Origin of the sequence: Paraburkholderia sp. SIMBA_027, from assembly GCF_046535315.1 — a bacterium.
Taxonomy (GTDB): Bacteria; Pseudomonadota; Gammaproteobacteria; order Burkholderiales; family Burkholderiaceae; genus Paraburkholderia; species Paraburkholderia tropica.
Window position 1 is genome coordinate 57,416 of the sequence record NZ_JAWRWY010000021.1, and the last position, 56,724, is coordinate 114,139.

Here is a 56,724-nt window from a genome sequence, read left to right on the forward strand (position 1 = left end):
AAGGCGTGCGCGAAGCAGGGCAAGCCGGTGCAGCTCGAAGTGGCGGGCTATTCGGATAACGTCGGCGTGGCGGCGACCAACCTCGCGCTCTCGAAGCAGCGCGCGCAAGCCGTGCGCACCTTCCTGGTCGCGCAGGGCGTGGCGGGCAGCACGCTCAAGGCCGAAGGTTACGGCGACGCCAATCCGGTCGCCGCGAACGACACCGAAAGCGGCCGCTTCCGTAATCGCCGTATCGAGTTCGTGGCGAAGTAAGCCGCGACGCGTCGGTCAGCGTCATCGGCAACAGCGCAAAAAGCCGTCCGGCGTGAGCCGGGCGGCTTTTTTCATGCTTCGTCCGTTGCGTCTCACCCTTGAGCGGCCGGTTGCTCCAGGCCGGGCGGGCCGACGAAATCGTCGAGGAAATTAGACGGCTTGCCGTACTCCTCGCGCGCCACCGCGAGCCACGCGCGTGCCGCGTGCGAGAGATAGCCGTTGCGCTTCCAGCCGATCGCCATGTCCCAGGTGATGGTCGGCTCGGTCACCGGCAGGCAGGTGAAGCGCGCGGCGTCGAGCCGCCGCACATAAGGCGCGGGCAGCAGCGCGATGCCCACGCCCGCGAGCACGAGCGCCGCCATCAGATCCCAGTGGCCGCTGCGGCCGACGATCTGCGGCGCGAAACCGGCCGTGCGGCAGGCGCTCAACACGACGTCGTTGAGCGCGAGACTCTCGCCGTAGAACACGAACGGCTCGTTGGCGAGTTCGCCAAGCGGCACGCTGAGCTTGTTGTCCCAGCGCGAGCCGCGCTGCGCGACCAGCCACAGCACCTCGTGCGAGATCGGCAGGAGATCGATCTGCTCGGGATCGACGGGCAGCAGCACGCCGCCCAGTTCGAGTTCGCCCGAAATCAGCGCCGCCTCGATCGCGCGCGAACCCTGCTCGAACAGCTTCAGTTCGATCTTCGGATAGCGTTGACGGAACGCCGCGATCGCGGGCGTGAACAGCGACCCGCCCATCGGCGGAATGCCGATGGTGAGTTCGCCGCGCCCGAGCGTGCCGAGATCGGCGAGTTCGGCCTGCAACTGCGCGTGCGCCGCGAGCACGTCCTGGCCGCGCTGATAGACGATGCGACCGGCGTCGGTGAGCACCATCTGGCGCGCGTCGCGCAGCAGCAGCTGGGTGCCGGTTTCGTCTTCGAGCGCTTTCACCATCTTGCTGATGGTCGGCTGCGTGACGTGCATCTGCTCGGCGGCGGCGGTGAAGCTCTGCTGCCGCACCACTTCGATGAAATACCGCAGGGCGCGCAATTCCACGGTTCTGCCTCCTTATACGCTGCAAGTGCGCCGCATGTGCGCACACATCCGGTGCATTCCAAATTCGAATGCAGCGGATAATCGTAAGTCATTATATTTATGCTGCGCTGCACCCTATACTGACTTCCGTTCCGATGTCACTTAGGGTTTGCCATGACTGCCTCGACCACTTCCGCACGCGCCCCGCAATCCGGCGGTTTCGCCCGCGTTGGCCGGATCGCGGCGCAGTCCTCGCTGCTCGCCGGCGTCTGGTTTATTGCCGATCAACTCGCGCGCGCCGTGCACCTGCCGGTGCCGGGCGGCGTGGTCGGCCTCGTGCTGCTGCTGGTGCTGCTGTTCTGCGGCGGCGTGGCGCCGCGCTGGGTCAAGGCAGGCGCCGACTGGCTGCTCTCCGACATGCTGCTGTTCTTCATCCCGGCCGCCGTGGCGGCCGTGCAGTACGGCGGACTGTTCCGCGCCGACGGCTGGCGCCTCGCGCTGGTCGTGGTCGGCGGCACGCTGATGGTGATGGTGGCCGTGGCGTTCGCCGTCGAACAGGCCGCGCGCCTCGAACGCCGTCTCGCGCTGCGCCGCGTGCGTCACGTGCGCGATGCGCGTCATCTGGCGCGTGCCTGAGCGCCGCCCGCCATTCCGTTTTCGCTGATTCCGCCCGTCTCGCAAGGATGATTCCGTCATGAACACGTTCTACGCTTCGCTGTTCGCCGACGACGCCTCCCGGCTGATCGCCGCGGGCTGTTTCATCCTCACCGTCGCGCTTTATTTCGCCTCGAAGGCGCTCTACGCACGCGTGCGCTCGCCATGGCTCACGCCGCTGCTGGCGGTGCCGGTCGTGCTGGGCGCGATCGTGCTGCTGCTGCATATTCCGTATCCGGTCTACTTTCAGGACACGCGCTGGCTGATGTGGCTGCTCGGCCCCGCCACGGTGGCGTTCGCGGTGCCGATCTACGAATACCGCGCACTGCTCAAGCGCCACTGGATCTCGCTCGCGGTGGGCGTGACGGTCGGCATCATGGTGGCGGTGGGCGGCTCGCTCGCGCTTGCGAAGCTGCTGCATCTGTCGCCCGAACTGCAACGCAGCCTGATGACGCGCTCGGTCTCCACGCCGTTCGCGCTCGCGGTCTCCGACAAGATTCACGCGCCGCGCGACCTCACCGCGCTGTTCGTGATCGCCACCGGCCTCTGCGGCATGCTGTTCGGCGAGCTGGTGCTCGGGCTCGTGCCGCTGCGCACGCGTCTCGCGCGCGGCGCGCTGTTCGGCGCGGCGGCGCATGGCGTGGGCACCGCGAAGGCGCGCGAACTGGGCAGCGAAGAAGGCGTGGTCGCGAGCCTGACGATGATGATCGCGGGCGTGGTGATGGTGCTGCTCGCACCCGCGCTGGGCTTTCTGCCGATCTGAGATCCGGAGCGACGGCGTCGCGCGACACCGCCTTTTCGACCGGCATTTGATCTGCGACGATCCGCACCGCCGCGACCCAAGCGCGCGGCGATCCGCGATTCTGAGACGGGGCTACCATCGCACGATTCCCCGCGTTTTCCGCGGCCAGTACGCGCTGCGTTCCATGTCTGAAATCTCCGTCATCATTCCCTGTTTCAACGGCGCCGCCACGCTGGCGCGCGCGCTCGACAGTTGCCTCGCGCAGCCTGAAGCCACCCGGATTCTCGTCGTCGACGATGCGTCCACCGACGCCTCAGCGGCCATCGTGCGCGTCTACGCGCTGCGCGACGCGCGCGTGCGGCTGCTGCAGATGCCCGGCAACGCCGGTCCGGCCCGCGCGCGCAACTGGGCGGCGCTGAACACCGTCGCGCCGCTGCTCGCCTTTCTCGACGCCGACGACGAATACCTGCCCGGCGCGCTCGCCGCCGCGCGCGCGCATCTCGACGCGCATCCGCACGAAGCGGTGATCCGGCTCGACGTCGATTACGCAGGCTTTCCCGCGCGCCTCACGCGGCATCCCCAATTCGCAGAATTTGCGGCCGTGCTCAGCAACACGGTGCCGAGCAGCCTCGTGATCCGCCGCAACGTGCTGCTCGCGCTCGGCGGTTTTCCCACCGACGAACTGTTCCGACGCTACGGCGGCGAGGACGGCGCGCTGTCGTGGGCGCTGCGCGAGATCTTCGGCCAGCGCCGCCTGATCGACGCCAAACGCGTGCGCATGCACTGGCACACGGGCATCCACGCCGAGCGCTTTCTGAACATCCAGCTCGGTTACACCGAAGCCGATCCGGTCGCCAACGACGCCACGTTGCGCGCCTCGCGCGCCTGGCTCGACAACGCGCGCGCCAGCGTGCAGCAGTTGCGCGCGTTGCAGATCGCGCCGGATGCGTTGAATACGCCCACGCGCTGAGCCGGTCGGATGCGTCCCTGTCTTTCCGACGCGCCGCAGTCATCTCGATTTGCTACAATCACGCCTCGTCTTCGAGGAGCGTTGCGACGGATGTCACCCATCCGCCAGGCTCGAAGGCGCTCAATACGGCCAGTTCGCGGTTTTCATGCCACGAACGCACCGCACTGAAAAACGGCGCTCACGTCTTTAATTTCTAGTCACTTTTAGAAAGGAGGGCGTGATGAACGCCGCAATTCCGCAAGATCAAGCCAAGGATTTCCTCGTTGCCGACATGTCGCTTGCCGCCTGGGGCCGCAAGGAACTCGACATCGCCGAAACCGAAATGCCCGGCCTCGTGCAAACGCGCGAAGAGTACAAGGCGCAGCAGCCGCTGAAGGGCGCGCGCATCGCCGGTTCGCTGCACATGACGATCCAGACGGGCGTGCTGATCGAAACGCTGACGGCACTCGGCGCCGACGTGCGCTGGGCCTCGTGCAACATCTTCTCGACGCAGGACCACGCCGCCGCCGCGATCGCCGCGGGCGGCACGCCGGTGTTCGCATTCAAGGGCGAATCGCTCGACGAATACTGGGAGTTCTCGCACCGCATCTTCGAATGGCCGAACGGCGAATTCGCCAACATGATCCTCGACGACGGCGGCGACGCCACGTTGCTGCTGATCCTCGGCTCGAAGGCTGAAAAGGACCGCTCGGTCATCGCCAAGCCGACGAACGAAGAAGAAGTCGCGCTGTACAAGTCGATCGAAAAGCACCTCGCGATCGATCCGGCGTGGTACTCGACGCGCCTCGCGCACATCAAGGGCGTGACGGAAGAAACCACCACGGGCGTGCACCGTCTGTACCAGATGGAAAAGGAAGGCCGTCTGCCGTTCCCGGCCATCAACGTCAACGACTCGGTCACGAAGTCGAAGTTCGACAACCTGTACGGCTGCCGCGAGTCGCTCGTCGACGGCATCAAGCGCGCGACCGACGTGATGATCGCGGGCAAGATCGCGGTCGTGGCCGGTTACGGCGACGTGGGCAAGGGCTGCGCGCAATCGCTGCGCGGTCTGGGCGCCACGGTGTGGGTCACGGAAATCGATCCGATCTGCGCGCTGCAAGCCGCGATGGAAGGCTACCGCGTCGTGACGATGGAATACGCCGCCGACAAGGCCGACATCTTCGTGACGGCCACCGGCAACTTCCACGTGATCGGCCATGACCACATGAAGGCGATGCGCCACAACGCGATCGTCTGCAACATCGGTCACTTCGACTCGGAAATCGACGTTGCCTCGACGCGCCAGTACACGTGGGAAAACATCAAGCCGCAAGTCGACCACATCATCTTCCCGGACGGCAAGCGCGTGATCCTGCTGGCCGAAGGCCGCCTCGTGAACCTCGGCTGCGCCACGGGCCACCCGTCGTTCGTGATGTCGAACTCGTTCACGAACCAGACGCTCGCGCAGATCGAACTGTTCTGCGAAGGCCAGAAGTACGAGAACAAGGTCTACGTGCTGCCGAAGCATCTCGACGAAAAGGTCGCGCGTCTGCACCTTGCGCGCATCGGCGCGAACCTGTCGGTGCTGTCGGACGACCAGGCTTCGTACATCGGCGTCGACAAGAACGGTCCGTTCAAGCCGAACCACTATCGCTATTAAGTCGATTCGCGTCGACTCGACGTTGTCTGCTTTGACTGTTACGGGTCGATACAAAACCGCAGCGAGACGGCCCTTATTTTTAAGACGTCTTTAAGCGACCAGCCCGATGCTGTGACTACGCCCGCGCGCGCTCATCGATGCGCGCGGGCGCACCACATAACCACGACGCAAGAGGACTCACCATGACCGTGTTGCTGACCTGGCTGATCAACGCGCTCGCGCTGTTGATCATCACCTGGCTGGTTCCGTCGATCCACGTGCGCAGCTTCGGCACCGCGCTCATCGTGGCGCTGGTGCTCGGCCTGATCAACGCCGTGCTGCGCCCGCTGCTCATCGTCCTCACGCTGCCCGTGACGATCCTCACGCTCGGCCTGTTCATCCTCGTGGTGAACGCGCTGTGCTTCTGGCTCGCCGCGTCGCTGCTCAAGGGCTTCGAGGTGTCGGGCTTCTGGTCGGCGTTCTTCGGCTCGATCCTGTACAGCATCGTGTCGTGGCTGCTGTCGGCGCTGATTTTCGGCAACCGCAGCCTCGGCTGATCGACGCGCAGTTGGCGCGTAGTTGGCGCCCAGTTGACGACGAGTTGACATGTAGTTGACGACCAGGCCGGGGCTCGCCGCCTCGGCCCACTCATCATGAAACCGATCGAACTCTCATTCGAATTCTTCCCGCCGAAGACCCCGGACGGCGTCGAGAAGCTGCGCGCCACGCGCGAACAGCTGCTCGCGTTCAAGCCGCGGTTCGTTTCGGTGACCTTCGGCGCGGGCGGCTCGACGCAACAGGGCACGCTCGACACCGTCGCGGACATCGCCAAACAAGGCGTGGACGCGGCGCCGCACCTCTCGTGCATCGGCGCGACGCGCGACAGCCTGCGCGACATCCTCGCGCAGTACCGCTCGCACGGCATCCGTCACATCGTGGCGCTGCGCGGCGATCTGCCTTCGGGCATGGGCGAGATGGGCGAGCTGCGCTATGCGTCGGATCTCGTCGCGTTCATCCGCGCCGAAACCGGCGACGCGTTCCACATCGAAGTGGCCGCGTATCCCGAATATCACCCGCAGGCGCGCTCGCCGCGTCACGACCTCGAAGCGTTCGCGCAAAAGGTGAAAGCGGGCGCCGATTCGGCGATCACGCAGTACTTCTTCAACGCCGACGCGTATTTCCGCTTCGTCGACGACGCGCGCAAGCTGGGCGTGGACGTGCCGATCGTGCCCGGCATCATGCCGATCACGAACTACTCGCAGCTCATGCGCTTCTCGGAAATGTGCGGCGCGGAAGTGCCGCGCTGGGTCGCGAAGCGTCTGGAAAGCTTCGGCGACGACCGCGAAGCGATCCGCGCTTTCGGCCTCGACGTGGTGACGGACCTGTGCCGCCGCCTCGTCGACGGCGGTGCGCCGGGCCTGCACTTCTACACGCTCAACGCGGCCAACGCGAGCAAGGCGATCTGCGAACGTCTGGGCGTCTGAGCGTCCGAACCGCGCGCCCGGGCGGCGCACAGGCGGTGATTCAAGCTGTATCCGCGAACCGCGCGGCGTTCTTTTCGAAGGCGCCGCGCGGTTTTTTCATGGGCGCGCAATCCGGGATGCTGATGTGGGTCAAGTGGTCTGAATCGAGACGGTGCCGATAATTGCCGATTCGCTTTTTCACGCGCCTTCTTCACCTTCTGCCTATCCGTCAGATCGCGCGCCCCGGCTGATGCCGGCGGCGGCAGCCCGTCCATCATGAACCCCGTCGATCTCACCGATCCCGCTTCCGCCGCCGGCACCTTCGCCGACGCCGTCGCGGCCTGGCGCGCAGGCGCGCTCGACGACGCCCACGCGCGCTGCAAGCGCCTGATCGCGGCCAACGCGCAGGACGCCGACGCGCTGCATCTGGCGGGCATCGTCGCAACGCCGCGCGACCGGCTGGCCGCGCGCGCGCTGATCGAGCGCGCGCTCGCCGTGCGTATCGATCCCAATTTTCTCGTGAGCCTCGCGCTCACCTGCGATCCGGCGACGCAGACGGCCGATGCCATCGCCACGCTCGAACGCGCGCTCGCGCTCCAGCCCGACCTCGCGATCGCGCTGAACAATCTCGCCAATCTGTGCGCCCAGCAGGGCGACACGGCGCGCGCGCTGGCCCTGTTCGAACGCGTGCTGACGCTCGCTCCAGATTACGCGGCCGCGCACTACAACTACGGCAGCCTGCTGCTGGGGAGCGGCGAGGCCGCGCGTGCGGAGGCGCCGCTGCGCCGCGCGGTGGCCATCGATCCGGGCAGCGTGAACGCGTGGAACAACCTCGCCAATGTGCTGATCGCGTTGCGTCGCACGGGCGACGCGCTGACTCTGCTGGAGCACGCGCGCACGCTCGCGCCCGATTCGCCCGACGTGCTCACAAATCTCGGCTGCCAGCTGCGCACGATCGGCCGCTACGGCGAGGCGCGCAACGCACTCGCGCGTGCGCTCGAACTTGATCCCGGCAATGCGGCCGCCTGGAACAATCTCGGCAATGTGCACGTCGATCTCGCGCATCTCGACGACGCGCTCGCGCACTTCCTGCGCGCCATCGACATCGACACGCGCTTCGCGAATGCGCACAGCAATCTCGGCAACGTGTTCAAGAGCATGGGCCGCATCGAGGACGCCATCGCCGCCTACCGCCACGCGCTCCGCTGCGAACCGGGCAGTCTGGGCGCGCACAGCAATCTGGTCTACGCGCTGACCTTCGCGAGCGACGACGGTCCTGCGATCCGCGCGGAAACCGAGCGCTTTGCCGCCGCGCACGAGCGCGCGTGGCAGCCTGCGCCGCTGAAGCAACTCAAGCCGCACACGTATGCCAACACGCCGGAGCCGGCGCGGCGGCTGCGTATCGGCTATGTTTCGCCCGATTTCCGCAACCATTGCCAGGCGCTGTTCATGCAGCCGCTGCTCGCGCATCACGACCACGCGGCGTTCGAGATCGTCTGCTATTCGCTCGTTCCGCAGGCCGACGAGGTCACCGCGCGCCTCGCCCGTTACGCCGATCACTGGCGCGACGTCAGCCAGCTCGACGACGACGGCCTCGCGCAGCAGATTCGTGCCGACCACATCGACATCCTCGTCGACCTGACGATGCACATGGACGGCGCGCGCCGCCTCGTGTTCGCGCGGCGGCCCGCGCCGGTGCAGGTGGCGTGGCTCGCGTATCCGGGCACGACCGGCAGTCCGGCGATGGACTGGCGGTTCAGCGATCCGTGGCTCGATCCGCGCGACGTACCGAATCTCGACGCGCAGTACACGGAACGCACGCTGCGTCTGCCCGACACGTTCTGGTGCTACGACGCGCAGGCGCCCGGCATCGCGGTGAGCGCGCTGCCAGCACTCTCGGCGTCGCTCATCACGTTTGGCTGTCTCAACAATCCGTGCAAGCTCACCGACGCCACCTTCGCGCTCTGGTCGGGCGTGTTCGCCGCGCTGCGCGAGGCGGGGCAACGCACGCGTCTCGTGCTGATGGCGCCGCCGGGCAGCGCGCGCGAACGCCTGAACGCGCGCCTCGCGGCGCACGGCATCGATCCGGCGCAGGTGAACTACGTGGGCTTCCAGTCGCGCGACGACTATCTGCGCACGTGGTCGCAGATCGATATCGCGCTCGACACCTTTCCGTACAACGGCCACACCACGAGCCTCGACGCATTCTGGATGGGCGTGCCCGTGCCCACGCGCGTGGGCCGCACGGCGCATGCGCGCGCGGGGTTGTCGCTGCTGAGCAATCTGGGCCTGCCGGAACTGGCCGCGCAGAGCAACGCGGAATATGCGGAGATCGTCGTGTCGCTGGCGCGCGATCTACCGCGCCTCGCCGCGTTGCGCGCCGGTCTGCGCGCGCGCATGGAGGCGTCGCCGCTGATGGACGGCGCACGATTCGCGCGCGGTATGGAAGCGGCGTTCCACGAAATCTGGCGCGACTGGTGCGAGCGCGCGCTGCGCCTCGAAATCGACGCCGCGCCCGGCGACGCCGTCGCGCACGGCAACCTCGGCGCGCTGCTGGCGGCGGCGGGCCGCTTCGACGAAGCGCAGGCGGCGTTCGAGACGGCGCTCGCGCTCGATCCGGCGTTCGCGGGCGCGTGGCGCAATCTCGGCAATCTGATGCTGCAAACCCGGCGCGGCGACGAGGCGCTCGACGCGTTCGACCGCGCGGTGGCGCTCGCGCCGCCCGACGCGCCCGCGGTCGCCGACATGCACGCGCTGCATGCAGGCGCGCTGTTGCAGGCGGGTGAAACCGCCGCGGCGCTGGCCGCGTTCGAGCGCGCCGTGACGGCCTGTCCGGACGATCTCGGCACGCACAGCGATTACGTCTATGCGCAGCTTTTTTGCCGCGACGATCCGCAGGTCATCCGCACGCAGACGGAGGCGTTCGGCGCGCGTCACGAAGCGCAATATCTGGCGGCATCGGCGGTGGCATCGGTGCCGTTCGCGAACGCGCGCGACGCGACGCGGCGCTTGCGCATCGGCTTCCTCTCGCCGGATTTTCGCGATCATTGCCAGTCGCTGTTCACGCTGCCGTTGTTCGAGCATCTGAATCGCGCCGAAGTCGAAACCTTCTGCTACGCCGATGTGCGCGAGCCCGACGCCGTCACGCAGCGCATCGCCGCGCTCGCCGACCATTGGCGCGACGTGCGCGCGCTCGGCGACGCGCAACTTGCGCAAGCCATCCGCGACGACGGCGTCGATATCCTCGTCGATCTGACGATGCACATGGCGCACGCGCGGCGTCTTGTGTTCGCGCGGCGGCCCGCGCCGGTGCAGGCGGCGTGGCTCGCCTATCCGGGCACGACGGGCAGCGCGGCGATGGACTGGCGGCTCAGCGATCCGTGGCTCGATCCGCGCGACGTGCCGCAAATCGACGCGCATATCGACGCCCGCTACACCGAACGCACGCTGCGTCTGCCCGACACCTTCTGGTGCTACGCGCCGCTCGACGCCGCCGCGCGCGAACTCGCCTGCGGGCCGTTGCCCGCGCTCGCCGGCGGAGCGCTCACGTTCGGCTGCCTCAACAATCCGTGCAAGCTCACCGACGCCACGCTCGCGCTCTGGGGCCGCGTGTTCGCGGCGCTGCGCGAGGCGGGCGAGACGCCGCCGCGCCTCGTGCTGCTGGCGGGCGAAGGCTCGTTGCTGCGGCGTCTCGCGGCGCGGCTGGCGGCGGCGGGCATCGATCCGGCGTGCGTGCGCTTTGTCGGCTATCAAGCGCGGATCGACTATCTGCGCACGTGGTCGCAGATCGACATCGCGCTCGACACCTTCCCGTACAACGGCCACACGACGAGCCTCGATGCGTTCTGGATGGGCGTGCCCGTGCCCACGCGCGTCGGTCGCACGGCGCATGCGCGCGCCGGGTTATCGCTGCTGAGCAATCTGGGGCTGCCCGAACTGGCCGCGCACAGCGACGCGGAATATGCAGAGATCGTCGTGTCGCTGGCGCGCGATCTGCCGCGCCTTTCCGCGCTGCGCGCCGGTCTGCGTGCGCGCATGCAGGCCTCGCCGCTGATGGACGGCGCGCGATTTGCTCGCGGCATGGAAGCCGCGTGGCGCGAGATGTGGCGAGACTGGTGCGCGAGCGACGCCGTCCCGGCGGCGATTCCGTCAGCGGATGCGTCCACATCACCGTGATCGCGGTCGCGCAACGCGTCTTTCGCTCACGTTGAGTCTGCATTAAGTCGCGGCGTGAAATGCGCAAAACAACTAAAAAAGCCCCACGAATGATGATAAAACGACCAAAAGCGTGCAAGAAATCGCCCGGAATGCTTGAGCCGTCGCCACCCCGAGGCTAAGCGACGCGCTTCGGCGCGCGCCTGTCAAGCGAGCGTTTTCCACGAGCCGTGGGACTTTTTGGCTCGCTTGTGACGGCGTAGAAAGGGCAGGTAAGATCGCGCTACGCTGGCCCCGGCCGGCATTGAACTGGAGGAAACATGAAAGAAAACAAACTGTTGCGTGCTGCACGATTGACGTCTCTCGTCGCGCTCGCAGCGGCATCGATTGCAGGCGCCCCGTTCGCGCACGCCGCGGGCAGCATCCCGAACAAGACGCTCGTCTACTGCTCGGAAGGCAGCCCCGCCGGTTTCGACCCGGCGCAGTACACGACCGGCGTCGACTTCACCGCGAACACGTTCACCGTCTACAACCGTCTCGTCGAATTCGAACGCGGCGGCACCAAGGTCGAACCGGGCCTCGCGCAATCGTGGGATGTTTCCCCTGACGGCAAGACCTACACGTTCCATCTGCGCCATGGCGTGAAATTCCAGACCACGTCGTTCTTCAAGCCCACGCGCGAGTTCAACGCCGACGACGTCGTGTTCACGTTCCAGCGCATGCTCGACCCGAACCAGCCGTTCCGCAAGGCGTACCCGGTGTCGTTCCCGTATTTCACCGACATGGGCCTTGACAAGCTGATCGCCAAGGTCGAAAAGGTCGACCCGTACACCGTGAAGTTCACGCTGAACGAGCCGAACGCGCCGTTCATCCAGAACATGGCGATGGAATTCGCGTCGATTCTCTCGGCCGAATACGCCGATCAGTTGCTCAAGGCCGGCAAGGCCGCCGACATGAACCAGTTCCCGGTCGGCACGGGCCCGTTCATCTTCAAGAGCTACACAAAGGACGCGACGATCCGCTTCGACGGCAATCCGGATTACTGGAAGCCGGGCGCGGTGAAGATCTCGAAGCTGATCTTCTCGATCACGCCGGACGCGAGCGTGCGCGTGCAGAAGCTCAAGCGCGACGAATGTCAGGTGATGAGCTATCCGCGTCCCGCCGACATCGCGCCGCTGAAGGCCGAGCCGAACATCGCCATGCCGTCGCAGCCGGGCTTCAACCTCGGCTACCTGTCGTACACCGTGACGCGCAAGCCGATGGACAAGCTCGAAGTGCGTCAGGCGCTCGACATGGCGATCAACAAGAAGGCGATCATCGAGTCGGTGTATCAGGGCGCGGGCCAGGCGGCGACCAATCCGATGCCGCCGACGCAATGGTCCTACGACAAGTCGCTCAAGGCGCAGCCGTACGATCCGGCGAAGGCCAAGGCGCTGCTCGCGAAGGCCGGTTTTCCGAACGGTTTCGAAATGACGCTGTGGGCGATGCCGGTGCAGCGCCCGTATAACCCGAACGCGCGTCTGATGGCCGAAATGATCCAGGCCGACTGGGCGAAGATCGGCGTGAAGGCGAAGATCGTCACGTACGAGTGGGGCGAGTACATCAAGCGCGCGCACGCGGGCGAGGACGATTCGATGCTGATCGGCTGGACCGGCGACAATGGCGATCCGGACAACTGGCTCGGCACGCTGCTCGGCTGCGAAGCCGTGAACGGCAACAACTTCGGCAAGTGGTGCTACAAGCCGTTCGACGACCTGGTCCAGAAGGGCCGCCAGACGTCGGATCAGGCCGAGCGCGCGAAGATCTACACGCAGGCGCAGCAGATCTTCGCGCAGCAACTGCCGTTCTCGCCGATCGCCCACTCGACCGTCTATCAGCCGGTCAGCAAGAAGGTGATCGACATGCGCATCGAGCCGCTCGGCTACGCGCGCTTCGACGGCGTGGGCATGCAGTAAAGATCATCGGGTAAGACTTTCCGTTTCCTCGTTTCGCCCGCACACCGGGAAAACAGGCGGAAAATGGTCCGGCGACCGGGGTCACGAGCCCCTGTCGCCGGTTGCGTTTCAATTCAGGCTCATTGAAGTTTTAGGGGGGAACACCACATGTTCCGCTTCGTACTGCGCCGCATCGGCATGGTGATTCCGACCTTCATCGGCATCACGATTCTGGCGTTCGCGCTCATTCACCTGATTCCGGGCGACCCCATCGAAGTGATGATGGGCGAGCGCGGCGTCGATCCTCAAATGCACGCCGACGCGATGCACCGCCTCGGGCTCGACGAGCCTCTGCCGATGCAGTATCTGCACTACGTCGGCCACGCGCTGCAAGGCAATCTCGGCACCTCGATCATCACCAACACGAGCGTGATGGGCGAGTTTCTGGCGCGCTTTCCGGCCACCGTCGAACTGTCGATCTGCGCGCTGATCTTCGCGCTCGTGATCGGGCTGCCGGCGGGCGTGTTCGCGGCGCTCAAGCGCGGCACCGTGGTCGATCACGGCGTGATGGGCACGGCGCTCACCGGCTACTCCATGCCGATCTTCTGGTGGGGCCTCATCCTCATCATGGTGTTCTCGTCGAAGCTCGGCTGGACGCCGGTTTCCGGGCGCATCGCGGTGGAATTCGACATTCCGCACGTGACCGGCTTCATGCTGATCGACTCGCTTTTGCCGGGCACCGACGAAGGCTCGTTCAAGTCCGCGCTCTCGCATCTGATCCTGCCCGCGATCGTGCTCGGCACGATTCCGCTCGCGGTGGTCGCGCGCATGACGCGTTCGTCGATGCTCGAAGTGCTGCGCGAGGACTACATCCGCACCGCGCGCGCCAAGGGGCTGTCGCCCATGCGCGTGATCGTTGTGCACGCGCTGCGCAACGCGCTGATTCCCGTCGTGACCGTGATCGGCCTGCAGGTCGGCACGCTGCTCGCGGGCGCGGTGCTCACCGAAACGCTGTTCTCCTGGCCCGGCATCGGCAAATGGCTGATCGACGCGATCAGCCGCCGCGATTATCCGGTGGTGCAGGGCGGCATTCTCATGATCGCGACGCTCGTGATCCTCGTGAATCTGGTCGTCGATCTGCTGTACGGCGTGCTGAATCCGCGCATTCGCCATACGAGGTAAGCCGCACATGAACAAGACCACCCCACAACACAATCGAAACGAGGAGGCGTGATGGCTGACATTCAGAACACCGCGCCGCGCGCGGTCACGCCGCCTTCGGGACGCGCGCTCGTGCTGCGCGAATTCTGGGCGAACTTCTCGCGCAACAAGGGCGCCGTCGGCGCGGGCGTGATCGTCCTGCTGCTGGTTTTCGTGGCGATCTTCGCGCCGCTGATCGCGCCGCACAGCCCGATCGAGCAATACCGCGACTACGTGAAGATTCCGCCCGCCTGGCTCGACGGCGGCAACTGGAAGTTCATTCTCGGCACCGACGAAGCGGGCCGCGACATTCTCTCGCGCCTGATGTTCGGCGCGCGGCTGTCGCTGTGGATCGGCTGCGTGTCGGTCGTGCTCGCGCTGATTCCGGGCATCGTGCTCGGGCTCGTCGCCGCGTTCTTCGAGAAATGGGCCGACACGCCGATCATGCGCCTCATGGACGTGCTGCTCGCGCTGCCTTCGCTGCTGCTCGCGGTGGCCGTGGTGGCGATCATCGGTCCGGGCCTCACCAACACCATGCTCGCGATCGCGATCGTGGCGCTGCCCGGCTACGTGCGTCTCACGCGCGGCTCGGCGCTCGGCGAACTGCACAAGGAATACGTAACCGCCTCGCGCGTGGCGGGGGCGGGCACGCTGCGGCTGATGTTCTCGCAGGTGCTGCCCAACTGCACCGCGCCGCTGATCGTGCAGGCCACGCTCGGTTTCAGCTCGGCGATTCTCGACGCGGCCGCGCTCGGCTTTCTCGGCCTCGGCGTGCAGCCGCCCGCCGCGGAGTGGGGCGCGATGCTCGCCTCGGCGCGCGACTACATCGACAGCGCATGGTGGATCGTCACGATGCCCGGCCTCTCGATTCTGATCTCGGTGCTCGCGATCAACCTGCTCGGCGACGGGCTGCGCGACGCACTCGATCCCAAGCTGAAGCGGATGGCCTGATCATGAAAACGACCCCCACACTCCCTTCGGTCGTTGCCCCCCGAGGGGGCGTCAGTCCTCTTGGGGCGGCCCGGCGAGGCCTGACATGACCCAAGAACTTCTTACCATCCGCAATCTGGCCGTGAATTTCAACGGCCTGCCCGCCGTCGACCGCGTGAATCTGTCCGTGGCGCCGGGCGAAGTGCTCGGCATCGTCGGCGAATCGGGTTCGGGCAAAAGCGTGACGATGATGGCGCTGATGGGCCTGATCGACGCGCCCGGCAAGGTCACGGCCGACTCGATCACCTTCGACGGCCGCGATCTGCTCAACGCGACCGGCAAGGAGCGCCGCCGCATCGTCGGCAAGGACATCGCGATGGTGTTCCAGGATGCGCTCACGAGCCTGAATCCGAGCTACACGGTCGGCTATCAGATCAAGGAAGTGCTCAAGCTGCACGAAGGTCTGCGCGGCTCGGCGCTGCATGCGCGTGCGCTCGAACTGCTCGACCAGGTGGGCATTCCCGACGCGAAGAACCGCATCGACAACTTCCCGCACCAGATGTCGGGCGGCATGAACCAGCGCGTGATGATCGCGATGGCGGTGGCCTGCAATCCGAAGCTGCTGATCGCCGACGAACCCACCACGGCGCTGGACGTGACGATTCAGGCGCAGATCATGGAACTGCTCGTGCGTCTGCAGAAAGAGCGGGGCATGGCGCTCGTGCTGATCTCGCACGATCTGGCCGTGGTCTCCGAAGTCGCGCAGCGCGTGGCCGTGATGTATGCGGGCGAGATCATCGAAACGAACCGCGTGCCGGATATCTTCGCGCGTGCGCATCATCCGTACACGGAGGCGTTGCTCGCCGCGATTCCCGAGCACAACCAGGGCGCGGCGCGTCTGGCCGCGCTGCCGGGCATGGTGCCGGGCCGCGACGACCGCCCGAGCGGGTGCCTGTTCGCGCCGCGCTGCAAGTACGTGATCGACGACTGCAACAAGGCGCGCCCCGCGCTCGCCGAGGTCGCCGATCAAAGCGGCTGCGCGCGCGTGCGCTGCATCAAGCCGCTGAACGTGCAGGGCGTGACGGCCGCTCAGGCGATGAACCACACGAACGGAGGCGCGCGATGAACGCAGTCCAGAAACCCGCGCCCGACGACAAGGTGCTCGTCGCCGAGGATCTCAAGAAGCATTACAGCGTGAAGCGCGGCATGTTCGGCACGGGCACCGTGAAGGCGCTCAACGGCGTGTCGTTCTCGCTCTCGCGCGGGCGCACGCTCGCGGTGGTGGGCGAGTCGGGCTGCGGCAAGTCCACGCTCGCGCGCCAGCTCACGATGATCGAGCCGCCCACCTCGGGCAAGCTCACGATCGACGGCGAGGACGTGGCCAGTGCGAACAGCGAGAAGATCGCCGCGCTGCGCCGCCGCGTGCAGATGGTGTTCCAGAACCCGTTCGCCTCGCTCAATCCGCGCAAGACCGTCGAGCAGACGCTCGGCGAGCCGCTCGCGATCAACACGAAACTCACCGCCAGCGAGCGCGCGGACCGCATCGCGCACATGATGCGCATCGTCGGCTTGCGGCCCGAGCACGCCAAGCGTTATCCGCATATGTTTTCGGGCGGGCAGCGCCAGCGTGTCGCGATCGCGCGCGCGATGATTCTCGATCCGCAGATCGTGGTCGCCGACGAGCCGGTGTCGGCGCTCGACGTGTCGATCCAGGCGCAGATTCTCAATCTGTTCATGGATTTGCAGGAGCAGTTCCGCACCAGCTACGTGTTCATCTCGCACAATCTGGCGGTGGTCGAGCATATCGCCGACGACGTGATGGTGATGTACCTCGGCGGCGTGGCGGAACTCGGCGACAAGGCCACGGTGATCGGCCGGCCGCGCCATCCGTACACGCGCTCGCTGCTCTCGGCGACGCCCGCGATCTTCGAGGCGGACCGCCGCGTGAAGATCAAGCTGGAGGGCGAACTGCCTTCGCCGCTCAATCCGCCGTCGGGCTGCACGTTCCATCAGCGCTGCCCTTACGCGATCGAGCGGTGCCGTCAGGAAGTGCCGCAACTTCGCGAAGTTGATGGGCGTCAGGTATCCTGCCATCGTGCGGAAGAGGTGGGGGAAATGGATGGGAGCAGCAGTTCGGCCTGATACAGCGGTGGCGCGCCGTCGGGCGCGCGCGCTTTCAGGCGGCTGCTCCGCCATGTCGATGACGACGCGCGCGCGCCGGCAAGCGCGCGCGCAGTGGCTGGCGAGGAGGGCTCGCGCGGGTTTGCGGATGGTTTTTCGCTCGGTGTGGGGATGTGCGGGTCCGATGGACGGGCGGCGCGCATCGTGGCGGGGTCTCGCGCGTGCGGCAATGGGCGCGGCGCTGGCGCTGGCGGTCGTGCTCGGCTCGTATGCGGGCGATGCGCTCGCGGCGGGCGCCGCCGCCAATACTGCCGGCGCGCCCAACGTGCGTCCGCCCATTTCCGGCTCCCGCCTGCCGTCGGGCGGCGGCCTGCCCGGCTTCCATTCGCCGCCCGCCGTGCCGAGCTACGCATCGGGCACGACCGCCGGCGGCCCGGTGCGCACGCGGCCCGCGCGCATGCCGTTCTATGTCGCCACGCGCGGCAGCACCACCATCTATCTGCTCGGCACGCTCCATGTGGGCGATCCGGTCGACTATCCGCCCGGCCAGCCGTTTCGCGCGCCGATTCTCGCGGCGCTCAACGCTTCGCCCACGCTCGCGCTGGAACTCTCCCCCGACGATCTGCTCGTCTCGCAGGACGACGTCTCGAAGTACGGCGTCTGCCGCAAGCCCTGTCTCGAACAGTTGCTGCCCGACCCGCTGTGGCTGAAACTCGCGGCGCGCATGCGCGGCAATCCCGAGGCGCTGGCGGAAATCCGCAAGATGAAACCGTGGCTCGCCTCGCTGCTGGTCGAAACCTACGATTCGCTGAGCGCCGGGCTGCAAACCGAATACGGCACCGAGGCGCAATTGCAGAACGTGTTTCTGCGTCTGAAGGGGCGGCGCATCGTCGGGCTGGAGACGCTGTCGGAGCAGATGCGCGCGTTCACGAACCTGAACCTCGCGCAGCAGCGCGAGATGCTGGCGCAGGATCTCGCGCAGACGCCCGCGCAGAACGTCGCCGACGTGCAGACGCTGCTGCGCCTCTGGCGCGTGGGCGACGCCGACGCCATCGCCGCGTGGGATGCGGCGCGCACCGAAAAGCTGTCGCGCGACTGGCGCGTGGCGGCTTCGGTGGACAACCGCATCGTCTACGAGCGCAACCGGCGCTTCGTCTCGCGGATGCAGCAGTACGCCGCGCCGAACAAGCCGCTGTTCGTGGCGATCGGCGCGCTGCATCTGGGCGGGCGCAAGGGCGTGTTGCAGTTGCTGCGTCAGCGCGGGTTTACGGTGGATCCGGGGTGAGCGTGGGCGGTACGGCGGGGTTGTCCATCTGATCGACGAGATCGCCGCTTGCGGTGTTGGCGGTGCTTTCACCGGCGACGGCGCGGACGCGCGCCGGCTTTCGTGCCGGCTTGTGTCCCGGCTTGCGCTCTGCCTGCGGCTGCGGCGTGACGGCGCTTTCCTTCTCCGCTGTCTCCAGCTTCCGCGCGACCGGCCGCGACTTCGCGCGTACCCGCGTCGGCGCGGCGGCGAGCGCTTCGCGGACCTCGTCGATGGCCTCGCGCCAGTCGCCCACCTCGCGCTGACGGAACAGACGCGCCGTCGGATACCACGGCGAATCGGCGCGATGCTCCAGCCAGCGCCACTCGCCGTTCGCGGGCACCAGCACCCAGACCGGCTTGCCGAGCGCGCCCGCCAGATGCGCGACCGACGTATCCACGGCGATCACGAGATCGAGATTCATGATGAGCGCGGCGGTATCGGCGAAATCGTGCAGATCGTCGCTGAAATCGTGGATCACGGTGTTCGAGGCGGAATCGGCGGCATTGGCGGGATCGGCGAGCGCGCTCAACTGGGCGCGCGCCGCCTCGCCCTTTTGCAGCGAGAACCAGCTGACGTGCGCGAGCGCGAACCAGTCGCGCAGCGCCGCGAGCGGCAGCGAGCGGTTGCGGTCGTTGTAGAAGCCCGGATTGCCCGCCCACACGAGTCCGACGCAGCGATGCCCGGCGGGTTTGCGCGCTGTCGCCGCCTGCCCGGCCTTAGCCGTGGACAAGCTCTTGCCCGCGCGCCGCGCAAGATCGGCCTGCATGGCCGTCTGCACACGCGCACGCCACGCCGCGACTTCCGTCTTGCGCGCGAACAGATACGGCACCGTGGCCGGAATCGTGTCGAGCGTCGTGCCGACCACGGGCGGCACGCTCATCATGTAGATCCAGTAGTCGTAGCCGCCCGACGGCGTGCCGCTCCACGCGCGATGCACGCCCGGCGCCGATTGCGCGAGCCACAGCAGCGCGCGCGGCACGCAGACGTCCACGCTCGCGCCGCGCGCGGCGATCTCGGCGGCGTAGCGCACGAACTGGATCTGGTCGCCGAAACCCTGTTCGTGCACCAGCAGCACGCGCTTGCCCGCCAAGGGTTCGCCGCGCCATTCGGGCATGCCGTCGACGTCGAAGGGCGCGTAGTCGGCGGCGCGCCAGCGTCGCGCATAGGCCGCCCAGCCTTCGCGATACTGGCCGCGCTTGAGCTTGAGCCAGACGAGGTTCTGTTGCGCGTTGGCATGCTCGGGATCGAGCGCCAGCGCGCGCAGATAGTACGGCTCCTCTTCGTCGTTGCGGCCCTGCGCGCCCAGCGCGGCGCCGAGGCAGACGAGATTGGCCGGATTCGGCTCCAGCGCCACCGCATGGCGGTAACACTTTTCGGCGCTGCGGTAGTCGCCCGTGCCGCCGAGCAGCGTGCCGAGGTTCACCCACGCCGCCGCGTAAGCCGGATGCAGTTCGAGCGCGCGCAGATAGCCGGCGATGGCGGCGGGCTCGTCGCCCAGCGCATTCAGCGCGTTGGCCAGATTGAAGTGGATGCCCGCGTCGCCTGGCGTGAGCGCGAGCGCCGCGCGATAGCTCGCGACGGCCTCGCCGTGACGGCCGAGCGCGGCGAGCGCGCTGCCGAGATTCACGTGCGCGTCGACATAATCCGGCGCGAGCGCCAGCGCCGCGCGTCCGTGCTCGACGGCGGCCGCGAGATCCTGCTGATCGCCCCGATCGCGCAGGACGAGCGCGAGATGGCTGTGCGCTTCGGCGAGCGACGGATCGAGCCGCAGCGCCTCGCGCAGGCTGCGCAGCGCCTCGGCGCTGTCGCCCAGCGCGTGCGCCGCGAGCGCGCGGTTGCTCCAGCAGATCGCGTCGCCGCCGGCGTGGGCGAGCGCGCGGTCCATCAGCAGCAGCGCGCCGCGATGGTCGCCGAGCTGATGGCGCGCGACGCCCCAGTAATGCAGCGCCGCCGCATGCGTGGCGTCTGCGGCGACGAGCGCCATGTAGCGCGACTGTGCGGCGTCCAGATGGCCGGCGCGGTGGGCGTCGAGTGCGGCGGTGAAGCTGGCGGCGGGATCGGTTATCTGCGTCGGCGAAGCATCGGGGACGTTGGCGGGCTGCCGGGCGTCGGGATCGGGCGGGGGCGTCGGGGACATGGAAGGGGGCGGGGGCGGGGCCGCGGCGCGAATCCGTGAACCCACCGTGATCGTGAAGGGAGGAACCGTGAAAGTTAGCGGCCCGTGCCCTGCGCGACGATCAGAAAACTCCCAAAGCAGCGCGGCGAATCGTCAAGAAGCGTGACGGGTCACGGTTCGTTTTCTCCTGCCCGGACGATGGCCGCGCCACGCAGCGCCACGCCCGCGCCGCCATCCGCGCTTTGTCGTCGCGCTTCGTCGTAGGGCTTCGTCGTAGCGCCTCAGGCCTGTGCACCCGCCGCGCGCACGCCGATGCCCGCTTCGTCGAGCGCTGCGCGGATGCGCCGCGCGAATTCGAGCGCGTGCGGCCCGTCGCCGTGCAGGCAGATGGTCTGGGCGTTGAGCGGCACCCACGCGCCGTCGACGGCCTGCACGCGCTGCTCACGGATCATCGCGAGCGTGCGGGCGAGCACGGTGCTTTCGTCGTCGAGCAGCGCGCCCGGCTCGCTGCGCGGCACGAGCGAGCCGTCGGCGCGATAGCCGCGGTCCGCGAACACTTCCTCCACGGCCACGAGGCCCGCTTCGCGCGCGGCCGCCACGAGCCCGCTGCCCGCGAGCGCGAATACCGTCACCGAGGGATCGAAGTCGTGCACGGCGGACACGATCGCGTCGGCGATCTTCGCGTCGCGCGCGGCCTGGTTGTAGAGCGCGCCGTGCGGCTTGACGTGCGCGATGCGTCCGCCTTCGGCCTGCGCGATCGCCGACAGCGCGCCCAGCTGATACAGCACGCCCGCGTAGATGTCCCCGGCGGGCAGATCCATTTCCTTGCGGCCGAAGTTCTCGGGATCGTTGAAACTCGGGTGCGCGCCGATCGACACGCCTTTCTCCACGGCCCAGCGCACGCATTCGCGCATGGCGTTGGCGCCGCCCGCGTGCCAGCCGCACGCGATGTTGGCCGAGCTCACGAGGTCGAGCAGCGCCTCGTCGGAACCGCAGCCTTCGCCGAGATCGGCGTTCAGATCGATGGTCGTCATGGTGATTCTCTCCGTGTTGCCTCACGTCCGCGTCGCGCGCGGGCGTGTCGTTGCCTGGTGCGGGGTGCTGCTTTGCCTTGCCTGTCGATGCGTGTCGATGTGTGTTGTCGCGTGTCGCTGTCCGCTGCGTCGTGGCGCGCGTGCTTCCTCAAGCTGCGGCGTTGCGCTTGCGGCTCGCGTAGCGTTCCTCCTGCATGCCGATGGCGGCGTCGATCTGGCGCAGATACGCGCGCTCCTCTTCGAGCGCGTGGCGCGCCACGGCGGGCGTCGCCTCGACGAAGCGCACGCCGGCCGTAAGCCGCACCTGCGCGAGCTTCCACAAATCGGCGCGGATCACGACGCCGATCTTCGGATAGCCGCCGGTGGTCTGCGCATCGCTCATCAGCACGATGGGCTGGCCGTTCGGCGGCACCTGAATCGTGCCGGGCAGCACGGCGTGCGAGAGCAGCGCGCCGCCCGTCTCCTGCGCGACACGCGCGAGCGGCGTGCCGTCGAGCCGGTAGCCCATGCGGTTGCTGTTGGGCGTCACCTGCCATTCGTCGGACCAGAACGCGCGCTGCGCCTCGGGCGTGAAGCGCTCGTATTCCGGTCCGCGCAGCACGCGCACGGGCAGCGCCCAGAGCATGCCGTCGGGATGCCGCCCGCGCCGGTGATACGGCTCGTCGACGTGGACGAAGTTGCACAGCGTCGGCGCCTTCACGCCGAACGGCGGCGCCTCGGGACCGAGCGAGGCGCGTTCGCCGCCCGGCGCGAACGACGCGCCCGTGGCGAGCCGGTCGCCGTCCTTGAGCGCGCGGCCCGCGAGCCCGCCGAAACCGGCGGCGAGGTCGGTGCTGCGCGAGCCGAGCATCGGCAGCACGTCGATACCGCCCGCGACGCACACGTACGCGCGCATGCCGCGCTTCGCGCCGTTCAGCACGAGCGTCTCACCGGCCGCGACCGGCAGGCTCCACCACGACCACACGGGCTGGTCGCCGAGTGTCGCGCCGAAGTCGGTGCCGGTGATGGCCACGCGCGTCGCGCGCGCGAAACGCAGCGCGACCGGGCCGAAGGTGATTTCGAGCCCCGCGGCGTCGGGGCGGTTGCCGACCAGCCGGTTGCCCACTTCGAGCGCGAGCGTGTCGAGCGCGCCGCCCGTCGCGACGCCCAGATGCCGATAGCCGGGGCGGCCCAGATCCTGGACCGTGGTGAGGAGGCCCGCGCGCAGGACTTCGATCATGCGTGGATCTCCGCAATGGTGAAACGCACGCGGTCGCCCGGCAGCAGCAGCGTGGGCGGCTGGCGCGCGGGATCGAACAGCGCGAGCGCGGTGCGGCCGATCAGTTGCCAGCCGCCGGGCGAGGCGGCCGGATAGATGCCCGTCTGCTCGCCGCCGATGCCGACCGAACCGGCGGGCACGGCCAGACGCGGCTCGGCGCGGCGCGGCGTGTGCAGCGACGCGTCGAGGCCGCCGAGATACGCGAAGCCGGGCTGGAAGCCGAGGAAGAACACCGTGTAGACGCCCGCCGCGTGACGCCGTACCACGTCCTCGGGCGCGAGGCCCGTATGGCGCGCGACGTCGGCGAGATCCGGGCCCGCCGCGCCGCCGTAGCTCACCGGAATCTCGATGTCGCGGCCTTCGGGCGGAACGTGGCTTTCGTCGTTGCTTGCGTCGTTGCTTTCACCGGCGTGCCACGCGGCTTCGAGCGCGGCGGCCAGCGCGGCGGCATCGGCGTCGAGCGCATCGAAGGCAATCGTCAGATTGTTCATGCCGGGCACGACCTCGCGCACGGCGGCCCAACCGCGCGCCTGCGCGGCCACGGCCCAGATGCGGCGCTGGACTTCCAGCGTGGCGGGCGGCGGCGCTTCGCAGACGAGCGCCTCGTCGCCGAGAAAGTAGATGCGTGGAACGGGTATGCGCATGGTGTCCGGAAATGGAGGGAAAACGGGCCGCGAACAGGCCGCGAACAGGTCGCAAGCGGATTGCAGGCGGGTTGCAGGCAAGCCCGTTTCTGTCAGCGTACATTCTCGACAAATTATCGACAAATTCTCAACAAGCGTTTGTGCCAGGCGCGCCGCAAGCAGGCCGCCTCTACACTGGCGCCACCACTGTCACGCCGGGACTTTCGTCATGCCGCGCCAGCCGACCAGGATCGTATCGTCCGAACATCTCGTCTCCGAGACGAGCGCCGAACTCTCCGAACTCGAGTACGCGCTCATCATGGCCAGCAATGCGTTCGATCGCTGGATGGTGCGCTGCATGTCGGCGGCCGGGGCCAAGGACATGACGCCGATCGAGGTATCGCTGCTGCATCACGTCGGTCATCGCGACCGGCGCAAGAAGCTCGCCGATATCTGTTTCGTGCTCAATATCGAGGATACGCACGTCGCCACCTACGCGCTGAAGAAGCTTGTCGCGCGCGGCTATGTGACGAGCGAGAAGCACGGCAAGGAGGCGTTTTTCGCGGTGACGCCCGCGGGGCGCGAGTTGTGTCTGCGATATCGCGACGTGCGCGAAAGCTGCCTGATCGCCACGCTCAAGGAGAGCGGCTTGTCCAACGCGCAGATCGGCGATGCCGCGCAACTGATGCGCAACGCGTCCGGACTGTATGACACGGCGGCGCGCGCGGCGGCTTCGTTGTGAAGTGATCGAAAAACGGCGGCGACGCGGGACGCGCGGTTGCGAATTCCTTACGCGCCGCGATGCGCGAGATGCGCTCCCGTCTCGGTGACGATCGCGTCGAGCGGCAGATCGTGCGCTTCCGGTTCGAGCACGCCGTCGTCGATACGACACGTTTCGTAAGCGATGCCCACGGTGTACGGCGGCTGCGCGCCGGACCACGCGGCGAGCGTGCGGTCGTAATAGCCGCCGCCGTAGCCGAGCCGGTATCCCGCGCGGTCGAAGCCCACGCACGGCACGAGCAGCAGATCGGGCACCACGGCGAGCGGCTGCGCCGGTTCGAGGATGCCGTGATGGCCTTCGCGCATCGGCGCATCCGGTGTCCACGCGTAGAAATGCAGCGGAGTATGACGCTCGGGAATCGCGGGCAGCGCGGCGCGGCGCGAGGGGGCGGCGGCGAGCCACGCAGCGATCCACGCGCGCGCGTCGAACTCGCCAGGCAGCGGCCAATAAAAGCCGATTGAAAGCGGAGCGAGTCGCGCGATCAGCGCATCGAGATGAACCGTCAGAGCGGCGCTTACAGCAGCGTCCGAAGACGCCGCCAGGCGTGCCTCGCGCAGCTTGATACGCCAGTCCTTTTTGGATTCCGCAAGGGGGTTGCGTGCTATGCTTGGGTTCACCTCGCGCTCCAGAAATAACGATGTCCAAACGCCTTGTTCGAGTATATCGCGTGGTCGGTCTCGCACTGACCGCCGCTGCACTCGTCGCGTGCAGCACGGCCGACGCCGTGCGGCCCGTCGCCCTGCCCGTGGGGGCGACCCTCACGCCCGACGACCAGACTTTCATCCAGCTTCGCGAAGCCGCGCGCAACAACGACCCGGCGCGCGCCGCGCAACTCGCGGCGATGATTCCCGACTATCCGGCGCCGTCGTATCTCGAATACTTCCAGCTCAAGCCGCAGTTGTTCGACTCGCAGGGCCACGCACGCGTGGATGCGCCCGACGCGCCCGTGCTGTCGTTCCTGCAGCGCCACGACGGCGAGGCGATCGGCGACCGCATGCGCAACGACTATCTGCTCGTGCTGGGCGCGCGTCACGACTGGGCGAATTTCGACAAGCAGTATCCGCGCTTCGTGCTCAACGACGACACGCAGGTGAAGTGCTACGCGCTGGAGTCGCGCGCGGCACGCGGCGATAACGTCGCCGACGACGCACGCGCGCTGCTCACCGAACCGCGTTATTACGGCGACGGTTGCGTCGACCTCATTACGGCGCTCGCCATCAAAGGCCAGTTCTCGAGCGACGACGTCTGGCAGCAGATCCGTCTCGCTTACGAACAGAACCAGACCACCACCGGCTCGAAGCTGCTCGACGCGCTCGCACAGCGTCCCGACCCCACGGCGTTCAGCCAGGCCGTCAGCACGCCGCCGCTCATGCTCGCGCGCGGCGCCGGCGCCGACCCGCAATCGCATCAGCTCGCGCTGCTCGCGGTCACGGTGATGGCACGCAACGATCCGGCCATGACCGCGGCCACCTATGCGGCCGTCGCGCCCTCGCTCACCTCGCCCGAGCGGGCGATCGGCTGGGGCACGATCGGCTATCAGGCGGCGCTCAAGCGCATGCCGGGCGCGCTCGACTGGTATCGCCTTTCGGCCAACGCGCCGCTGTCGAGCCCGGCTTACGAATGGCGCACGCGCGCCGCGCTGCTCGGCGGCGACTGGACCATGGTGCGCTGGTCGATCGAGCAGATGCCGGCCGCGCTGCGCGCGCAGCCGTCGTGGGTCTACTGGCACGCACGCGCGCTCAAGCAGGCGGGCGACACCGGCCAGGCGAGCCAGGAATTCGCCTCGATCTCGCAGGGCTATAACTTCTACGGCCAGCTCGCCACCGAAGAACTCGGCCAGAAGATCACGATTCCGCCCAAGACCACGGTCAGCGACGCCGAAGTCACGCAAGCCGGTCAAACGCCGGGCTTTGCGCTCGCGCAGCGTTTCTACGCGCTGAACCTGCGTCTCGAAGGCAATCGCGAATGGAACTGGCCGTTGCGCGGCATGAGCGACCGTCAACTGCTCGCCGCGGCCGAATACGCGAAGCGCATTCAATTGCTCGACCGCACGGTGAACACGGCCGACCGCACGCAAAGCGAACACGACTTCTCGCTGCGCTATCTCGCGCCGTTCCGCGACGTGGTGGAGCGCGACGCGCAGACCAACGGGCTCGACGTCGAATGGGCCTACGGCTTGATCCGTCAGGAATCGCGCTTCATTCTCAACGCGAAGTCGGGCGTGGGCGCGAGCGGTCTGATGCAGATCATGCCGGCCACGGCGCAAATGGTCGCGAAGAAGATCGGCCTCGGCCCGCTGTCGCGCGATCAGCTCAACGACCTCGACACCAATATCCTGCTCGGAACGAACTATTTGTCGATGATTTACAATCAGTTCGACGGTTCCGCCGTGCTCGCCACCGCGGGCTACAACGCGGGACCGGGGCGCCCGCGTCAGTGGCGTTCCACCTTGCAGGGCGGCGTCGAAGGCGCCATCTTCGCGGAATCCATTCCGTTTCAGGAAACCCGCGATTACGTGAAAAACGTGTTGTCCAACACCGTCTACTACGCGGCGCTGTTCGAGGGCCGTCCGCAATCGCTGAAGGCGCGTCTCGGCTACATTTCGCCGTAAGCGCCGCGCGGCGCGTTCCGCTCCCACGCGGGCCGCGCCGCCTCGCCAGCCGTCATCTGCGGACCTCTCCACGCCTCGCCGCCGTGGGCACGAGGAGGTCGAAGATGAGACATCAAGCCATCGCGGTCATCGGCGGTTCGGGATTCATCGGAAGCCACCTCGTCAATGCGCTCGTCGAGGCCGGCAAGACCGTGCGTGTGGCGGCCCGCCGCCGCGCGAACGCCCGCCATCTCACCCTGCTGCCCATCGACGTCTTCGAAACCGACGTGACCGATCCCGTCGCGCTCGCGAGCTTTCTCGAAGGCGCGGACGCCGTCATCAATCTCGTCGGCACGCTCAACGGCGGCCACGGCACGCCCTACGGCCCGGGCTTCACGAAGCTCCATGTCGATCTGCCGACCAAAATCGTTGCGGCCTGCGAAGGCAAGGGCGTGCACCGGCTCATCCACCTGAGCGCGCTGGGCGCCGACTCGCGCGGCCCGAGCATGTATCTGCGCTCGAAGGGCGACGGCGAGAAGGCCGTGCACGCATCCACGTCGCTGGCCACCACGATCTTCCGTCCGTCGGTCGTGTTCGGTCCCGAAGACAACTTTCTCAACCGTTTCGCGGTGCTGCAGAAACTCTTTCCGGTGATCCCGCTGGGCATGCCGGATGCGAAATTTCAACCGGTCTATGTGGGCGACGTGTCGAAGGCGATCGTGAATGTGCTCGATCTCGACGCCGCGAGCGGGCACACTTACGAACTCGGCGGCCCGACCGTCTACACGCTCGAGCAGCTCGTGAAGTATTGCGGCGAGGCGATCGGCCGGCACGCGCGCATCGTGCGGCTGCCCGACGCATTCGCGCGGCTGCAGGCGTTCTCGTTCGAACTGGCGCCGGGAGAACCCGTGCTCACGCGCGACAATCTCGATTCGATGAAAGTCGACAGCGTGCTGAGCGGCCCGCTCGCGCCCGAGCTGGGCGTGGAGCCCGCGAGCATCGAAACGATCGCGCCGCTTTATCTCGCCGACGCCTCGCTGCGCTCGCGCCTGAACATCTTCCGCGCCAGCGCGGGACGATAGACCGGCGCGCCGGACGCGGCGCAGGGCCGCCGGGCAACAAGCAGGCAGGCTGGCCGGCGCGGCGTCCCCTTACATTTTTGCGATAGTCATCATGAAGCTCGTTATCGGAGACAAAAACTACTCGTCGTGGTCGATGCGCCCCTGGGTGCTGATGACGCATTTCGGCCTGCCGTTCGAAGAGGTGCTGATCGAACTCGATCAGCCGGGCACGAAGGACGCGATTCTCGCGTTCTCGTCGTCGGGCAAGGTGCCGTGCCTCGTGACCGACGAAGCCGTGGCGGTGTGGGATTCGCTCGCGATTGCCGAAACGCTCGCCGAGCGTTTTCCGCAACACGCGATGTGGCCGCGCGACGCCAACGTGCGCGCGCAGGCGCGCAGCGTGAGCGCCGAAATGCATTCGGGCTTCGGCGAACTGCGCACGCACATGCCGATGGCGATCCGCACGATCAAGCCGGGCGCGGGCGCGACGCCCGGTGCGCTCGCCGACGTCGCGCGCATCGACGCGCTCTGGTGCGCCTGTCTCGACGCGAGCGGCGGCCCGTTCCTGTTCGGCGAATTCAGCATCGCCGACGCGATGTTCGCGCCCGTGGTGATGCGCTTCAACAGCTATCAGCCGCCGCTGTCCGCGCAGGCCGCCGCTTACGCGCAACGCGTCACGGCGCTGCCCGCCGTGGCCGCGTGGATCGACGCCGCGCGCCGCGAGACGCATCGCATCGGCCACGACGAACTCGACGATTCCGCAGCATGAAGATTTATGTCGTAGGCGGCGCGATCCGCGACGAGATGCTCGGCCTGCCGGTGCGCGACCGCGATTACGTCGTGGTCGGCGCGACGCCGGAGCAGATGGCCGCGCAGGGTTATCGTCCGGTCGGCAAGGACTTTCCGGTGTTTCTGCATCCGCAGACCCAGGAGGAGTACGCGCTCGCGCGCACCGAGCGCAAGACGGCGGCGGGCTATCACGGCTTCCAGTTCTTCTACGCGCCCGACGTCACGCTCGAAGAGGATCTCGCGCGGCGCGACCTCACCATCAACGCGATGGCGCGCGAGGTGCAGCCGGGCGGCGTGCTGACCGGTCCGATCGTCGATCCGTACGGCGGCGCGAACGATTTGCGCGCGCGCGTGTTCCGTCATGTCAGCGATGCGTTCCTCGAAGATCCCGTGCGCATCCTGCGCGTGGCGCGCTTCGCGGCGCGTTTCGCCGATTTCACCGTCGCGCCCGAAACCCTGGCGCTGATGCGCGCGATGGTGAGTTCGGGCGAGGCCGACGCGCTCGTGCCCGAACGCGTCTGGCAGGAAGTCTCGCGCGGACTGATGGAAGCGAAGCCGTCGCGCATGTTCGAGGTGCTGCGCGAATGCGGCGCGCTCGCCCGCGTGCTGCCGGAAGTGGATGCGCTCTGGGGCGTGCCGCAGCGCGCCGACTATCACCCCGAAGTCGACACCGGCGTGCACGTGATGATGGTGATCGACCACGCGGCTGCGCAGGGCTATGCGCTGCCGGTGCGTTTCGCGGCGCTCACGCACGATCTCGGCAAGGCGACCACGCCCGAGGACGTGCTGCCGCGTCACATCGGCCATGAAGGACGCAGCGTCGATCTGCTCAAGCCGCTGTGCGAGCGTCTGCGCGTGCCCAACGATTGCCGCGATCTCGCGGTGCTGGTCGCGCGCGAACATGGCAACGTGCATCGCGTGATGGATATGGGCGCGGCGGCGCTCGTGCGGCTGTTCGAGCGCAGCGACGCGTTGCGCAAGCCCGCGCGTTTCGCCGAGGCGTTGCAGGCCTGCGAGTCCGATCTGCGCGGACGGCTGAACTGGGAGAATGCGCCGTATCCGCAGGCCGAGCGCCTGCGCGTGGCGCTGGTGGCGGCGCGCGGCGTGGATGCGGGCAAGATCGCCGGCGAAGTGACGGCGGCGGGTCAGGCGAACGGCAAGAGCGGCACGTCGGTGGCGGAGAAAATCAAGGACGCGGTGCATCGCGCGCGCGTCGATGCGGTCGAGGGCGCGCTCGCGGCGGCTTGAGACCTGATCGATGTTCGTGGGAGCGGAAAACGGCGCACGTGTGCGCCGTTTTTTATTTCATCGACTCAAAGCGCGCGCACGAGAAACGACAAGGCCATCGACAGCACCAGCGTCGACATGAACGGCAGCGGATACTCGCGGCCGAACAGGCGCAGCGTGACGTCGCCGGGCAGACGGCCGATGCCGAGCTTGCGCAACCAGGGCTGCGCGCCCGACAGAATCGCGACGGCGATGAAGGTGGTCAGAAACCAGCGGATCATGTCGGGGCCGTGAGAGAGGGGGAAGTGAGCGTGATCAGAGCGTGTGGCTGCGGTCGCCGCGCGCGAACGCGGCGAGGGTCGAGTCGATGCCGCGCGAGAACGCGATCACCTTGAACAGCTCGCCCATCTCCGCTTCGGAGACGAGCTTTTGCACCGCGTTCGCCGCGGGCATGAAACGCACGACGTCGCCCGGATCGATTTCGCCGAGCACCTCGGTGATGCCCGCGTTCATCAGGAAGCGCGCCTGCGAGGTGTAGCCGAGCAGATCGGCGCCGGTTTCCACGCCCGCCTGCGCGATGCCGCTGAATTCGACGTGCGCCGTGATGTCCTGCAAGCCGGGGTAGAGGAACGGATCGCCGTGCGCACGGTGCCGATAGTGGCACATCAGCGTGCCTTGCACGCGCTGCGGGTGGTAGTACTCGCCGGCCGGAAAGCCATAATCGATGAAGAACGCCGCGCCGCGCGTGAGCATGGTGCAGACCGTGCGCGTGAAAGCGAGCGCCGCTTCGTGCGTTTCCGCGACGTAATCCTCGCTGCCCTCGATCTGCGCGAGTACGTTGCCCGGCTCGCTCTGCGCCCAGTTCGCTTCGCCGCTGTGCGCGGGGCGGTCGGAAAACACGAAGGCGCCCGCATCGTTCACGGCCACGCCGCGCTCGTGCCACACGGCGTCCTTGCGGGCGAAGAGGCGCACCGGCATGGCATCGAGCACTTCGTTGCCGATCACCACGCCTTCGAACGTTTCGGGCAGCGCGTCGAGCCAGCGCACGCGCTCGGCCAGATGCGGCGCGAGCTTCGCGATGGTCTCGCGCTGACGCTCGCGCAGCTCGCCCGACAGATCGACGATATCCCAGGAATCGAAGCTCACGTTCAGCGCCTCGAGCGCGAGCATCACGCCCGCCGCGAGCCGGCCCGTGCCCGCGCCGAACTCCATCAGCTTGCGCGTGCCGCTTTTTTCCAGCGCTTCGGCGACGGCGCGCGCGAGCGTGGTCGAGAACAGCGGCGACATCTCGGGCGCGGTTACGAAGTCGCTGCCGTCGTCGGCGAACAGGCCGAATTTGCGCGCGCCGCCGCTGTAATAGCCGAGGCCCGGCGCGTAGAGCGCGCGCTCCATGTAGCGGTCGAACGGCAGCCAGCCGCCCGCCGCGGCGAGTTCGGCGCGCAAGGTCGCGGCGAGCGCCTCGGACTGCGCGAGCGCGATCGGCTCGGGAACAGGTAAACTAGCGGGTTCGTGAGCTTTCGGATTCATCCCGGCATTGTAAATGAGCGCAACTTCCGGCATCGGCGCGCCTGAACGCGACGCAGCGCAGGCGGATCATTTTGCATCCGACCCCGTCAGACCCGCTGCGTCCGCGCGCGTGGTGCTGGTGACGGGCGGCGCGCGGCGCATCGGCCGGGCGTTCTCGCTGGGCTTCGCGGCGCACGGCTGGGACGTGGCGGTGCATTACGGCGACTCGCGCGAGGAAGCCGACGAAGTCGTCGCGGAAATCCGCGCGCTGGGCCGTCGCGCGATCGCGCTGCATGCCGATCTGGCGAGCGAGGCGCAGGTGGCGCAACTCGTGCCCGATTGCACGGCGGCGCTCGGCAGGCCGTCCTGCGTGCTGAACAACGCGTCGCGTTTCAGCGAGGACACGGCGCGCGACGTCGGCTACGAGAAGTTGCTGCAGCTCATGGCGATCAACGTGGGCGCGCCGCTCGTGCTGGCGCGCACGCTCTGGGAGGCCACGCCCGACGCGGCGATCGACGACGAAGCGCTGCGCGCGTGCGTCATCAACGTGCTCGACCAGAAGCTGTACAACATGAATCCGGACTATCTGTCGTATACGCTGACGAAGGCGGCGCTCGCGAACGCCACCGTCGCGCTGGCCCAGGCGCTCGCGCCGAAGGTGCGCGTGGCGGGTCTCGCGCCCGGCCTCACGCTGCAATCCGGCGATCAGTCGCCAGAAGGCTTCGAGGCCGCGCACAAGGTGACGCCGCTGGGCCGGGCGTCGCGGCCCGAAGATCTGATCGACGCCGCGCTGTATCTCGCGCAGGCGCGCGGCGTGACCGGCACGACGCTCGTCGTCGACGGCGGCCAGCATCTCGTGCCGCTGCCGCGCGACGTGATGTTTTTGACGGGCGCTTGAGCGGCCAGAGAAGTCTGAGGCTCCGCGCGCCCGCCGGCGTTCGCGAAAAACCGGTCGCGGGCGCAGCATGACTGCCCGGCATTGAATTGCAACTAACTGCAAGACAATTCCGCGCGCCCGAAACGTTTTATCGCGGTCCTTCCCACCTCGTCGCGCCGCTCGCCCAAGCGCCCCGGCAGTCTGGCAGAACGACCGCGCGACCCTGAATGACCCGCATGGCGCAGCGCGCCTGCGCAGGTGCCTGAACCGCACGCTTTTATCGACTGGAACGAACATGTCCGCCGTACTCCTGCATCCCCGGCTCGCCGACTGCCGCCGGCTTTTTCTGCGCAACTACGAAGTCAACATCAACATCGGCGTGCACGACTTCGAAAAACGCGGCGAACAGCGCGTCGTGATCAACGTCGATCTGTACGTGCCGCTCGCGTCGACCACGCCGCGCGAAGACAAGCTGCGCGAAGTCGTCGATTACGACTACATGCGCGCGACGGTCGCGGCCCGCATCGGCCAGGGGCATATCCATCTGCAGGAAACGCTCGTCGACGACCTCGCCGCCGCGCTGCTCGCGCACGAGCAGGTGCGTGCCGTGCGCGTCTCGACCGAAAAGCCCGACGTCTATCCGGACTGCGACGCGGTGGGCGTCGAAGTCTTTCGCATCAAAGAGGACTGATTCATGAACGCCCCCGATACGCTGGCCACGGCCGAGGCCGCCGAAGCCACGCTCGCCGCCGAGCACATCGCAAGCCCGGAACAAGCCGATAACGCCGACGGTGCCGATGGTGCCGACAACGGCGAGGAAGGCGGCCGCCGCGCGCTCACGCGCCGCGAGCAGAAAGAAGCCTACGAGAACAACAAGCTCTACAAGCGCATCGTGCGACAGGTCGGCCAGGCGATCGGCGACTACAACATGATCGAGCAGGGCGACAAGGTGATGGTCTGCCTGTCCGGCGGCAAGGACAGCTACGCCATGCTCGACGTGCTGATGCGCCTGCGCGAGCGCGCGCCGATCGACTTCGAGATCGTCGCGGTCAATCTCGACCAGAAGCAGCCGGGCTTTCCGGAGCACATCCTGCCCGCGTATCTCGACAAGATCGGCGTGCCGTATCACATCGAGAACCAGGATACGTACAGCATCGTCAAGCGCCTCGTGCCCGAGGGCAAGACCACGTGTTCGCTGTGCTCGCGTCTGCGCCGCGGCATTCTGTACCGCGTGGCGGGCGAGCTGGGCGCGACCAAGATCGCGCTCGGCCACCATCGCGACGACATCCTGCAAACGCTGCTGCTGAACATGTTCTACGGCGGCAAGCTCAAGGGCATGCCGCCCAAGCTGCAGTCGGACGACGGCAAGAACATCGTGATCCGCCCGCTCGCCTACGTGAAGGAAGTCGATCTGGAAAAGTACGCGGAACTGCGCGAATTTCCGATCATTCCGTGCAATCTGTGCGGCAGCCAGCCGAACCTCAAGCGCGCGGAAATGAAGGCGCTGATCCGCGACTGGGACAAGCGTTTCCCGGGCCGCATCGAGAACATGTTCAACGCGCTCGGCAACGTCGTGCCCTCGCATCTGATGGACGCCTCGCTGTTCGGCTTCAAGGATCTGCGCGCGACGGGCGTCGAAGACCCGAACGGCGACATCGCCTTCGACGAGGAACCGTGCTCGACCGACACGCCCGCGTCGACCGACGGCGCGACGCTCAAGTTCACGCCGTTCGACGATCTCTGATCGAAGCGCGGCGCAAAGCGACACAACGCGGCACCTGCGCCTCGCGCAATCCGCTTCCGACCCCGAACGGCCCGGCGTGCTCTCACGCGGGCCGTTTTTTCATGCGATGCGGCCTGCGCGCAACACGCTTGTAAAAGTGTGTGCGAAACACGGTGAATCGGCGGCAAAGGCTTGCCCGCAAGGCGTCTTGGGGATACCCCCCATGCTAGAATCGATCGCTTCTTTCCCTCTCAAGTCACCGATGCAATGAACATCGTGATCCTCGCGGCAGGCATGGGCAAACGCATGCACTCCGCGCTGCCCAAAGTGCTGCATCCGCTGGCTGGCAAGCCGCTTCTCTCGCACGTCATCGATACCGCCCGCACGCTGTCGCCCACGCGCCTCGTCGTGGTGATCGGCCATGGCGGCGACGCCGTGCGTGCCGCGGTCGGCGCCCCCGACGTGCAGTTCGCGCTACAGGAACAGCAGCTCGGCACCGGCCACGCGCTCGCGCAGGCACTGCCGCTGCTCGATCCGTCCGTGCCGACGCTCGTGCTCTACGGCGACGTGCCGCTCACGCGCGCGTCCACGCTCAGGCGCCTGACCGGCGCCGCGGGCGAAAACGCTTACGGCATTCTCACCGTCACGCTCGACGACCCGACCGGCTATGGCCGCATCGTGCGCGGCGCGACCGGCGAGGTCGTGCGCATCGTCGAGCAGAAAGATGCCGACGACGACGAACGCCTGATCGACGAGATCAACACGGGCATCGTCGTCACGCCCACGGCGCCGCTCGCGGGCTGGCTCGACGCGCTCAAGAACGACAACGCCCAGGGCGAGTATTACCTGACCGACGTGGTGGAATCCGCGATCGCCGCGGGTCACGCGGTCGTGACCGCGCAGCCCGACGCCGAATGGGAAACGCTCGGCGTGAACAGCAAGCAGCAACTGGCCGTGCTCGAACGCGTCTATCAGCGCAATGCCGCCGACACGCTGCTCGCGGGCGGCGTCACGCTCGCCGATCCGGCGCGCTTCGACCTGCGCGGCTCGATCTCGTGCGGCCGCGACGTGTTCATCGACGTGAACTGCGTGTTCGAAGGCACGGTCACCATCGGCGACAACGTGCACATCGGTCCGAACTGCGTGATCCGCGACGCCGAAATCGGCGCGGGCACGCGCGTGGACGCCTACACGCACATCGAAAGCGCCAGCGTGGGCGCGAAGGCCGTGCTCGGTCCTTACGCGCGTCTGCGTCCGGGCGCGAAGCTCGCCGACGAAGTGCACGTGGGCAACTTCGTCGAAGTGAAGAACGCGAACATCGGGCTCGGCTCGAAGGCGAATCACCTGAGCTACGTGGGCGACGCCGACGTGGGCGCGGGCGTGAACATCGGCGCGGGCACCATCACCTGCAACTACGACGGCGCGAACAAGCATCGCACCGTCATCGAAGATCACGTCTTCGTGGGCTCGGATACGCAGCTCGTCGCGCCCGTGCGCGTGGGCCGCGGCGTGACCATCGCGGCGGGCACCACGGTCTGGAAGGACGTGCCGGCGGACACGCTGGCGCTCAACGAGAAAACCCAGATCGCGAAAACCGGCTACGTTCGTCCGGTGAAGAAAAAAAGCTGAACGGCAGGACACTTCGGGCGCCGCGCCGCGAACGCGCGCGCAGCGCCCCGCCTCTCATTGCAAAGGATCGAATTCCATGTGCGGCATCGTCGGCGCAGTAGCGCAACGTAACATCGTCCCCGTTCTCATCGAAGGACTGCGGCGGCTCGAATATCGCGGCTACGACTCGTGCGGCGTCGCCATCGTGACGGCCGAAGGCCCGCAGCGCGTGCGCAGCGTCGCGCGCGTGGCCGAGCTCGACGAACAGGTGCGCGAGGCGCACTTCGAAGGCGTCACCGGCATCGCGCACACGCGCTGGGCCACGCACGGCGCGCCGACCGTCAACAACGCGCATCCGATCTTCTCGCGCAACGCGCTGGCGATCGTGCACAACGGCATCATCGAAAACTACGAAGCGCTGCGCGAGATGCTCAAGGCCAAGGGCTACGAGTTCGTCTCGCAGACCGATACCGAAGTCATCGCGCACCTGATTCACAGCCTCTATCAAGGCGATCTGTTCGCCGCCGTGCGCGAAGCCGTGCAGCAGCTCGCGGGCGCGTATGCGATCGGCGTCGTGCACAAGGATCAGCCGCATACGGTCGTGGGCGCGCGCGCGGGTTCGCCGCTCGTGGTCGGCTACGGCAACAAGGGCGAAAACTTCATCGCTTCCGACGCGCTCGCCATCGCGGGCAGCGCCGAGCGCGTGAGCTACCTCGAAGAAGGCGACGTCTGCGAAATCACGCTCGAAGGCGTGCGTATCGCCGACCGTCAGGGCAACATCGTCACGCGCGAAACGCGCGACGTGCAGGCTTACGGCGGCTATGGCGGCGAGGTCGAACTCGGGCCGTATCGCCATTACATGCAGAAGGAAATCTTCGAGCAGCCGCGCGCGATTTCCGACACGATCCCGGCCGCCGACACCTTCGACGCCGACCTGTTCGGCGAGAACGCCGCCGAGGTGTTCAAGGGCATCGACAGCATCCTGATTCTCGCGTGCGGCACGAGCTACTATGCGGGCCTCACGGCGAAGTACTGGCTCGAATCGGTCGCGAAGATCCGCACCGACGTCGAAATCGCCAGCGAGTACCGCTACCGCGAGTCGGTGCCGAATCCGCGCGCGCTGGTCGTCACCATTTCGCAGTCGGGCGAAACCGCCGACACGCTCGCGGCGCTCAAGCACGCGCAATCGCTCGGCATGGCGCACACGCTCGCCGTCTGCAACGTGGCGACGAGCGCGATGGTGCGCCTCACCGAACTCAAGTTCCTCACGCACGCGGGCCGCGAGATCGGCGTGGCATCGACCAAGGCGTTCACCACGCAGCTGGTCGGCCTGTTCATCCTCGCGGTCACGCTCGGCAAGCTGCGCGGCCACGTGAGCGCGGAGCAGGAAACCGCGTATCTGAAGCTGCTGCGCCATCTGCCCGCCGCGCTCAACGGCGTGCTCGCGCTGGAGCCGCAGATCATCGCGTGGTCTGAGGAGTTCGCGCGCAAGGAAAATGCGCTGTTCCTCGGCCGTGGGCTGCATTACCCGATCGCGCTCGAAGGCGCGCTCAAGCTCAAGGAAATCTCGTACATCCACGCGGAAGCGTATCCGGCGGGCGAGCTCAAGCACGGCCCGCTCGCGCTCGTGACGGAAGCGATGCCGGTGGTCACGGTCGCGCCGAACGACGCGCTGCTGGAAAAGCTCAAGTCGAACATGCAGGAAGTGCGCGCGCGCGGCGGCCAGCTTTACGTGTTCGCCGACGCCGACACGCACATCACGAGCGAAGAGGGCATCCACGTGATCCGCATGCCGGAGCACTACGGCCTGCTTTCGCCGATCCTGCACGTGGTGCCGCTGCAATTGCTCGCGTATCACACGGCCTGTGCGCGCGGCACCGACGTGGACAAGCCGCGCAATCTCGCGAAGTCGGTGACGGTGGAGTAACGCGGGAGCGGCTGCGGCCGCGCTCTGCTGCCTGAGAAGCGCCGGATGAAAATCCGGCGCTTTTTTATTGGTTTTTCGCTTCGTGCAGCGCGAAAAGGCCTCGTTGATGCAATCGGCATAGATCGTTTGCAGCGGGCCCGGTTTGGTGCAGACTGGCGCCAAATCGCTTTCCTCTGACAGATAGGGAAGCGCGCGATTGCGAGGACGAGGCGGAATGATTCGACTGGGATGGCTGGCGGCGCTGCTGATCTGCGTGGCGGCGCATGCGGGCGGCAATGATGGCGTCAATGGAGCGGGCAGTGCCGTCGACAACGGTGCGGCATCCGGCGACGCCGCAAGCGTCGTCGCGAACAGCGAGGCAAACGCTGACGCCTGCACGCAAGCCGACACGGCGCCGCTCGCCGCTACGGTCCTCAGCGCCGATTCGCTCCCGCACCCCAAGGGACGCGTCACCGACCTCACTGGCGCGCTCTCAAGCGTTTGCAAAGCCGATCTGACGCGCCGCCTCGCCGCGCTCGAACAGCAGACCGGCGACCAGCTCGCCGTGCTCCTCGTGCCCAGCACCGGCGACGTGAGCATCGAACAGTACGCGACGCAGATCTTCGAGCAATGGAAGCTGGGCCAGAAGAAGACCGACAACGGCATCCTGCTCGTGGCCGCGCTGCACGATCATCACGTGCGCATCGAGGTGGGCTATGGCCTTGAAGGCACGATTCCCGACGTGATCGCGGGGCGCATCATTCGCGAACGCATCGTGCCGGCGTTCCGCGAGAACAACTTCGAAGCGGGCATCAGCGCGGCCGTCGATTCGCTGACGCAACGCTTGGCGGACCCCGAACAGACAGGCGCGTCCACGCCCGATGCGACGGCGGATGAAAGCGCGGCGAGTCCGGACGCCAATACCGCCAATACCGCCAATACCGCCGATTCCGCCTCCGCCGCATCGATGCGCACGCCGCCCATGCTCGCTCCGCCTACCCGCTATGACGGGCCGCTTCTCTGGCTCGGACTGGCTTTCGTGAATCTGCTGCTGGGCGTGATCGGCAGTCGCATCGACACCAACCGGCGAGCGCGGGCGAAGGCCGAAGCCGATGCAACGGCAGCCGAGCGCGCGGGCAACGATCAATCCGATAAAAACGCAACTAACAAAATAGCTAACGAGACAGGCAACAGCAGGCCGCCACGCCGACCGCGGCGCGAGTTCGACCTCGGCTTCCCAGTCTGGCCGCTCGTCACCGGACTGGTCGCCACGATACTGCTGCTGATCGTCTGGCTGCCGCCCGGCCCCGACGATCTCGTCACGGTGCTGATTGGCGGCGCATTCGTCGGCTTCCTGCCGTGTGCGCTTGGTATGGCACTGTACAGCTGGGCAGGCGTGCGCAAATGGACGGCGATCGGTGGGGGCATCTACGCGCTGGTGACGGCCTTCGTGTGCGCCACCGGTGTCGGATTCGCCGACGCGCTCGGCATCGCGGCGTTCGTCGTGCTGGCGGGGTTCGTCGTGATCGGCTGGATCGTCGCGAAGATCATGGGCATCGATCTGTCGTCGAACTCGTCGTCGTCATCGTCGGGCTCGTGGTTCAGCAGAAGCTCCCGCTCCTCGGACGACGATTCCGGCTGGGGCGGTGGCGGCGGTTCGAGCGGCGGCGGCGGCGCATCGGGCAACTGGTGAAACGCGCGCTCACACGCACACGCACAAGCGAATTTTTCTCAACTCGCCCGCAACGGGCTCTCGACAGGAATCGAACTCATGAAGTGGCTGCGCATTCTGCTGGCTTGTCTGATCCTCGCACCGCTCGCGGGCTGCGGCTATAACGCGATCCAGTCGTCGGACGAAGACGTCAACGCGGCCTGGTCGGAAGTCTTGAACCAGTATCAGCGCCGCGCCGATCTGGTGCCGAACCTCGCCGCCGCCGTGAAGGGCTACGCCGCACACGAACAGGCTGTGCTGACGCAGGTCGCGCAGGCGCGCGCGAGCGTCGGCAGCGTGCAAATGACGCCGGAGATGGCGAAGGACCCGAATGCGCTCGCGGCGTTCGATGCGCGTCAGGGCGACCTGACCAATGCGCTGAGCCGCTTGATGGTCGTGTCGGAGAACTATCCGCAACTCAAGGCGGACAAGCTGTTCCAGGATCTGCAGGTGCAGCTGGAAGGCACGGAGAACCGCATTACCGTGGCGCGCGGACGCTATATCCACGCGGTGCAGCAGTACAACGTGCAGATTCGCCAGTTTCCCGGCGTGATCGTGGCGCGCACGCTCGGCTATCAACCGCGGCCGAACTTCGGCGTGGCGAACGAGGCCGCGATTTCCAGCGCGCCGAAACTCGATTTCTCGTCGCCCGGCGCGCTCCGGGCGGCGTCACAAAGCGCCGCGCAATAAGCCGCGGCGTAGCCATCGCCTGTCAATCGCGCATTACTCGTCGTCGTCGCGGTGGTGCTTGTCCCAGCCGCGATGACGGCCGTGATCGTGCCAGCGGCGATCGTCGTCGTGATCCCAACCGTCGTCGCGATAACCATAGCCATACGCGGGCGCCGCGTACGCAACGGGCGCTTCCTGGTAGACCACCGGCGGCGGAGGCGGCGGCGCGACGTAGACCGGCGCGACCGGCACGCCCAGCATCACGTTGAAATCGGTATGCGCCGCCGCCGCGCCCGATGCGGCGGCGAGGCTCAACCCCAATGCGGTCAGAATCAGTGCGCGTTTCATGGTGTATTTGTCCATCGTCTAGTAGGAATCGGACGCGCAATGCGTCCGTGATGGCGCGATACTAGAAAGTGAAATCATTCAAGGGTGAAACGCGGCGGTCTCTGCTGTAACTGTCTGTAAAGCGTGCGCCATAATGGCGGCCATCGAGTCAAGGAGGCGTACGTGCCCGAATTGCAATCATCCCTGCCGCGCCTGTTCGTGTTTTCCGGCGCGGGACTGTCGGCGGAAAGCGGCATCTCCACCTTCCGCACCGGCGACGGCATCTGGACGCGCCACAGCATCGACGAAGTCTGCAACTACCTCACGTGGCGGCGCAATCGCGCGGCGGTGTTCCGCTTCTACAACCAGCGCATCGCCGAATGCGCGGACGCGCGTCCCAACGAGGCGCACACGCTGCTCGCGCAGTGGCAGCAGACGTGGGGCACCGAGCGCGTCCATCTCGTCACGCAGAACATCGACGGGCTGCTCGAGCAGGCGGGCGCACGCCACGTCACGCATCTGCACGGCGACATGATCTCGCTGCTCTGCACAGACTGCGACTATCGCTTCCCGGCGCGCGGCGCGAGCCTCGACGCGGGCGCGGCGTGCCCGTCGTGCGGCGAAGTCGAAGGCGTGAAGCCCGGCGTGGTGTTCTTCAACGAAGCCGCGCCCGAGTACGAAACGCTGTGGCGCATCCAGCAGTCGATGAACGACGACGATCTGTTCATCGCCATCGGCACCGCGTTCGAGGTGATTCCGCCCGAGCGTCTGCTGCCGCCTGCGCGCTACGGTCAGCACGCGCGCAATTTTCTCGTCGATCCTTCGCCGCGGCGCACGGAGTTTTTCGGCGTCGTCGAAAGCGAGCCTGCGACCGTGGGCCTGCGCAATCTCGACGACACCGTCGCGCGCATGATGAACGGCGGCTGACGCACGCACGTTGCGTCGCGTGTCATACGCCATCGGGCGTGCGGGCTTTCTGGCCGCACGCCTTTTTTATTGCGGAATCGGATCATGAACATTTCGAAGCAGATCGTCGGCTATCTGAAGTCGCGCGGACTCGTGCTCGCGAGTCTCGAAACCTGCACGGCCGGTCATATCGCGACGATGCTTGCCGATCAGCCCGGCGCCGAGACGTGTCTCGACGTCACGCTCGTCGCGCACACGCGTGCCGCGCTGGCGCGGTTGCCGGGCATCGCAGCGGTCTCGGCAAGCCAGGCAGAAGCGCAACCGGGCGATACGGCGCAGAACGCGGCGCTCGCGCGTGCGTTGGCCGAAGCGCTGCTCGGTGCGCGGGCGGGCGGTGTGGGGGGCGTTGCGAGCGTCGCGTTCGCGAGCGTGGGCTGGCTCAGCGCGGATCAGGACGGGCGCGCGGCGGCGGCGCACGGTTTGGCGTGGGCGTGCAGGCATCGCGACGGTGTGTCGAGCGCGAGCGAGACGGTGTTGTTCGCGGGACGCGGTGCGGAGGTCAAGCGCTCGATTGCGCGACGCGCGTTGCTCGGGCTCCCGCGTTTTGTCGATTCGTTGAACCTTGCGCGTTGAAGCGGCAAGCGTGCGTCGCGCGATTCGCGGCCTGGCGGCGCTTTATCCTCTTAGGGATATCAATAAATATATGTATACGTAGTAACAGTTAACAAGCCCTGGCATTTCCTGTGGATAACGCGGTATTTCTTTTTGCGTTCAATCCGATGCAAGACGGACAGCTATGCGGACAATCGATGGATGCCTGCCGAACCGTGCGGATAACTTTTTCAGCCTGGATCGCTCAAGCGAAGTTATCAAGAATCGATCCACAGACGATTCGCCAGGTCGTCCCCAGTTTGTCCAGAGCCTGGCGTGGATAACTCTGCGCCGGCGTGAACGCGTTGTGGATAGCCATGTGAAACCCCGCGTGAATCGCGTGGATAAAAAAAAGCGCTGCCCGCGGGCAGCGCCATGTGTTCGAGCGCGTGCGTTCAGTGCCAGAAAATCGCCAGCGCGATGCCGCCAAAGAGCGCCCACTTCACCACGTAATACACGGTGCGATTCCATGCCTTGAGGCGCTTGCCCGCAAGCCGCACCGAATACACGTAGCGGAATGCGCGATTGAGTCCGCCGGTGCGATCGCCGGTTTCATTCGGCGAAGCGGCGGCGCGCATCAGAACGCCGCCCACGGTGCTCATCAACGATTGCGCCCAGCGATACTTCATCGGCCGCTCGATATCGCAGAACAGAATGATGCGGTCGTGCTGCGTCGTGTTGTGCGCGTGATGCAGATAGGTCTCGTCGAACACCACGTCCTGGCCGTCGCGCCAGGAATAAGGCACGCCGTCGACGACGATCGCGCAACGGTCGTCGTTCGGCGTGATCAGACCGAGGTGATAACGCAGCGACCCGGCAAACGGATCGCGATGCGGATTGAGCGAGCCATTGGCGGGCAGCATCGCGAACATCGCGGCCTTCACGGACGGAATCCGCTGCAGGATCTCGATCGTGCGCGGACATAATTGCGCCGCCGACGGATGCGGCCGGTCATACCACTTCAGATAAAAGCGTTTCCAGCCGGTGCGGAAAAACGAATTAAAGCCAATGTCGTTGTATTTGTCCGAAGCGGAAATGCGGCTTGCTTCCTGAAGCGCGAGCGCTTCGGCGCGAAACGTCCGCCATTCCGATTTGAGCAACGCAAGTTCGGGAAAATGCGTCGGCTCGATATAAGGCGTATTCGGCACTTTCGAGAAAAAGTACGCGAAACCATTGAGCGGCGCCATGAACGTGGAATGGTCGCCGAGCTGGCGAAAGAAACTGCCGTGGCGCGCCTTGCCGCGCCAGTGCGTATAGATGGCGCACAGCAGAAACAGAAAGAGAACAGCCCAACGCATTGCAATCAACCCGTAGTTAAAATTACGCTTAAATAATTTTACGAGTTGTTACTAAAATACGCTGGCAAGCGGGCAAGGCGCTTGAAAGCGTGACGCTAACGCGGCGTAATGCGTGCCGCGTATTCAGGCCGATTCTGCGTGGCGCGTTTCCCGTGTATGAGCGGGAATATCGATGGGATTATCGACTGGCCTATTCGCGTCGTTTATTGCCGCAGCCGATAAAGTGTTTTTACGCGCAGCAGGTAATAACTGGCAGGCGAGCAGACCGGCGAGCATCAGCGCGCAGCCCATGAGCGCGCGCGTGCTGAGCGTTTCTCCGAGCGCGGCCCAGCCGGCGAGCGCGGCGAACACGCCTTCCATGCTGAAGATCACGGCTGCGTGCGCGGGCGTGGCGTCGCGTTGCGCGACCACCTGGATGGTGTAGCCCACGCCCACGGACAGCGCGCCGCCATACAGAATCGCGGGCGCGGCGCGCAGGAGATCGGCGAGGCGCAGCGGTTCGACGGCGAGACCGATCGCGAGGCACACGAGCCCGCACGCCACGAACTGGGCAATCGAGAGCGCGAGCGGATCGTGACGCGGCGCGTAATGGCTCACGAGCATCACCTGAATGCTGATCACGAGCGCGCAGCCGAGCTGATACCAGTCCCCATACATGATCGAGAAATGCTCGTTGATGCTGAGCAGATAGAGCCCGACGGCGGCGAGCGCCGCACCGATCCACGTGCCCGGACCGGTGTGATGGCGCAGCAGGACGCCGAGCATCGGCACGATCACGACGTAAAGCGAGCTGATGAAACCCGCGTTGGCGATCTTCGTGTAGCGCAGGCCGATCTGCTGCAGGGAGATCGCCACGGCGAGCACGAGGCCGAGGATCGCGCCGTCGCGCAGCAAGGCGGCGTCGAAGAGCGGGCGTCGAGCGATGAAAGCCGCGGTGCTGGCATCGCCGCGCTGATCGTTGTGATCGCTGCCGGAACGCCGCCCGCGCCGCAGCGCGAACACAAACACCGAGACGACCAGCGCACCGAGCAAAAAGCGGATGCCGGTGAAAAGAAACGGACCGATGGCGTCGAGGCTCAGTCGCTGGGCGACGAAGGCGGAGCCCCAGATCATGGCGGCGGCCAGCATCAGCAGATTGGCGCGCAGGTGTTGGCGGGAGGCGGAGTTCAAGCGGAAATCTCGGTTCGGGCGATGCGAGGCACGGCGAGGCAAGCCCTGGCGACAGCACGCGCGCAGGCAGGCGCGGCCAGGAAAACCCGGGAAAGCACAATGAAACGGACGTGCGAAATCCCGATCGTATCCGAATTGAAAGCGAGTTGTCTCCCCGAAAATACACCGCCCCGTTTGCGGATGACAAACCGCCTACGCTGCGTAATACTGCTTCGCGCGAAACGCCCGCCCAGATCGGCCAGCGGAGCGAATCGCCTTCATGCCGTACCCATTTACAACGTGCCGGTCATATTTGTCAGGTTTGGGGAACATCAGATGAAAAAGATTCTCGCCTCGCTTATCGCAGCATCCGTCGCACTGATTTCGGTTCAGGCAATCGCCCAGGAAGCTTCGGCGCCCGCCGCGGCCGCTCCGGCAGCCAGCGCACCGGCCAAGGCCAAGAAGCAGCACAAGAAGCTCAAGCACCACGGCAAGCGCGCCAAGGTCGAGGAAGCGGCTTCGGCTGCCGGCACGAGCGACAAGGGCACGCAGAACTAAGCGGCTGCGCGGCTCGTCCGCGCGACGCAGTCCTTGCTGCAAAGAAAAAAGCCAGAGCAATGCTCTGGCTTTTTTTGTCCCTTTTTTGCGCCTGGCGGTGCTTACTTCGCGAGCGCGGCTTCGAGCAGTTCGGTCAGCAGACCGGTCATGCCTTCGGGATGCGTCTCGGCGCGCGTTTTGAGCTTCGCGACGAGATCGGCGTTCAGCTTGCAGGCGAACGGCACGAGGCCCGCAGCCTGATCGAGCTTGCGCTGCTCGCGACGGTCGAGCGGGGCGTCGGACGAGCCCTTGCCGAAGCGGTCGGGGCTGGCCTTGTGGGTGCTTTGCATCAATTTCAGCGCCTTGTTTTTCTCAAGGTCGAACTTCTTCATGGCCATGTGTGCGGCTCCGGAGTTGGGCGGTGGCGCGCATTGTACGCAAACCCGGGCGCGCGTCCATCGCGGTGATCGGGCGGGGCGCCAACTCAGCCAGGCGAGGCGATGTCGCCGTCGGCATCGGTGAGCGGCGCTTGCGTGGCGGCGGCGTCCGTGGGCGAGGGCGGTGGCGCGGCCGGTTTCGCGGGCGGTTTCGCGGGCGGTTTCGCGGGCGGTTTCGCGGGCGGCCGGCCCGTCACATCGTCGATCAGCGTGCGCATGCGGCGCCAGTGCGAACCTTCCCAGAATACGCGCTCGCAGACGTCGCAGGTCACGAAACGCGTGTGGCGCTCGAACACGCCCGGCGGCACGCGCGCACTCACTTCGTCGCGCGCGATGCGCCGCAGCGGCGCGTTGCACATCAGGCACAGGCGAAACGGCCGCGCGCTCGCGGCCAGATCCAGGCGCTCGACGATCTCGTCGAGTTGCGCACGCGGCTTGAGCGCGCGCACGTAGCAGCCGTGCGTGATGCCGCGCCGCTTGAGCAGTTCGCGGTCGCGCGTGAGGACGATGCGATGCTCGGCGCCGGCCAGTTGTTCGATGGCGTTGTCGGCGAAATGGTTGTCGTAGAGCGTGTCGAAGCCCGCGAGCCGCAGCAGTTGCGCGAGGCCGCCCAGATGCGCATCGGCGATGAAGCGCGGCTCGCGCAGCGGTTCCGCCCGCACCCGCAGCAGCGGCCGGATGTCGAGCGCCTCGAATTTTGGATAGACGGCCACGCGGTCGCCGTCCGCGAGCGGATGCTCGAAACCCACCGATTCGCCGTTCACGAGGATCAGTTCGACTTCCGTATGCGGCACGCCGAGCGCTTCGATCATGTGCTTGGCCGTGGCGTCGCGCGCGCACGCGCAGCGGAAGTCGCGCCGGCGCAGCGGTTTCGCGAGGAAGTCGTTCAGCTCCTCGTAAAAGCGGAAGGTGGCGGTGACGGCGGTGGTCATGCCGGCCAGTATGGCACTGCTCCCGGCGCGCTGCAGATGCCGTCGCGCTGTGCTCTACTGCCGGTTCCCACTACAAGGAGCATGAGATGGACATCGGCTTTATCGGCCTCGGCGAAATGGGCGGCGCAATGGTCGCCAACCTGCTGAAGGCGGGACACACGGTGCGGGTCTGGAACCGCACGGCGGCGAAGGCCGACGCGCTGGCCGCCGCGGGCGCGCGCGTGGTCGCCACGCCGGCCGAGGCTTTCGCGGGCGACGCCGTGCTCTCGATGCTCGCCGACGACGCGGCCACGCGCGAAGTGATCGACGCCGCGCTGCTTGCCGGCGCCGCGCGCGGCCTCGTGCACGTGAACATGGCGACGATTTCGGTCGCGCTCGCCGAAACGCTCGCGCGCGAACACGCCGAGCGCGGTCTGCACTACGTGGCGGCGCCGGTGCTCGGGCGGCCCGACGCGGCTGCGGCGGCGAAGCTCACGATCATCGCGGCGGGCGCGGCCGAGGCCATCGACCGCGCGCAGCCGCTGTTCGACGCCATCGGCCAGAAAACGTGGCGCATCGGCGCGCTGGCGCCGCAGGCCAACGTGATGAAACTGGCGGCGAACTTCATGCTGGCCGCGGCCGTGGAAACACTCGGCGAGGCGGCGGCGCTGCTGGGCGGACACGGCGTCGCGATGCGCGATTTTCTCGACGTCGTCACGAGCGGGCCGTTTCCGGGACCGGTCTACGCGGGCTACGGCGGCATGATTGCCGAGGGCCGCTACGAGCCCGCGCTCTTCAAGGCGCGCCTCGGGCTCAAGGATGTGCGCCTCGCGCTCGCGGCCGCCGACGCGGTATCGACGCCGCTGCCGGTTGCGAGCGTGGTGCGCGACAGTCTGCTCGAAGCGATCGCGCACGGCGACGGCGACCGCGATTTCGCCGTGCTCGGCAAGGTGTCGGCGCGGCGCGCGGGGCGGGGCGACTGAGCGCCACGCAGCACCATTCGGGGCGCAAGCACGGGAGCCGACGACGCGCCGCGCAGGTCAAAATCATCAGACGACCGCGCGCTGACGCACAAAGCCCATCCGGGCGCATATGCAGAATGTGGGACAGAACGCGGCGGCATCCGGTGCATTCCGTGCACTTGCGATTGCGCGCCGCGCTCACCACACCATCGGGGCGACGGCGATGCAAACGAGCAGTCCGGGAGACGGCGAGGGAAATGGCGCAGGAGACGGTGGATGGAAGCGCGCATTCTGATCGCCGATAACGACGAAAAGTCGCTCACGGGACTCGGCACCTTGCTGGCCGACCTCCAGTACGCGACCGCGCTGGCCCGCACGCTCGACGACGCGGCCGAGGCGGCGTCGCGGTTTGCGCCCGACGTGGCGATCGTCGCGCTGTCGCTGGCCGATGGCGACGATTTCGCCGTGCTGGTGCAGCGGCTGCGCGAGGCGTGCGTCACTCGCGTCGCGCCCGCCATGCCTGGCGCGCCCGGCGCACAAGCGGCGCCAGCGCGCTTGCCGCTGCTGATCGCGCTGAGCGGCTGGGGCGAGTCTCAGCATCGCGACGAGGCGCTCGCGGCCGGTTTCGATGTCCACCTCGTGCGTCCGGTCGGGCTCGATCAGCTCACTTTCATCCTCTCGATGATCGGCGGATAAGCCGGCGTTGGCGCACGCACTCATCCATCGATTTGCCCCGATATCCAGATCATCTGCGGGTAATTCAGGACGCGTATTATGTTGCTAAATTGCAACGTTCAGGGTCCACACTACTTTACATGTTGCGTCGCACCAAGTAGTTCGATATACTTCGCTTTGTCTCCTCCATGTCTCCTCTGATATGGATTCAGCCCGCCAAACATGGCGGGCTTTTTTTCGCCTGTGCACTTTGCACACGGCCTTGCGCACGACTCGCGGACTCAAGCGTCGACCAAGCGCGGACGTAAAAAAACCGGCTCCGAGAAGCCGGTTTTTTGTTGGCGACGCGAAAACCGCGCTGCCGGGGCCTTATGCGTTCAGGCCGCTGTCTTCGGCCGCGCCGATCGCGAGGTTCATACACTGGATCGCCGCGCCCGAGGCGCCCTTGCCCAGATTGTCGAGGCGCGCGACCGTGACGAACTGCTCGTCGTTGCCGAACACGAACAGGTCGACGCGATTGCTGTCGTTGTTCGCCTGCACGTCGAACATGCCGCTGTCGAGATTCTCATCGGCGTTGAACGGCATCACGCGCACGAAGCGCTCGCCCGCGTAGTACTCGCTGTACAGCGCGAGCACGTCTTGCGGCGCGGCGCGGCGCGTGAGCTGCTTCGGCGAAAAATAGGTCGTGACCGCGAGGCCCTTGTAGAACGGGCCGACGATCGGCGTGAACACGGGCGGCTGCTCGAGGCCGCCGTGGAACGCCATTTCCGGCAGATGCTTGTGCGTGAGGCCGAGCGCGTACGGGCGCGGGCTCATCAGCTTCGGATTGCCGCCTGCTTCGTACTCCGCAATCATCTTCTTGCCGCCGCCGCTGTAGCCGGTCAGCGAGTAGCTGTGCGCCGCGAAACCGGGCGCGACCAGACCGGCCTCGACGAGCGGGCGCATCGCCAGCACGAATGCCGAAGCGTGGCAGCCGGGGACCGCGATGCGCTTCGACGCGCGCACTTTCTCGCGCTGCGCGCGGGTCAGTTCAGGCAGGCCGTAAGCCCAGTCGGCGTGGGTGCGGAAGGCCGTGCTCGCGTCGATCAGCACCGTGCGGTCGTTCTCGACCAGCGAAGCCGATTCGCGCGAGGCCACGTCCGGCAGGCACAGGAAGGTCACATCCGATGCGTTGATGAGACGACGGCGTTCCTCGACGTCCTTCCGCTTGGCCTCGTCGATCCGCAGGATCTCGACGTCGGCGCGCTGCGACAGGTATTCGAAAATCTTCAGGCCGGTCGTGCCTTCCTGTCCGTCGACAAAAACTTTCGTGCTCATCTCGCTCTCTCTGAAACGCGGGGATTGCGGGCGCCGCCTGCCGCGCAGCGCGAGTCGCTGCGCGCTCACCGATGGGGCGCGGGAACGGTATTTTAAGACCGTATGCCGCCGCACGTGTGACGCGGGGCCGAAAAAAATCAGGCTTTACCCGAGGATCTGGCTTAGCGAGTAGGGCAATTCGCGGTCAGGGGGCGCGAACGTCTGTCAGACGTTCGCATGCCGAACCGCCGCCAATCGCGACGTGATCGGGCGCGGAGGGGACTTCAGGCTGACGCCGCGCGCCCCGCGAGCCAGCGCTCCGTTACCGCGGCGACGCGCGTGCCGAAGGCTTTCGCGGTTTCGAGATCGCCCGAAGGCGGCGCTTCGTCGGGCGAGGCGTCGGCGGGCGATTGCGCGAGCAGGCCGGTGAAGCCGCCGACGAAATTCAGATCGTCGCGCGTGGCCGCTTTCGTGTTGGCGGGCAGCATGCCGGTGCCGGTCCAGATCATGCCGTGCTGCATCGACAGCGTTACGAAGTACTGAATGGTCGAGAACTTGTCGCCGTTCATCGTCGCCGAGTTGGTGAAACCCGCCGCGACCTTGTCCTTCCACTTCTGCGTGAACCAGGCTTTCGAGCTGGCGTCGGCGAACTTCTTGAAGTCGGCGGACGGTCCGCCCATGTAGGTCGGCGCGCCGAAGATGATGGCGTCGGCGGCGTCGAGCTCGGCCCAGCCCGCATCGTCGATGTCGGCGACGGCAATGAGCGTCGCGTGCGCGCCCGCGCCTTGTACGCCCGCGTGCACGGCTTCGGCGAGTTTCTTCGTGTGGCCGTAGCCGCTGTGATACGCAATGACGATCCGGGACATGACTGGCTCCAGTGAAGTTGAACGACGGAGAACGGCAGATCAGGACGGGCCGCACGCGCGTGCGGCGTCGCATCATGGTAACCAGTTCCGCGGCGCTGTCGCGCGCCGCGGCGCGTAGCGGGCGGTAGGAGAGTTTTTCGGCGTGCGACGTAATCGGCGTGTCATGCGTCGCGTCATGACCGGCGTGTCTGAAACGTGCGAAATGCGGGTTATGCGCGTTATGCGCGGCGTCGCGCAACGAACGTTTGCAAAGGTTCGCTGTCCTCAGCGGCCGTACGTGACGGTGATCGTTGCGCTGCCGAGCGCCGCGCCTTCGATCTCGTGCTCGAACATCGTGCCGGGGCGGCCCGGGGCGAGCGCGAGTCTGTCGACGCGCAGTGCGTAGACGGTCACGACATAGCGATGCGGTTTGCCAGGCGGCGGGCAGGGGCCGCCGTAGCCGTCGCCGCCGAAATCGTTGCGCGCCTCGATCGCGCCGAGTTTCTTCAGCGCACCCGACGCGCTCGCGTTCTCGGGTAGCGAGGCGACGCGAGCGGGTATGTTGGCGACGGCCCAGTGCCACCAGCCGCGCCCGGGCGCATCGGGATCGAACACGGTGACCGCGAAGCTGCGCGTGCCGGCAGGCGCATTGCGCCAGCTCAGTTGCGGCGAATGGTTGCGGCCTTCGCAGCCGCTTTCGTTGAAGATTTGCGCGCTGGCCACCTGAGCGCCGTCGTGCCAGTTCGCACTGCTCACGGCGAAGTGCTCGGCGGCCTGCACGCGAGCGCCCGCGCAGATCAAGAGCAGCGCGACGCCCACGCGCGCAGCCTTGACGGCCATCACGGAAGCGCGCGCGATTGCAGTCAATGCGGGCGCAGCAGTCACACGCCGATTACGCATGAGCCGGTTCTCCTGTATGTTGAACGCGTGCATCTCAGATATTTCCGACAGTGCGCATTTGAATTGTGCGCCAGATCGAATTTCGTTCAATATAACGGTATTCCTGCGATGTCTTTCGCTTGCGCGAGCACTTCGCGCAGGAGGAAATCGGCTATAGTCGCGAGCTTTTCTGCGTGGCCTGCAACGCAATGCAAGGCTGTAGGAAAGAGTCGATATGGATGTCGGAGAGTGTCGGGAACGGGGAGTTCCGTAGGCGCGCAGGCAATCAGAAGTCAAGCACAAAGCAGGACTGCCTACAGGAGGGGTGATGCAGCAGCAGCCAATCAGGGTTGTAGTCGCGGACGATCATCCGGTGATCTTGTTCGGCGCAGAGCATGCGCTGCTCAAGTTTCCCGGTATTCAGGTCGTCGCGCGCGCCCGTCAGTCCACCGAACTGGTCAAGGCGCTGCAGACCACGCCCTGCGACGTTCTCGTGACCGATCTCGCGATGCCAGGCGGCCAGTACGGTGACGGCCTGCCGCTCATCGGCTATCTGCGCCGCAACTATCCCCAGATTCCCATCGTCGTCCTGACCATGCTCGAGAACGCCGCGCTGCTCAAGCGTCTGGGCGAACTCGGCGTGATCGCCGTCGTGCACAAGTCCGACGACCTCAGTCATATCGGCCTCGCCGTGCAGCACGTTCACCGCAATCTCGAATATATGAGCCCGCAAGTGAAGATCGCGCTCGATTCGCTGCGGATGAACAGCGGCGGCAAGAGCGAGGAGGTGATCCTCTCCAAGCGCGAGCTCGAGGTGGTGCGTCTGTTCGTGTCGGGCATGACGATCAAGGAAATCTCGGAAAAGCTCAATCGCAGCATCAAGACCATCAGCACGCAGAAGAACACGGCCATGCGCAAGCTCGGACTCGACCGCGACTCCGAACTCTTTCAGTACGCGCAGAGCAACGGGCTGCTCAATCTGTCGGCGCACGTGCCGGACGAGAGCGTGCCGGGCGGCGGGGCGACCTGAGCGCGTTATCCGCTTATCGGACGCACATGAAAAAAGGCCATCCGCCGTGAAGCGGATGGCCTTTTTAGTCTGATCGCGCGAAGCGATCAGCGCTGATCCAGCGATTTATTGCAGCGATTTACTGCGGTGCCGACGTCGCGCCGCCGTGCGCCGCCGACCATTCGGCCGGTGCGTGCAGGAACTTCTCGACTTCGTCGAGCGTCTTCGTTTCGAAGTAGCCCGATTCCTTGGCGACGCGCAGCACGTCCCACCACGTGGCAAGTGCGTGCAGATCGACGTCGATGTCCTTCAGGACCGAGACGCTTTCCTTGAAGATGTTGTAGTGGAACAGCACGAAGCAGTGGTTCACTTGCGCGCCCGCGGTACGCAGCGCGTTGATGAAGTTGATCTTGCTGCGGCTGTCCGTGGTCAGGTCTTCGACCAGCAGCACGCGCTGGCCTTCGGTCAGCAGACCTTCGATCTGCGCGTTACGGCCGAAACCCTTCGGCTTCTTGCGCACGTACTGCATCGGCACCATCAGGCGGTCCGACAGCCAGGCCGCGAACGGGATGCCCGCGGTTTCGCCACCGGCGACGGCGTCGATCTGCTCGTAGCCGACGTCGCGCAGGATCGTCGCTTCGGCCATTTCCATCAGGCCGCGGCGCACGCGCGGGTACGAGATCAGCTTGCGGCAGTCGATGTAGACCGGGCTCGCCCAGCCGGAAGTGAAGATGAAGGGCTTTTCCGCGTTGAAGTGAACGGCCTTCACTTCGAGCAGCATTTTCGCGGTTGCGTCCGAGATCGTCTGGCGATCGTTGCCTGTCATGGGCGAATCCTTGGATGTGAGAGTGCGGAGGAGGGTGGGCGCTCGGCCCGGTGGCGCTGGCACGGCGGGTTCGTGTGCACGGAACCTGCGGTGCGCGGTCTGGAGGGCGTCGATCGTCTGAGGTTTGGCTTCAGACGGCCCGCTCGCTCCGGACGGCTTCTCTTGCGCGCGTAGGCCGGTATTTTACCCGACTTGACGGGCGCCGACGAGTCGGTATGACCGAGTCGATCTGACAGCGTCTGACAGTGATGGATCGGTTTGTGGGGCGCGATCGGGGTGCGCGTCGGTGCGGATGCGCAAACCGCGCTGGCTTTTGATCGCAGTTGTGACCGCGCACCCACGCCAGTAAACTCACGCCGGTTTTCGCCGGGGCCGCGTCGCGCGCGCCCGCGCCCGTCCAGCACAGGATTTCGTCCGCCATGTCGCCTGCTTCGCCTTCCGGGTCACAGCCCGATCCACGTTCTGCTTCCGTCTCCCCAAACCCCCAAGCCCCCCAAGACTCGGACGCCACCCCCGCCGACGTCGCCTTTGCGCCCGCCGCGAGCACGCATGTGAACGCGCCCGACCCGTCGGGCGACCCGGCGAACACAGCCCCGCGCGGCCACGCCGTGCGGGCGCTGATCGCCTCGGTGGCGGGCTACGCGATGGACGGCTTCGACCTGCTGATGCTCGGCTTCATGCTGCCCGCCATCAGCGCCGACCTGCATCTGACGGGCGCCCAGGCGGGCTCGCTCGTCACGTGGACGCTGGTGGGCGCGGTGGTCGGCGGCATCGTGTTCGGGCTGCTGTCCGACCGCTTCGGCCGCGTGCGCGTACTGACCTGGACGATCCTGCTGTTCGCCGTCTTCACCGGCCTGTGCGCGCTCTCGCGCGGTTACGCCGATCTGCTGGTCTACCGGACCATCGCGGGCATCGGCCTCGGCGGCGAATTCGGCATCGGCATGGCGCTGGTTGCCGAAGCGTGGCCGGCGCGGCTGCGTGCGCGGGCGTCGTCGTATGTCGGGCTCGGCTGGCAGGCCGGCGTGCTGGCCGCGGCGCTGCTCACGCCGTGGCTGCTGCCCGTGATCGGCTGGCGCGGCATGTTCGCGGTCGGGCTGCTGCCGGCGGTGGCGTCGTTCTTCGTGCGCCGACGCGTCGAGGAACCGGAACTGTTCGTCGCGCACCGCGAGCGCGTGGCGCAGGCCGCGCCGCAGCACAAGCCGCGTGCGCTGCGCCTGCTGGTCGCCGACGCCCGCACGGCGCGCGCGAGTCTCGGCGTGGCGGTGCTCTGCTCGGTGCAGAACTTCGGCTACTACGGGCTGATGATCTGGCTGCCCGCGTATCTCGCGAAGTCGTTCGGCTATTCGCTGACGAAATCGGGGCTCTGGACCGCGGCGACCGTCGCGGGCATGGCGCTCGGCATCTGGCTGTTCGGCGTGGCCGCCGACCGCTTCGGCCGCCGTCCGGCGTTCCTGTTCTACCAGACGGGCGCGGTCGCGATGGTGTTCGTCTACGCGCAGCTTTCCACGCCGTTCGCGCTCCTGATCGGCGGCGCGGCAATGGGCGTGTTCGTGAACGGCATGATCGGTGGCTACGGCGCACTGATCTCCGAGCTGTATCCGACCGCCGCACGTGCCACCGCGCAGAACGTGCTGTTCAACATCGGCCGCGCGGTGGGCGGCTTCGGGCCGCTCGCGGTGGGCGCCGTGGCCGCGCGCTATTCGTTCTCGACGGCACTCGCCATGCTCGCGTCGATCTACGTGCTCGACATCCTCGCCACGCTCTTTCTGATTCCTGAACGGCGCGGCGCGGCGCTCGACTGAGCGCGGGCGCGAAACGCTGACCGAACGCGCGAACACAGCGCAGATCCAGCGCGCGCACATCAAGCGCGGCGCGCAAAAACTGCGGCGCAACGCCGCACGCGTTTGCACGGAACAGGCGCGCTGCGCCGCGCGTCGCGCAATAAAACGTCCGCGTGGCCGCAACAATTGCGCCACACGCGGCGCCTGCGCGTCGGGCGGGCCTGCGCCAATCGCACGCTTTTTGCGCCCCGCGTTCGCCAACGTCGCCGTTCGCCGCCGATCGGTCTTTGATTCGCCGATTGCTGCACTGCAATCGCCGCGCGCGCGCCGCGCCGCCGCCACAAAAATGCCGCTTAACAGGCGTTATGCAAATTCCCGGTATCAGTCTTTGACCCAAGTCGCCTGAAACGATGCGGGGTGTACACTAATCGCCCGCTATTTCTCGCGTGCCTGTTTCACAGGTGGTTTCGTCAGCCGATGCTGCTTTCGACGCCGACGTATCCCTACGCGCGGACCGGCGGCATACGACCATAAAACTCCTTTCGTCTCTCACGTCCTGGCAGGCCTGAAAATGGATGAACAACTGAAGCAAAGCGCGCTCGCTTATCACCAGAATCCGAAGCCCGGCAAGATTTCCGTTACGCCGACCAAGCCGCTGTCGAACCAGCTCGACCTTTCGCTCGCGTATTCGCCGGGCGTGGCGGCTGCGTGCGAAGCGATCCACGCCGATCCGCTCGACGCGCAGAAGTACACCTCGCGCGGCAACCTCGTCGGCGTCGTGACCAACGGCACCGCCGTGCTCGGCCTCGGCAACATCGGCCCGCTCGCGGCCAAGCCGGTGATGGAAGGCAAGGGTTGCCTGTTCAAGAAGTTCGCGGGCATCGACGTATTCGACATCGAACTCGACGAAAGCGACCCGGACAAGCTCGTCGAAGCGATCGCGATGCTCGAGCCGACGCTCGGCGGCATCAACCTCGAAGACATCAAGGCGCCCGAGTGCTTCTACATCGAGCAGAAGCTGCGCGAGCGCATGAAGATTCCCGTCTTCCACGACGACCAGCACGGCACGGCGATCATCGCTTCGGCGGCCATCCTCAACGGCCTGAAGGTCGTGGGCAAGGATCTGGGCAGCATCAAGCTGGTGTGCTCGGGTGCGGGCGCGGCGGCCATCGCCTGTCTGGATCTGCTGGTCAAGCTCGGCGCGAAGAAGGAAAACATCCTCGTCACCGACTCGAAGGGCGTGATCTACGAAGGCCGCGGCAATCTCGATCCGTCGAAGGCGCGCTACGCGGCGAACACCGACGCGCGCACGCTCGCCGACGCCATCAAGGGCGCGGACGTGTTCCTCGGCTGCTCGAGCGCCGGCGTGCTCAAGGCCGAGATGGTCGTGGAAATGGGCACCACGCCGCTGATCTTGGCGCTCGCCAATCCGGAGCCAGAAATCCGCCCGGAAGAGGCCAAGCGCGTGCGCCCGGACGCGATCATCGCCACGGGCCGTTCGGACTATCCGAACCAGGTCAACAACGTGCTGTGCTTCCCGTTCATCTTCCGCGGCGCGCTCGACGTGGGCGCGACGACCATCACGGAAGAGATGAAGCTCGCGTGCGTGCGCGCGATCGCCGAACTCGCGGAAGAAACCGATCAGGGCGACGAAGTGGCGAAGGCCTATGAAGGCCACACGCTCGAATTCGGCCCGGAATATCTGATTCCGAAGCCGTTCGATCCGCGCCTGATCATCAAGATCGCGCCGGCCGTCGCGCAGGCCGCGATGGATTCGGGCGTGGCCACGCGTCCGATCAAGGACATGGACGCGTACCGCGAAGAACTGGGCGCAACCGTGTACCGCACGGGCATGGTGATGCGTCCGGTGTTCGCGGCCGCGAAGGCCAGCAACGCGCGCATCGTGTTCGCCGAAGGTGAAGACGAGCGCGTGCTGCGCGCCGCGCAATTCGTGCTGACCGAGAAGATCGCCAGGCCGATCATCGTCGGCCGCCCGGCTGTCGTGGAAATGCGCCTGAAGAAGATGGGCTCGAAGCTGCGCGCGGGCACCGACTTCGAGATCGTCGATCCGGAAGACGATCCGCGCTTCCAGAAGAGCTGGCAGGCGTATCACGAACTGGGCGCGCGCCAGGGCGTCACGCCCGACGTGGCGAAGGCGTCGATGCGCAAGTTCAACACGCTGATCGGCGCGATCCTCGTGCATCTGGGCGACGCCGACGGCATGATCTGCGGCCTGCTCAACAGCTTCGACTATCACCTGAAGTTCGTCGAGCAGGTGTTCGGCAAGGCGCAGGAAGCCGAGAACTACGCGGCGATGAACCTGCTGATGCTGCCTGGCCGCAACCTGTTCATCAGCGACACCTACGTGAACGAAGTGCCGAGCGCCGAGCAGCTC

51 protein-coding genes and 1 riboswitch (2 of these 52 only partly in view) are annotated in these 56,724 nt (G+C 66.7%); of the genes, 34 read left to right on the forward strand and 17 right to left on the reverse strand.

Features of this window, described 5'->3' with window-relative positions:
- A protein-coding gene (locus tag SB764_RS32095; RefSeq protein WP_321870799.1) for an OmpA family protein crosses the window boundary here: on the forward strand, nt 1–252 show its final stretch. 1,464 nt of this gene lie to the left of the window's left edge; 252 of the gene's 1,716 nt are visible here — the last part of the coding sequence; its start codon lies beyond the left edge, outside the window; it ends in the stop codon at nt 250–252.
- A gap of 92 nt (nt 253–344) precedes the next feature.
- Here SB764_RS32095 and SB764_RS32100 read toward each other — a convergent pair whose 3' ends face one another.
- Nucleotides 345–1,289 carry a LysR family transcriptional regulator gene (locus SB764_RS32100; RefSeq protein WP_074982785.1) on the reverse strand — a complete coding sequence of 315 codons (945 nt, stop codon included), beginning with the start codon at nt 1,287–1,289 and terminating at the stop codon, nt 345–347.
- Nucleotides 1,290–1,442: 153 nt separating this feature from the next.
- Here SB764_RS32100 and SB764_RS32105 point away from each other — a divergent pair, with 153 nt between their 5' ends.
- The 13 genes from SB764_RS32105 to SB764_RS32165 all read left to right on the forward strand — a co-directional run bounded on the left by SB764_RS32105 (nt 1,443) and on the right by SB764_RS32165 (nt 18,340).
- A complete protein-coding gene (locus SB764_RS32105) occupies nt 1,443–1,904 on the forward strand; it encodes a CidA/LrgA family protein (protein ID WP_065065644.1) in 462 nt (153 codons plus the stop codon).
- A 58-nt stretch (nt 1,905–1,962) separates the two neighbouring features.
- The gene (locus tag SB764_RS32110; RefSeq protein ID WP_065065645.1) at nt 1,963–2,685 is read left to right on the forward strand and encodes an LrgB family protein; all 723 of its coding nucleotides are present in this window, start codon (nt 1,963–1,965) and stop codon (nt 2,683–2,685) included.
- 163 nt (nt 2,686–2,848) lie between these two features.
- A complete protein-coding gene (locus tag SB764_RS32115) occupies nt 2,849–3,634 on the forward strand; it encodes a glycosyltransferase family 2 protein (RefSeq protein ID WP_410865935.1) in 786 nt (261 codons plus the stop codon).
- Nucleotides 3,635–3,701: 67 nt separating this feature from the next.
- Nucleotides 3,702–3,821: riboswitch (S-adenosyl-L-homocysteine riboswitch) on the forward strand.
- Nucleotides 3,822–3,854: 33 nt separating this feature from the next.
- Nucleotides 3,855–5,273, forward strand: a complete 1,419-nt coding sequence (ahcY, locus tag SB764_RS32120; RefSeq protein WP_065065646.1) for an adenosylhomocysteinase — start codon at nt 3,855–3,857, stop codon at nt 5,271–5,273.
- 182 nt (nt 5,274–5,455) lie between these two features.
- Nucleotides 5,456–5,809, forward strand: a complete 354-nt coding sequence (locus SB764_RS32125) for a phage holin family protein (protein ID WP_065065647.1) — start codon at nt 5,456–5,458, stop codon at nt 5,807–5,809.
- 96 nt (nt 5,810–5,905) lie between these two features.
- Complete coding sequence (gene metF / locus SB764_RS32130; protein ID WP_065065648.1) at nt 5,906–6,736, forward strand: methylenetetrahydrofolate reductase [NAD(P)H]; 831 nt, start codon at nt 5,906–5,908, stop codon at nt 6,734–6,736.
- A gap of 255 nt (nt 6,737–6,991) precedes the next feature.
- Nucleotides 6,992–10,891 (forward strand): tetratricopeptide repeat protein, encoded by a 3,900-nt coding sequence (locus tag SB764_RS32135; protein WP_410865936.1) that lies wholly within the window; start codon nt 6,992–6,994, stop codon nt 10,889–10,891.
- Between the two features lie 299 nt (nt 10,892–11,190).
- Nucleotides 11,191–12,825, forward strand: coding sequence for an ABC transporter substrate-binding protein (locus SB764_RS32140; RefSeq protein WP_065065650.1), 1,635 nt, complete (start codon nt 11,191–11,193; stop codon nt 12,823–12,825).
- A 147-nt stretch (nt 12,826–12,972) separates the two neighbouring features.
- Nucleotides 12,973–13,986, forward strand: coding sequence for an ABC transporter permease subunit (locus SB764_RS32145; protein ID WP_065065651.1), 1,014 nt, complete (start codon nt 12,973–12,975; stop codon nt 13,984–13,986).
- A 51-nt stretch (nt 13,987–14,037) separates the two neighbouring features.
- Nucleotides 14,038–14,955 (forward strand): ABC transporter permease subunit, encoded by a 918-nt coding sequence (locus SB764_RS32150; RefSeq protein ID WP_065065652.1) that lies wholly within the window; start codon nt 14,038–14,040, stop codon nt 14,953–14,955.
- Between the two features lie 85 nt (nt 14,956–15,040).
- Complete coding sequence (locus SB764_RS32155) at nt 15,041–16,060, forward strand: ABC transporter ATP-binding protein (protein ID WP_065065653.1); 1,020 nt, start codon at nt 15,041–15,043, stop codon at nt 16,058–16,060.
- Complete coding sequence (locus SB764_RS32160; RefSeq protein WP_065065654.1) at nt 16,057–17,076, forward strand: peptide ABC transporter ATP-binding protein; 1,020 nt, start codon at nt 16,057–16,059, stop codon at nt 17,074–17,076. The genes SB764_RS32155 and SB764_RS32160 overlap by 4 nt, the downstream gene beginning before the upstream one ends.
- Before the next feature lie 52 nt (nt 17,077–17,128).
- Nucleotides 17,129–18,340 carry a TraB/GumN family protein gene (locus SB764_RS32165; protein ID WP_408583228.1) on the forward strand — a complete coding sequence of 404 codons (1,212 nt, stop codon included), beginning with the start codon at nt 17,129–17,131 and terminating at the stop codon, nt 18,338–18,340.
- On the opposite strand, the gene SB764_RS32170 is transcribed toward SB764_RS32165, so the two are convergent.
- The 4 genes from SB764_RS32170 to pxpB all read right to left on the reverse strand — a co-directional run bounded on the left by SB764_RS32170 (nt 18,321) and on the right by pxpB (nt 23,407).
- Nucleotides 18,321–20,498 carry a tetratricopeptide repeat protein gene (locus tag SB764_RS32170; protein ID WP_410865937.1) on the reverse strand — a complete coding sequence of 726 codons (2,178 nt, stop codon included), beginning with the start codon at nt 20,496–20,498 and terminating at the stop codon, nt 18,321–18,323. The two genes, SB764_RS32165 and SB764_RS32170, sit on opposite strands and share 20 nt — an antisense overlap.
- Before the next feature lie 260 nt (nt 20,499–20,758).
- Entirely contained in the window at nt 20,759–21,511 is a 753-nt protein-coding gene (pxpA, locus tag SB764_RS32175) for a 5-oxoprolinase subunit PxpA (protein ID WP_065065656.1), read from the reverse strand.
- Between the two features lie 148 nt (nt 21,512–21,659).
- A complete protein-coding gene (locus tag SB764_RS32180) occupies nt 21,660–22,730 on the reverse strand; it encodes a biotin-dependent carboxyltransferase family protein (protein WP_110327892.1) in 1,071 nt (356 codons plus the stop codon).
- Complete coding sequence (pxpB, locus tag SB764_RS32185) at nt 22,727–23,407, reverse strand: 5-oxoprolinase subunit PxpB (RefSeq protein ID WP_156773931.1); 681 nt, start codon at nt 23,405–23,407, stop codon at nt 22,727–22,729. Before pxpB ends, SB764_RS32180 begins: the two co-directional genes overlap by 4 nt.
- 214 nt (nt 23,408–23,621) lie before the next feature.
- Between pxpB and SB764_RS32190 the strand changes: the two genes are divergently transcribed.
- A complete protein-coding gene (locus tag SB764_RS32190) occupies nt 23,622–24,134 on the forward strand; it encodes a winged helix DNA-binding protein (RefSeq protein WP_074982767.1) in 513 nt (170 codons plus the stop codon).
- Between the two features lie 47 nt (nt 24,135–24,181).
- Here the strand turns inward: SB764_RS32190 and SB764_RS32195 are convergent, their stop codons facing one another.
- Nucleotides 24,182–24,790, reverse strand: coding sequence for a 5-formyltetrahydrofolate cyclo-ligase (locus SB764_RS32195; RefSeq protein ID WP_410865938.1), 609 nt, complete (start codon nt 24,788–24,790; stop codon nt 24,182–24,184).
- Between the two features lie 20 nt (nt 24,791–24,810).
- On the opposite strand from SB764_RS32195, the gene SB764_RS32200 reads away from it, so the two are divergent.
- From SB764_RS32200 to SB764_RS32215, 4 genes are all read left to right on the forward strand, one after another.
- A complete protein-coding gene (locus tag SB764_RS32200) occupies nt 24,811–26,784 on the forward strand; it encodes a transglycosylase SLT domain-containing protein (protein ID WP_410865939.1) in 1,974 nt (657 codons plus the stop codon).
- A 104-nt stretch (nt 26,785–26,888) separates the two neighbouring features.
- Nucleotides 26,889–27,845: a complex I NDUFA9 subunit family protein gene (locus SB764_RS32205; protein WP_074982763.1), complete on the forward strand. Its 957-nt coding sequence runs from the start codon at nt 26,889–26,891 to the stop codon at nt 27,843–27,845.
- A gap of 91 nt (nt 27,846–27,936) precedes the next feature.
- On the forward strand, nt 27,937–28,593 hold the full coding sequence (locus SB764_RS32210) for a glutathione S-transferase family protein (protein ID WP_110327922.1): 657 nt from the start codon (nt 27,937–27,939) through the stop codon (nt 28,591–28,593).
- Nucleotides 28,590–29,861: a multifunctional CCA addition/repair protein gene (locus SB764_RS32215; protein WP_065061123.1), complete on the forward strand. Its 1,272-nt coding sequence runs from the start codon at nt 28,590–28,592 to the stop codon at nt 29,859–29,861. Before SB764_RS32210 ends, SB764_RS32215 begins: the two co-directional genes overlap by 4 nt.
- 65 nt (nt 29,862–29,926) lie before the next feature.
- Here the strand turns inward: SB764_RS32215 and SB764_RS32220 are convergent, their stop codons facing one another.
- Entirely contained in the window at nt 29,927–30,121 is a 195-nt protein-coding gene (locus SB764_RS32220; protein ID WP_065061122.1) for a DUF2905 domain-containing protein, read from the reverse strand.
- A 34-nt stretch (nt 30,122–30,155) separates the two neighbouring features.
- Complete coding sequence (locus SB764_RS32225) at nt 30,156–31,400, reverse strand: class I SAM-dependent methyltransferase (RefSeq protein ID WP_410865940.1); 1,245 nt, start codon at nt 31,398–31,400, stop codon at nt 30,156–30,158.
- Between SB764_RS32225 and SB764_RS32230 the strand changes: the two genes are divergently transcribed.
- The 7 genes from SB764_RS32230 to SB764_RS32260 all read left to right on the forward strand — a co-directional run bounded on the left by SB764_RS32230 (nt 31,381) and on the right by SB764_RS32260 (nt 39,861).
- Nucleotides 31,381–32,244 (forward strand): SDR family oxidoreductase, encoded by an 864-nt coding sequence (locus tag SB764_RS32230; protein WP_082992001.1) that lies wholly within the window; start codon nt 31,381–31,383, stop codon nt 32,242–32,244. The genes SB764_RS32225 and SB764_RS32230 overlap by 20 nt on opposite strands.
- Before the next feature lie 274 nt (nt 32,245–32,518).
- Nucleotides 32,519–32,914 (forward strand): dihydroneopterin aldolase, encoded by a 396-nt coding sequence (locus tag SB764_RS32235; RefSeq protein WP_065061120.1) that lies wholly within the window; start codon nt 32,519–32,521, stop codon nt 32,912–32,914.
- A gap of 3 nt (nt 32,915–32,917) precedes the next feature.
- On the forward strand, nt 32,918–33,967 hold the full coding sequence (gene ttcA, locus SB764_RS32240) for a tRNA 2-thiocytidine(32) synthetase TtcA (protein WP_176079587.1): 1,050 nt from the start codon (nt 32,918–32,920) through the stop codon (nt 33,965–33,967).
- Nucleotides 33,968–34,213: 246 nt separating this feature from the next.
- Nucleotides 34,214–35,575 (forward strand): bifunctional UDP-N-acetylglucosamine diphosphorylase/glucosamine-1-phosphate N-acetyltransferase GlmU, encoded by a 1,362-nt coding sequence (glmU, locus tag SB764_RS32245; protein ID WP_321892259.1) that lies wholly within the window; start codon nt 34,214–34,216, stop codon nt 35,573–35,575.
- A gap of 76 nt (nt 35,576–35,651) precedes the next feature.
- Nucleotides 35,652–37,481, forward strand: coding sequence for a glutamine--fructose-6-phosphate transaminase (isomerizing) (gene glmS / locus SB764_RS32250; RefSeq protein ID WP_110327900.1), 1,830 nt, complete (start codon nt 35,652–35,654; stop codon nt 37,479–37,481).
- A gap of 214 nt (nt 37,482–37,695) precedes the next feature.
- Nucleotides 37,696–39,153, forward strand: coding sequence for a TPM domain-containing protein (locus tag SB764_RS32255; protein WP_410865941.1), 1,458 nt, complete (start codon nt 37,696–37,698; stop codon nt 39,151–39,153).
- 78 nt (nt 39,154–39,231) lie between these two features.
- Nucleotides 39,232–39,861 (forward strand): LemA family protein, encoded by a 630-nt coding sequence (locus SB764_RS32260; RefSeq protein ID WP_065061116.1) that lies wholly within the window; start codon nt 39,232–39,234, stop codon nt 39,859–39,861.
- Between the two features lie 33 nt (nt 39,862–39,894).
- Here SB764_RS32260 and SB764_RS32265 read toward each other — a convergent pair whose 3' ends face one another.
- Entirely contained in the window at nt 39,895–40,188 is a 294-nt protein-coding gene (locus SB764_RS32265; RefSeq protein WP_065061126.1) for a hypothetical protein, read from the reverse strand.
- Nucleotides 40,189–40,350: 162 nt separating this feature from the next.
- Between SB764_RS32265 and SB764_RS32270 the strand changes: the two genes are divergently transcribed.
- Together SB764_RS32270 and SB764_RS32275 are read left to right on the forward strand one after the other, a co-directional pair.
- Nucleotides 40,351–41,094, forward strand: coding sequence for an SIR2 family NAD-dependent protein deacylase (locus tag SB764_RS32270; RefSeq protein WP_156773795.1), 744 nt, complete (start codon nt 40,351–40,353; stop codon nt 41,092–41,094).
- 84 nt (nt 41,095–41,178) lie between these two features.
- Nucleotides 41,179–41,706, forward strand: coding sequence for a CinA family protein (locus tag SB764_RS32275; RefSeq protein ID WP_410865942.1), 528 nt, complete (start codon nt 41,179–41,181; stop codon nt 41,704–41,706).
- Between the two features lie 413 nt (nt 41,707–42,119).
- Here SB764_RS32275 and SB764_RS32280 read toward each other — a convergent pair whose 3' ends face one another.
- The gene (locus SB764_RS32280; protein WP_065061114.1) at nt 42,120–43,022 is read right to left on the reverse strand and encodes an aspartyl/asparaginyl beta-hydroxylase domain-containing protein; all 903 of its coding nucleotides are present in this window, start codon (nt 43,020–43,022) and stop codon (nt 42,120–42,122) included.
- Between the two features lie 123 nt (nt 43,023–43,145).
- Nucleotides 43,146–44,150, reverse strand: a complete 1,005-nt coding sequence (locus SB764_RS32285) for a DMT family transporter (RefSeq protein ID WP_408591970.1) — start codon at nt 44,148–44,150, stop codon at nt 43,146–43,148.
- Nucleotides 44,151–44,507: 357 nt separating this feature from the next.
- On the opposite strand from SB764_RS32285, the gene SB764_RS32290 reads away from it, so the two are divergent.
- Nucleotides 44,508–44,729, forward strand: a complete 222-nt coding sequence (locus tag SB764_RS32290) for a hypothetical protein (RefSeq protein ID WP_065061113.1) — start codon at nt 44,508–44,510, stop codon at nt 44,727–44,729.
- Nucleotides 44,730–44,830: 101 nt separating this feature from the next.
- Here the strand turns inward: SB764_RS32290 and SB764_RS32295 are convergent, their stop codons facing one another.
- Together SB764_RS32295 and SB764_RS32300 are read right to left on the reverse strand one after the other, a co-directional pair.
- Entirely contained in the window at nt 44,831–45,106 is a 276-nt protein-coding gene (locus tag SB764_RS32295; RefSeq protein ID WP_065061112.1) for a hypothetical protein, read from the reverse strand.
- 86 nt (nt 45,107–45,192) lie between these two features.
- Nucleotides 45,193–46,077 (reverse strand): Mut7-C RNAse domain-containing protein, encoded by an 885-nt coding sequence (locus SB764_RS32300; protein WP_410865943.1) that lies wholly within the window; start codon nt 46,075–46,077, stop codon nt 45,193–45,195.
- An 86-nt stretch (nt 46,078–46,163) separates the two neighbouring features.
- On the opposite strand from SB764_RS32300, the gene SB764_RS32305 reads away from it, so the two are divergent.
- Together SB764_RS32305 and SB764_RS32310 are read left to right on the forward strand one after the other, a co-directional pair.
- Nucleotides 46,164–47,039 carry an NAD(P)-dependent oxidoreductase gene (locus SB764_RS32305; protein ID WP_124262550.1) on the forward strand — a complete coding sequence of 292 codons (876 nt, stop codon included), beginning with the start codon at nt 46,164–46,166 and terminating at the stop codon, nt 47,037–47,039.
- A gap of 255 nt (nt 47,040–47,294) precedes the next feature.
- Entirely contained in the window at nt 47,295–47,714 is a 420-nt protein-coding gene (locus SB764_RS32310; RefSeq protein ID WP_124262549.1) for a response regulator, read from the forward strand.
- A 348-nt stretch (nt 47,715–48,062) separates the two neighbouring features.
- Here SB764_RS32310 and argC read toward each other — a convergent pair whose 3' ends face one another.
- From argC to SB764_RS32325, 3 genes are all read right to left on the reverse strand, one after another.
- Nucleotides 48,063–49,010 (reverse strand): N-acetyl-gamma-glutamyl-phosphate reductase, encoded by a 948-nt coding sequence (argC, locus tag SB764_RS32315; protein ID WP_065061108.1) that lies wholly within the window; start codon nt 49,008–49,010, stop codon nt 48,063–48,065.
- Between the two features lie 263 nt (nt 49,011–49,273).
- Complete coding sequence (locus SB764_RS32320) at nt 49,274–49,855, reverse strand: flavodoxin family protein (RefSeq protein ID WP_065061107.1); 582 nt, start codon at nt 49,853–49,855, stop codon at nt 49,274–49,276.
- Nucleotides 49,856–50,119: 264 nt separating this feature from the next.
- A complete protein-coding gene (locus tag SB764_RS32325) occupies nt 50,120–50,734 on the reverse strand; it encodes a YbhB/YbcL family Raf kinase inhibitor-like protein (RefSeq protein ID WP_065061124.1) in 615 nt (204 codons plus the stop codon).
- Nucleotides 50,735–51,041: 307 nt separating this feature from the next.
- Here SB764_RS32325 and SB764_RS32330 point away from each other — a divergent pair, with 307 nt between their 5' ends.
- A complete protein-coding gene (locus tag SB764_RS32330; protein WP_065061105.1) occupies nt 51,042–51,743 on the forward strand; it encodes a response regulator transcription factor in 702 nt (233 codons plus the stop codon).
- Nucleotides 51,744–51,861: 118 nt separating this feature from the next.
- Here SB764_RS32330 and SB764_RS32335 read toward each other — a convergent pair whose 3' ends face one another.
- Nucleotides 51,862–52,548: an orotate phosphoribosyltransferase gene (locus SB764_RS32335; RefSeq protein WP_035534075.1), complete on the reverse strand. Its 687-nt coding sequence runs from the start codon at nt 52,546–52,548 to the stop codon at nt 51,862–51,864.
- Nucleotides 52,549–53,099: 551 nt separating this feature from the next.
- On the opposite strand from SB764_RS32335, the gene SB764_RS32340 reads away from it, so the two are divergent.
- Complete coding sequence (locus tag SB764_RS32340) at nt 53,100–54,350, forward strand: MFS transporter (RefSeq protein WP_410865944.1); 1,251 nt, start codon at nt 53,100–53,102, stop codon at nt 54,348–54,350.
- A 550-nt stretch (nt 54,351–54,900) separates the two neighbouring features.
- On the forward strand, nt 54,901–56,724 hold the 5' portion of the coding sequence (locus SB764_RS32345; RefSeq protein WP_065061103.1) for an NADP-dependent malic enzyme. Its footprint extends 450 nt past the window's final position; only the first 1,824 of its 2,274 coding nucleotides appear in the window; it begins with the start codon at nt 54,901–54,903; its stop codon lies beyond the right edge, outside the window.

What these genes read in the sequence shown, in the direction of transcription:
- SB764_RS32105 (WP_065065644.1), top strand. Translation starts at nt 1,443, where the DNA reads ATGACTGCCTCGACCACTTCCGCACGCGCCCCGCAATCCGGCGGTTTC.
- SB764_RS32110 (WP_065065645.1), top strand. Translation starts at nt 1,963, where the DNA reads ATGAACACGTTCTACGCTTCGCTGTTCGCCGACGACGCCTCCCGGCTG.
- SB764_RS32115 (WP_410865935.1), top strand. Translation starts at nt 2,849, where the DNA reads ATGTCTGAAATCTCCGTCATCATTCCCTGTTTCAACGGCGCCGCCACG.
- ahcY (WP_065065646.1), top strand. Translation starts at nt 3,855, where the DNA reads ATGAACGCCGCAATTCCGCAAGATCAAGCCAAGGATTTCCTCGTTGCC.
- SB764_RS32125 (WP_065065647.1), top strand. Translation starts at nt 5,456, where the DNA reads ATGACCGTGTTGCTGACCTGGCTGATCAACGCGCTCGCGCTGTTGATC.
- metF (WP_065065648.1), top strand. Translation starts at nt 5,906, where the DNA reads ATGAAACCGATCGAACTCTCATTCGAATTCTTCCCGCCGAAGACCCCG.
- SB764_RS32135 (WP_410865936.1), top strand. Translation starts at nt 6,992, where the DNA reads ATGAACCCCGTCGATCTCACCGATCCCGCTTCCGCCGCCGGCACCTTC.
- SB764_RS32140 (WP_065065650.1), top strand. Translation starts at nt 11,191, where the DNA reads ATGAAAGAAAACAAACTGTTGCGTGCTGCACGATTGACGTCTCTCGTC.
- SB764_RS32145 (WP_065065651.1), top strand. Translation starts at nt 12,973, where the DNA reads ATGTTCCGCTTCGTACTGCGCCGCATCGGCATGGTGATTCCGACCTTC.
- SB764_RS32150 (WP_065065652.1), top strand. Translation starts at nt 14,038, where the DNA reads ATGGCTGACATTCAGAACACCGCGCCGCGCGCGGTCACGCCGCCTTCG.
- SB764_RS32155 (WP_065065653.1), top strand. Translation starts at nt 15,041, where the DNA reads ATGACCCAAGAACTTCTTACCATCCGCAATCTGGCCGTGAATTTCAAC.
- SB764_RS32160 (WP_065065654.1), top strand. Translation starts at nt 16,057, where the DNA reads ATGAACGCAGTCCAGAAACCCGCGCCCGACGACAAGGTGCTCGTCGCC.
- SB764_RS32165 (WP_408583228.1), top strand. Translation starts at nt 17,129, where the DNA reads ATGTCGATGACGACGCGCGCGCGCCGGCAAGCGCGCGCGCAGTGGCTG.
- SB764_RS32170 (WP_410865937.1), bottom strand. Translation starts at nt 20,498, where the DNA reads ATGTCCCCGACGCCCCCGCCCGATCCCGACGCCCGGCAGCCCGCCAAC.
- pxpA (WP_065065656.1), bottom strand. Translation starts at nt 21,511, where the DNA reads ATGACGACCATCGATCTGAACGCCGATCTCGGCGAAGGCTGCGGTTCC.
- SB764_RS32180 (WP_110327892.1), bottom strand. Translation starts at nt 22,730, where the DNA reads ATGATCGAAGTCCTGCGCGCGGGCCTCCTCACCACGGTCCAGGATCTG.
- SB764_RS32190 (WP_074982767.1), top strand. Translation starts at nt 23,622, where the DNA reads ATGCCGCGCCAGCCGACCAGGATCGTATCGTCCGAACATCTCGTCTCC.
- SB764_RS32200 (WP_410865939.1), top strand. Translation starts at nt 24,811, where the DNA reads ATGTCCAAACGCCTTGTTCGAGTATATCGCGTGGTCGGTCTCGCACTG.
- SB764_RS32205 (WP_074982763.1), top strand. Translation starts at nt 26,889, where the DNA reads ATGAGACATCAAGCCATCGCGGTCATCGGCGGTTCGGGATTCATCGGA.
- SB764_RS32210 (WP_110327922.1), top strand. Translation starts at nt 27,937, where the DNA reads ATGAAGCTCGTTATCGGAGACAAAAACTACTCGTCGTGGTCGATGCGC.
- SB764_RS32215 (WP_065061123.1), top strand. Translation starts at nt 28,590, where the DNA reads ATGAAGATTTATGTCGTAGGCGGCGCGATCCGCGACGAGATGCTCGGC.
- SB764_RS32220 (WP_065061122.1), bottom strand. Translation starts at nt 30,121, where the DNA reads ATGATCCGCTGGTTTCTGACCACCTTCATCGCCGTCGCGATTCTGTCG.
- SB764_RS32230 (WP_082992001.1), top strand. Translation starts at nt 31,381, where the DNA reads ATGAGCGCAACTTCCGGCATCGGCGCGCCTGAACGCGACGCAGCGCAG.
- SB764_RS32225 (WP_410865940.1), bottom strand. Translation starts at nt 31,400, where the DNA reads ATGCCGGAAGTTGCGCTCATTTACAATGCCGGGATGAATCCGAAAGCT.
- SB764_RS32235 (WP_065061120.1), top strand. Translation starts at nt 32,519, where the DNA reads ATGTCCGCCGTACTCCTGCATCCCCGGCTCGCCGACTGCCGCCGGCTT.
- ttcA (WP_176079587.1), top strand. Translation starts at nt 32,918, where the DNA reads ATGAACGCCCCCGATACGCTGGCCACGGCCGAGGCCGCCGAAGCCACG.
- glmU (WP_321892259.1), top strand. Translation starts at nt 34,214, where the DNA reads ATGAACATCGTGATCCTCGCGGCAGGCATGGGCAAACGCATGCACTCC.
- glmS (WP_110327900.1), top strand. Translation starts at nt 35,652, where the DNA reads ATGTGCGGCATCGTCGGCGCAGTAGCGCAACGTAACATCGTCCCCGTT.
- SB764_RS32255 (WP_410865941.1), top strand. Translation starts at nt 37,696, where the DNA reads ATGATTCGACTGGGATGGCTGGCGGCGCTGCTGATCTGCGTGGCGGCG.
- SB764_RS32260 (WP_065061116.1), top strand. Translation starts at nt 39,232, where the DNA reads ATGAAGTGGCTGCGCATTCTGCTGGCTTGTCTGATCCTCGCACCGCTC.
- SB764_RS32265 (WP_065061126.1), bottom strand. Translation starts at nt 40,188, where the DNA reads ATGAAACGCGCACTGATTCTGACCGCATTGGGGTTGAGCCTCGCCGCC.
- SB764_RS32275 (WP_410865942.1), top strand. Translation starts at nt 41,179, where the DNA reads ATGAACATTTCGAAGCAGATCGTCGGCTATCTGAAGTCGCGCGGACTC.
- SB764_RS32280 (WP_065061114.1), bottom strand. Translation starts at nt 43,022, where the DNA reads ATGCGTTGGGCTGTTCTCTTTCTGTTTCTGCTGTGCGCCATCTATACG.
- SB764_RS32285 (WP_408591970.1), bottom strand. Translation starts at nt 44,150, where the DNA reads ATGCTGGCCGCCGCCATGATCTGGGGCTCCGCCTTCGTCGCCCAGCGA.
- SB764_RS32290 (WP_065061113.1), top strand. Translation starts at nt 44,508, where the DNA reads ATGAAAAAGATTCTCGCCTCGCTTATCGCAGCATCCGTCGCACTGATT.
- SB764_RS32295 (WP_065061112.1), bottom strand. Translation starts at nt 45,106, where the DNA reads ATGGCCATGAAGAAGTTCGACCTTGAGAAAAACAAGGCGCTGAAATTG.
- SB764_RS32300 (WP_410865943.1), bottom strand. Translation starts at nt 46,077, where the DNA reads ATGACCACCGCCGTCACCGCCACCTTCCGCTTTTACGAGGAGCTGAAC.
- SB764_RS32305 (WP_124262550.1), top strand. Translation starts at nt 46,164, where the DNA reads ATGGACATCGGCTTTATCGGCCTCGGCGAAATGGGCGGCGCAATGGTC.
- SB764_RS32310 (WP_124262549.1), top strand. Translation starts at nt 47,295, where the DNA reads ATGGAAGCGCGCATTCTGATCGCCGATAACGACGAAAAGTCGCTCACG.
- argC (WP_065061108.1), bottom strand. Translation starts at nt 49,010, where the DNA reads ATGAGCACGAAAGTTTTTGTCGACGGACAGGAAGGCACGACCGGCCTG.
- SB764_RS32320 (WP_065061107.1), bottom strand. Translation starts at nt 49,855, where the DNA reads ATGTCCCGGATCGTCATTGCGTATCACAGCGGCTACGGCCACACGAAG.
- SB764_RS32325 (WP_065061124.1), bottom strand. Translation starts at nt 50,734, where the DNA reads ATGCGTAATCGGCGTGTGACTGCTGCGCCCGCATTGACTGCAATCGCG.
- SB764_RS32330 (WP_065061105.1), top strand. Translation starts at nt 51,042, where the DNA reads ATGCAGCAGCAGCCAATCAGGGTTGTAGTCGCGGACGATCATCCGGTG.
- SB764_RS32335 (WP_035534075.1), bottom strand. Translation starts at nt 52,548, where the DNA reads ATGACAGGCAACGATCGCCAGACGATCTCGGACGCAACCGCGAAAATG.